General features: G+C 51.9%; 54 protein-coding genes and 1 pseudogene (1 of these 55 running past the window's edge). 10 read left to right on the top strand and 45 right to left on the bottom strand.

Annotated elements, in window-relative coordinates:
* Positions 1–577: 577 nt before the first annotated feature.
* The 3 genes from BLT02_RS08780 to BLT02_RS08790 all read left to right on the top strand — a co-directional run bounded on the left by BLT02_RS08780 (position 578) and on the right by BLT02_RS08790 (position 3,444).
* Positions 578–799, top strand: coding sequence for a hypothetical protein (locus BLT02_RS08780; RefSeq protein WP_092993929.1), 222 nt, complete (start codon positions 578–580; stop codon positions 797–799).
* On the top strand, positions 783–2,381 hold the full coding sequence (locus tag BLT02_RS08785; protein WP_139187509.1) for a fibronectin type III domain-containing protein: 1,599 nt from the start codon (positions 783–785) through the stop codon (positions 2,379–2,381). The genes BLT02_RS08780 and BLT02_RS08785 overlap by 17 nt, the downstream gene beginning before the upstream one ends.
* 238 nt (positions 2,382–2,619) lie before the next feature.
* A complete protein-coding gene (locus BLT02_RS08790) occupies positions 2,620–3,444 on the top strand; it encodes an HAD family hydrolase (RefSeq protein WP_092993935.1) in 825 nt (274 codons plus the stop codon).
* 262 nt (positions 3,445–3,706) lie between these two features.
* Here the strand turns inward: BLT02_RS08790 and BLT02_RS18235 are convergent, their stop codons facing one another.
* The 15 genes and pseudogenes from BLT02_RS18235 to BLT02_RS08870 form a co-directional block, all read right to left on the bottom strand.
* A complete protein-coding gene (locus BLT02_RS18235) occupies positions 3,707–4,792 on the bottom strand; it encodes a GNAT family N-acetyltransferase (protein WP_347474923.1) in 1,086 nt (361 codons plus the stop codon).
* Positions 4,789–5,400 (bottom strand): helix-turn-helix domain-containing protein, encoded by a 612-nt coding sequence (locus BLT02_RS08805; RefSeq protein ID WP_092993938.1) that lies wholly within the window; start codon positions 5,398–5,400, stop codon positions 4,789–4,791. The genes BLT02_RS18235 and BLT02_RS08805 overlap by 4 nt, the downstream gene beginning before the upstream one ends.
* Positions 5,387–6,079 (bottom strand): phosphatase PAP2 family protein, encoded by a 693-nt coding sequence (locus BLT02_RS08810; RefSeq protein WP_092993941.1) that lies wholly within the window; start codon positions 6,077–6,079, stop codon positions 5,387–5,389. Before BLT02_RS08810 ends, BLT02_RS08805 begins: the two co-directional genes overlap by 14 nt.
* Positions 6,080–6,191: 112 nt before the next feature.
* Positions 6,192–6,308 (bottom strand): annotated as a pseudogene (locus BLT02_RS08815) (MerR family DNA-binding transcriptional regulator); the annotation flags it as partial.
* A gap of 150 nt (positions 6,309–6,458) precedes the next feature.
* Positions 6,459–6,797, bottom strand: a complete 339-nt coding sequence (locus BLT02_RS08820; protein ID WP_092994163.1) for a DUF3795 domain-containing protein — start codon at positions 6,795–6,797, stop codon at positions 6,459–6,461.
* Between the two features lie 244 nt (positions 6,798–7,041).
* Positions 7,042–7,545: a cysteine hydrolase family protein gene (locus BLT02_RS08825; RefSeq protein ID WP_092993944.1), complete on the bottom strand. Its 504-nt coding sequence runs from the start codon at positions 7,543–7,545 to the stop codon at positions 7,042–7,044.
* A gap of 150 nt (positions 7,546–7,695) precedes the next feature.
* A complete protein-coding gene (locus BLT02_RS08830; RefSeq protein WP_092993947.1) occupies positions 7,696–8,199 on the bottom strand; it encodes a GyrI-like domain-containing protein in 504 nt (167 codons plus the stop codon).
* An 88-nt stretch (positions 8,200–8,287) separates the two neighbouring features.
* Entirely contained in the window at positions 8,288–9,181 is an 894-nt protein-coding gene (locus BLT02_RS08835) for a class I SAM-dependent methyltransferase (protein WP_092993950.1), read from the bottom strand.
* Entirely contained in the window at positions 9,174–9,689 is a 516-nt protein-coding gene (locus tag BLT02_RS08840) for a CDP-alcohol phosphatidyltransferase family protein (RefSeq protein ID WP_092993953.1), read from the bottom strand. Before BLT02_RS08840 ends, BLT02_RS08835 begins: the two co-directional genes overlap by 8 nt.
* Positions 9,689–10,096 carry a YjdF family protein gene (locus BLT02_RS08845; RefSeq protein WP_092993956.1) on the bottom strand — a complete coding sequence of 136 codons (408 nt, stop codon included), beginning with the start codon at positions 10,094–10,096 and terminating at the stop codon, positions 9,689–9,691. Before BLT02_RS08845 ends, BLT02_RS08840 begins: the two co-directional genes overlap by 1 nt.
* Positions 10,097–10,119: 23 nt before the next feature.
* Positions 10,120–10,737, bottom strand: a complete 618-nt coding sequence (locus BLT02_RS08850) for an alpha/beta fold hydrolase (protein WP_092993959.1) — start codon at positions 10,735–10,737, stop codon at positions 10,120–10,122.
* 108 nt (positions 10,738–10,845) lie between these two features.
* Positions 10,846–11,469, bottom strand: coding sequence for a TetR/AcrR family transcriptional regulator (locus BLT02_RS18100; protein ID WP_092993963.1), 624 nt, complete (start codon positions 11,467–11,469; stop codon positions 10,846–10,848).
* A 79-nt stretch (positions 11,470–11,548) separates the two neighbouring features.
* Entirely contained in the window at positions 11,549–12,319 is a 771-nt protein-coding gene (locus BLT02_RS08860) for a 2-hydroxy-6-oxo-6-phenylhexa-2,4-dienoate hydrolase (RefSeq protein WP_242869748.1), read from the bottom strand.
* A gap of 97 nt (positions 12,320–12,416) precedes the next feature.
* Positions 12,417–13,097 (bottom strand): class I SAM-dependent methyltransferase, encoded by a 681-nt coding sequence (locus tag BLT02_RS08865; RefSeq protein WP_092993967.1) that lies wholly within the window; start codon positions 13,095–13,097, stop codon positions 12,417–12,419.
* Positions 13,063–13,704, bottom strand: coding sequence for a class I SAM-dependent methyltransferase (locus tag BLT02_RS08870; RefSeq protein ID WP_092993970.1), 642 nt, complete (start codon positions 13,702–13,704; stop codon positions 13,063–13,065). The genes BLT02_RS08865 and BLT02_RS08870 overlap by 35 nt, the downstream gene beginning before the upstream one ends.
* A gap of 380 nt (positions 13,705–14,084) precedes the next feature.
* Between BLT02_RS08870 and BLT02_RS08875 the strand changes: the two genes are divergently transcribed.
* Both BLT02_RS08875 and BLT02_RS08880 read left to right on the top strand, forming a co-directional pair.
* Positions 14,085–14,786, top strand: a complete 702-nt coding sequence (locus tag BLT02_RS08875; protein ID WP_092993973.1) for a DUF3990 domain-containing protein — start codon at positions 14,085–14,087, stop codon at positions 14,784–14,786.
* Between the two features lie 97 nt (positions 14,787–14,883).
* Positions 14,884–15,519 (top strand): helix-turn-helix domain-containing protein, encoded by a 636-nt coding sequence (locus tag BLT02_RS08880; RefSeq protein ID WP_092993976.1) that lies wholly within the window; start codon positions 14,884–14,886, stop codon positions 15,517–15,519.
* Positions 15,520–15,787: 268 nt separating this feature from the next.
* On the opposite strand, the gene BLT02_RS08885 is transcribed toward BLT02_RS08880, so the two are convergent.
* The 15 genes from BLT02_RS08885 to BLT02_RS08960 form a co-directional block, all read right to left on the bottom strand.
* A complete protein-coding gene (locus tag BLT02_RS08885; protein ID WP_175453758.1) occupies positions 15,788–16,525 on the bottom strand; it encodes an HAD family hydrolase in 738 nt (245 codons plus the stop codon).
* A 138-nt stretch (positions 16,526–16,663) separates the two neighbouring features.
* The gene (locus BLT02_RS08890) at positions 16,664–17,185 is read right to left on the bottom strand and encodes a mannose-1-phosphate guanylyltransferase (RefSeq protein ID WP_242869749.1); all 522 of its coding nucleotides are present in this window, start codon (positions 17,183–17,185) and stop codon (positions 16,664–16,666) included.
* A 167-nt stretch (positions 17,186–17,352) separates the two neighbouring features.
* Positions 17,353–17,535 carry a hypothetical protein gene (locus tag BLT02_RS08900; RefSeq protein ID WP_092993987.1) on the bottom strand — a complete coding sequence of 61 codons (183 nt, stop codon included), beginning with the start codon at positions 17,533–17,535 and terminating at the stop codon, positions 17,353–17,355.
* Between the two features lie 300 nt (positions 17,536–17,835).
* Positions 17,836–19,362 carry a lysine--tRNA ligase gene (lysS, locus tag BLT02_RS08905; RefSeq protein WP_092993990.1) on the bottom strand — a complete coding sequence of 509 codons (1,527 nt, stop codon included), beginning with the start codon at positions 19,360–19,362 and terminating at the stop codon, positions 17,836–17,838.
* Positions 19,363–19,530: 168 nt separating this feature from the next.
* Positions 19,531–20,001 (bottom strand): transcription elongation factor GreA, encoded by a 471-nt coding sequence (gene greA, locus BLT02_RS08910; protein ID WP_092993993.1) that lies wholly within the window; start codon positions 19,999–20,001, stop codon positions 19,531–19,533.
* Positions 20,002–20,177: 176 nt separating this feature from the next.
* A complete protein-coding gene (gene dusB / locus BLT02_RS08915; protein WP_242869750.1) occupies positions 20,178–21,167 on the bottom strand; it encodes a tRNA dihydrouridine synthase DusB in 990 nt (329 codons plus the stop codon).
* A 109-nt stretch (positions 21,168–21,276) separates the two neighbouring features.
* Positions 21,277–21,684, bottom strand: a complete 408-nt coding sequence (locus tag BLT02_RS08920) for a DUF6145 family protein (protein ID WP_092993996.1) — start codon at positions 21,682–21,684, stop codon at positions 21,277–21,279.
* A gap of 191 nt (positions 21,685–21,875) precedes the next feature.
* Positions 21,876–22,973 carry a biotin--[acetyl-CoA-carboxylase] ligase gene (locus BLT02_RS08925; protein ID WP_092993999.1) on the bottom strand — a complete coding sequence of 366 codons (1,098 nt, stop codon included), beginning with the start codon at positions 22,971–22,973 and terminating at the stop codon, positions 21,876–21,878.
* A gap of 13 nt (positions 22,974–22,986) precedes the next feature.
* Entirely contained in the window at positions 22,987–23,976 is a 990-nt protein-coding gene (gene argF, locus BLT02_RS08930; protein WP_092994002.1) for an ornithine carbamoyltransferase, read from the bottom strand.
* A gap of 151 nt (positions 23,977–24,127) precedes the next feature.
* Positions 24,128–24,826: a vWA domain-containing protein gene (locus BLT02_RS08935; protein WP_242869751.1), complete on the bottom strand. Its 699-nt coding sequence runs from the start codon at positions 24,824–24,826 to the stop codon at positions 24,128–24,130.
* A 477-nt stretch (positions 24,827–25,303) separates the two neighbouring features.
* Positions 25,304–26,647, bottom strand: coding sequence for a macro domain-containing protein (locus BLT02_RS08940; RefSeq protein WP_092994005.1), 1,344 nt, complete (start codon positions 26,645–26,647; stop codon positions 25,304–25,306).
* 278 nt (positions 26,648–26,925) lie between these two features.
* Positions 26,926–27,798 carry a carbohydrate ABC transporter permease gene (locus BLT02_RS08945; RefSeq protein ID WP_092994008.1) on the bottom strand — a complete coding sequence of 291 codons (873 nt, stop codon included), beginning with the start codon at positions 27,796–27,798 and terminating at the stop codon, positions 26,926–26,928.
* A gap of 131 nt (positions 27,799–27,929) precedes the next feature.
* Complete coding sequence (locus BLT02_RS08950) at positions 27,930–28,862, bottom strand: carbohydrate ABC transporter permease (protein WP_092994011.1); 933 nt, start codon at positions 28,860–28,862, stop codon at positions 27,930–27,932.
* 235 nt (positions 28,863–29,097) lie between these two features.
* Entirely contained in the window at positions 29,098–30,495 is a 1,398-nt protein-coding gene (locus BLT02_RS08955; RefSeq protein ID WP_092994171.1) for an extracellular solute-binding protein, read from the bottom strand.
* Between the two features lie 196 nt (positions 30,496–30,691).
* Positions 30,692–31,717 (bottom strand): LacI family DNA-binding transcriptional regulator, encoded by a 1,026-nt coding sequence (locus tag BLT02_RS08960; protein WP_092994014.1) that lies wholly within the window; start codon positions 31,715–31,717, stop codon positions 30,692–30,694.
* Between the two features lie 509 nt (positions 31,718–32,226).
* On the opposite strand from BLT02_RS08960, the gene BLT02_RS08965 reads away from it, so the two are divergent.
* Both BLT02_RS08965 and BLT02_RS08970 read left to right on the top strand, forming a co-directional pair.
* Complete coding sequence (locus BLT02_RS08965; protein ID WP_092994018.1) at positions 32,227–34,665, top strand: glycoside hydrolase family 94 protein; 2,439 nt, start codon at positions 32,227–32,229, stop codon at positions 34,663–34,665.
* A gap of 30 nt (positions 34,666–34,695) precedes the next feature.
* Entirely contained in the window at positions 34,696–36,093 is a 1,398-nt protein-coding gene (locus tag BLT02_RS08970) for a GH1 family beta-glucosidase (protein WP_092994021.1), read from the top strand.
* Between the two features lie 358 nt (positions 36,094–36,451).
* On the opposite strand, the gene BLT02_RS08975 is transcribed toward BLT02_RS08970, so the two are convergent.
* From BLT02_RS08975 to BLT02_RS08995, 5 genes are all read right to left on the bottom strand, one after another.
* Positions 36,452–38,377 (bottom strand): peptide ABC transporter substrate-binding protein, encoded by a 1,926-nt coding sequence (locus BLT02_RS08975; RefSeq protein WP_092994024.1) that lies wholly within the window; start codon positions 38,375–38,377, stop codon positions 36,452–36,454.
* Between the two features lie 175 nt (positions 38,378–38,552).
* Positions 38,553–39,545 carry an ABC transporter ATP-binding protein gene (locus BLT02_RS08980; RefSeq protein ID WP_092994027.1) on the bottom strand — a complete coding sequence of 331 codons (993 nt, stop codon included), beginning with the start codon at positions 39,543–39,545 and terminating at the stop codon, positions 38,553–38,555.
* A 43-nt stretch (positions 39,546–39,588) separates the two neighbouring features.
* A complete protein-coding gene (locus BLT02_RS08985) occupies positions 39,589–40,569 on the bottom strand; it encodes an ABC transporter ATP-binding protein (RefSeq protein ID WP_092994030.1) in 981 nt (326 codons plus the stop codon).
* Positions 40,570–40,694: 125 nt separating this feature from the next.
* Positions 40,695–41,759 (bottom strand): ABC transporter permease, encoded by a 1,065-nt coding sequence (locus tag BLT02_RS08990; RefSeq protein WP_092994033.1) that lies wholly within the window; start codon positions 41,757–41,759, stop codon positions 40,695–40,697.
* A 57-nt stretch (positions 41,760–41,816) separates the two neighbouring features.
* Positions 41,817–42,743: an ABC transporter permease gene (locus BLT02_RS08995; protein ID WP_092994036.1), complete on the bottom strand. Its 927-nt coding sequence runs from the start codon at positions 42,741–42,743 to the stop codon at positions 41,817–41,819.
* Between the two features lie 432 nt (positions 42,744–43,175).
* Between BLT02_RS08995 and BLT02_RS17160 the strand changes: the two genes are divergently transcribed.
* Together BLT02_RS17160 and BLT02_RS09000 are read left to right on the top strand one after the other, a co-directional pair.
* Complete coding sequence (locus BLT02_RS17160) at positions 43,176–43,322, top strand: hypothetical protein (protein WP_175453759.1); 147 nt, start codon at positions 43,176–43,178, stop codon at positions 43,320–43,322.
* The gene (locus BLT02_RS09000; protein WP_092994039.1) at positions 43,304–44,791 is read left to right on the top strand and encodes a M18 family aminopeptidase; all 1,488 of its coding nucleotides are present in this window, start codon (positions 43,304–43,306) and stop codon (positions 44,789–44,791) included. Before BLT02_RS17160 ends, BLT02_RS09000 begins: the two co-directional genes overlap by 19 nt.
* A 313-nt stretch (positions 44,792–45,104) precedes the next feature.
* On the opposite strand, the gene cysK is transcribed toward BLT02_RS09000, so the two are convergent.
* The 4 genes from cysK to nifS form a co-directional block, all read right to left on the bottom strand.
* Positions 45,105–46,037, bottom strand: coding sequence for a cysteine synthase A (cysK, locus tag BLT02_RS09005; protein ID WP_092994042.1), 933 nt, complete (start codon positions 46,035–46,037; stop codon positions 45,105–45,107).
* Between the two features lie 104 nt (positions 46,038–46,141).
* Positions 46,142–47,431 carry an O-acetylhomoserine aminocarboxypropyltransferase/cysteine synthase family protein gene (locus BLT02_RS09010; protein ID WP_092994045.1) on the bottom strand — a complete coding sequence of 430 codons (1,290 nt, stop codon included), beginning with the start codon at positions 47,429–47,431 and terminating at the stop codon, positions 46,142–46,144.
* A gap of 252 nt (positions 47,432–47,683) precedes the next feature.
* Complete coding sequence (nifU, locus tag BLT02_RS09015) at positions 47,684–48,082, bottom strand: Fe-S cluster assembly scaffold protein NifU (RefSeq protein ID WP_092994048.1); 399 nt, start codon at positions 48,080–48,082, stop codon at positions 47,684–47,686.
* Positions 48,083–48,217: 135 nt separating this feature from the next.
* Positions 48,218–49,405 carry a cysteine desulfurase NifS gene (gene nifS, locus BLT02_RS09020; protein ID WP_092994051.1) on the bottom strand — a complete coding sequence of 396 codons (1,188 nt, stop codon included), beginning with the start codon at positions 49,403–49,405 and terminating at the stop codon, positions 48,218–48,220.
* A 273-nt stretch (positions 49,406–49,678) separates the two neighbouring features.
* Between nifS and BLT02_RS09025 the strand changes: the two genes are divergently transcribed.
* On the top strand, positions 49,679–50,089 hold the full coding sequence (locus BLT02_RS09025) for an RrF2 family transcriptional regulator (RefSeq protein ID WP_092994054.1): 411 nt from the start codon (positions 49,679–49,681) through the stop codon (positions 50,087–50,089).
* Between the two features lie 114 nt (positions 50,090–50,203).
* Here the strand turns inward: BLT02_RS09025 and BLT02_RS09030 are convergent, their stop codons facing one another.
* From BLT02_RS09030 to iolD, 6 genes are all read right to left on the bottom strand, one after another.
* Positions 50,204–51,601 (bottom strand): MATE family efflux transporter, encoded by a 1,398-nt coding sequence (locus BLT02_RS09030; RefSeq protein ID WP_092994057.1) that lies wholly within the window; start codon positions 51,599–51,601, stop codon positions 50,204–50,206.
* A 408-nt stretch (positions 51,602–52,009) separates the two neighbouring features.
* On the bottom strand, positions 52,010–53,152 hold the full coding sequence (locus BLT02_RS09035; RefSeq protein ID WP_092994060.1) for a glycerate kinase family protein: 1,143 nt from the start codon (positions 53,150–53,152) through the stop codon (positions 52,010–52,012).
* Between the two features lie 404 nt (positions 53,153–53,556).
* Entirely contained in the window at positions 53,557–54,711 is a 1,155-nt protein-coding gene (locus BLT02_RS09040; RefSeq protein ID WP_092994063.1) for an iron-containing alcohol dehydrogenase, read from the bottom strand.
* Positions 54,712–54,924: 213 nt separating this feature from the next.
* Entirely contained in the window at positions 54,925–55,824 is a 900-nt protein-coding gene (iolE, locus tag BLT02_RS09045; protein WP_092994174.1) for a myo-inosose-2 dehydratase, read from the bottom strand.
* A gap of 76 nt (positions 55,825–55,900) precedes the next feature.
* Positions 55,901–56,710: a 5-deoxy-glucuronate isomerase gene (locus BLT02_RS09050; RefSeq protein ID WP_092994066.1), complete on the bottom strand. Its 810-nt coding sequence runs from the start codon at positions 56,708–56,710 to the stop codon at positions 55,901–55,903.
* Between the two features lie 118 nt (positions 56,711–56,828).
* Positions 56,829–57,671, bottom strand: partial view of a 3D-(3,5/4)-trihydroxycyclohexane-1,2-dione acylhydrolase (decyclizing) gene (gene iolD / locus BLT02_RS09055; RefSeq protein WP_092994069.1) — the end only. 1,089 nt of this gene lie beyond the right edge of the window; the window shows 843 of its 1,932 coding nt (coding positions 1,090–1,932); its start codon lies beyond the right edge, outside the window — the gene reads right to left on this strand; the stop codon is at positions 56,829–56,831.

Consider the following 57,671-nt stretch of genomic DNA (forward strand, 5'->3'; position numbering starts at 1 on the left):
GGCTTCTTAAACGACCACAGCGGACAGTTCGCGTGGATCCCGTTCGACTGCAAGGAGGGCTTCTCCTGCGTTCTATGCACCCATAAAGAAGACCAGAGAGACAGTCTGAAAACCTTCCTTGATATCCTGAAAAAGCTTTACTCGGACGCGGTTGCGTTCCCACTGTAAAGAGCAAAAAAATAAGCCCGGGAGAATAACGATGAATAAATACAGATTTACTCATCTTACCCCCACCAAGGCTGAAGTTGTTTAGAGGATTTGAAAAAAAGATTCTGAAGAACACATCTTCAAGACTCACTCGCGGGTATTGCGCGATGAAGAATAAATACCAGATGATCAGGACAGGAAAAACATAGTACCGCTGTCTTCACAGTTAAATTGTGGTATACTCGAAGAATCAGGCTTGCCTATAATTTCGTATTCACCTGCACGGTTTTTCATCGTGTATTATCATCGAACGGAGGCACTTTCCGCCGGCGTTACCTCCAGCTGTATTGTATAGGTTTCATTATGGATAAAAATGAACTGATCGAAACAATAAATTACAGTGCCATCAAGACAAAGAAAGGATAGCATAATGAAGAAGTTTTTCGTATTGATCGCGATGCTGACACTGATGCTCTGCGGTGCTTCAGGAGTTGCTTACGCAGACGAGGCAGAACCTGAAGCAGAGCGCACGGTCATGCTGTATTTATGCGGCTCTAATCTGGAGACCAGCGCCGGAATGGCGACCTATAATCTGGAACAGATCCTGCGTGCGAACTACAGCAGCAGTATTGCTGGTGTTCGAACAAAATGAGTTGGTCTCGGTCGCTTTTGCGACGGAGACCGGCGGCTATCGTGAGATCGAGACGAAGGATCTTCTCGGGGAGATCAGCCTTATCACTTCAAAGTATGAGACGCTGTTCGACGCGAATATCCCTATCAGCAGCACGTCTTTCACCGTCAGCGCGGACAATGCGGGCAGTATCTCCCTGAAGTATATGGACATCAGTGAAATCAGTGACATCGCGGATACGGATGGGGACGGAGATGCTCTGCATGACACTCTTGCAGTAAAAGACTTCTACGATACCCATATCGATATCACCGATAAGGCAGAGGAAGCTGACAGCCTGCCGGAACTCACCGATGTGAAATTGACATCCGTAAACAGGGCGGTCTACAACGGAACGGACCAGACGCCTGAGGTCGTCTGCGACGGAAAAACACTGACAGCAGGCACCGATTATGAACTGATTCGTTTAGGCGGCAGTGATGCATTCAAAAATGCAGGCGAGTACTCCATCCTCCTGCTAGGAAAAGGGGACTATACCGGAGGGGCGATCACCTCCTTCATCATCGACAGGGCGGCGCTTGCCTCTGCCGATGTGACGCTTGCTTCCGACACCTATACCTATAACGGGAGATCCCAGAAACCTGCCGTCACAGTAAAACACGGCGGAAAGAAACTCGTCCCCGGAACGGATTACTCCGTAACCTACAGCGACAACGTCCACGCGGGGACCGCGTCGGTGAAGGTCTCCGGCAAGGGCAACTATAAGGGAACGGTCACGAAGAAATTCACCATTGCAAAGGCTGACCAGTCGATCAGGCTGACCGTGGATGCCACAAAGATCGACGTCGGAAAAACAACAGCCATCAAAGTCTCCGGCACAAAGGGAAGCATCTCGTTCAAGTCTGCATCCGACAGTCTGGCTGCTGTTAAAATGAAGGACAGCAAGACCGGCACTGTCAAGGCCGTCAAGGTCGGCAAGGTCAAGATCACGGTGACCGCGGCGAAGACATCCGACTTCAACGCCGTCTCCAAAGCTGTCACCATCAGAGTTGTCCCCGCCGCAACATCTACGTTTAAAGCGGATAACCAGGCTGCCGGCATCAGGCTGACCTGGAAGAAGGTCGCCGGCGCGAACGCTTACTTCATCTTCCGCGGCAACACCCAGATCGTGGCCATCAGAGATGGCGCCACCGTAACCTACACGGACAAGAAGGCCACTGCCAACGGGGCAAAGTATGTCTACAAGATCATCGCCAGCGCCTCTGTTACCGGCAGGAGCACGCACTCAGCGAGCGTTACGGCTTACCGGATGGACAGACCGGCGATCAGTTCTCTGGCCAACAGCGGAACAGGAAAGATGACGGTCAACTGGGGCAAAAACGCCAAAGCGACCGGCTATCAGGTCCAGTACTGTCCGGACAAGACCTTTAAGACCGGGAACAAGTCGGCGACCATTTCGGGCGCTTCAACAGTGTCCAAAGCGATCGCCGGCCTCACAAAGGGCAAGACCTATTACGTCCGGATCCGCACATTCAAGACCGTGGACAGCACCAAATACTTCTCTGCCTGGTGCCCAGTCAAGAGCGTGAAGATCACAAAATAAGGTAAAAAACAGGGTTTTTACGGCCTGCAAAACAAGGGAACGCAGGGCTTGTCAAACACCTGGAAAAAGCTGATAACCGGAATGATTTCATGGATTATGACACAGCATTGTCGATCTTCCAATGGATAGTACAGGAAAGATATCTTGAACAGTATGCCATTCAATAAAAGCATATGATAATATACTCTTATAAGCCTGTCAGGCAAACAGGGATTTAACAAGAAAGGGTTAAAAGCTTATGATCAAACTAATCGCCAGTGACATCGACGGAACCCTGGTAAAGGAGGGTTCCCATGAAATCGACCCTGCATACTACGATGTGATCGGGGAACTCAAGGAGGCGGGGATCATCTTCTGCGCCTGCAGCGGGCGGCAGTACCACAGTATGATGGAACTCTTCAAACCGGTCGCGGACGACATTTATTTCATCGCATCCAACGGAACTGTCATCCGCACCAGGGACCGCGTCCTGCACAGCTGGAAGATCGATCCGGAACTGTATCTGCCGCTCGTCGAGCGGCTGCGCACCATAGAGGGCGCAGAGATCGTCGTCGAAGGCCCGGACGTCAGCTGGATCGAGGGAACCGAAACACCTGTAGCCAGGATGATGAGCAATAATTACCGCTACGCCGTCGAGAACGTTGATGACCTGACTGCGATCCCGACTGACAACATCATCAAAATAGCGGTTCATCACCCCAATGTGGAGAAGGCAACCAGAGGACTTGACCAGTCCATCCGCGCCAGAAATCTGTCCATGACAATCTCTGGAGCTGAGTGGCTGGATATCTTTGCCAAAGAGGCCGGTAAGGGCGAAGCCTTCGCACTCCTGCAGGAATATCTCGGAATCGGTCAGGAGGAGACAGTGTATTTCGGAGACAACCTGAATGATCTCCCTGCCTTCCATGAGGCAGGTGTTGCTGCAACTGTAGCAAATGCCCGTTCTGAGATGCAGGACGCGGCGGACATCGTCGAGCGTTCCTTCTCCGACCTGGGCGTCCTGAAGGAACTCCGTCATATCCTGGATCTGCACAAAAGGTTCGAGGCACAGGGAAAACTGTAAATTGCTCAAACACAAAAATAACCTCCCGGTCTTCATAGGCCGGGAGATCTTTTCTCTTTCGGCGTCTCCGTTGCTTTACTTTTTTGAAACATGCGTGACCTTGTCTTTATACAGCACGTCGGTTGCTTCTTATCTTCCCCTGTATGGGTGATCTATCTCTCCGGGATTGTCTCTGTCGCCTTTCGTCACATATGCAATGAAAGAAGCTATGGGCACCAAAAGGGACGGTTCTTTTGTTTCCGTCCCCTTGTTTACATTACGTTTATCCAAAAATCTGTCCGGGCAGCTTTTGCTTCTCCTTTGGCGGGAATCCTTTGTCAAACTCCTCCACGTCATTATCGTTCACGTAATATCCCTGCGGCGTCTGGTACACTCCGGTGATGCCTTCCAGATATCCCGGATTCAGTTCTTTGCAAAGAAAGAAGGAAGAATCCGCATCCTCCGGAAGGTCATGATACCGGATCCCGAACTTACTCGCGTAGTCAAAGCCGCTCTTGCCATAGAAGCCTATATTACCCTCAAAGAGAACAGCTCCAAAGCCCATCCTGGCAGCTTTCTCCAAAGAGTAGTCCAGTAAAGCCTTTCCGAACCCCCTGCGCTTCAGTTCCGGTGTGATTCCGATCGGCCCCATCGTAAGAACTGGAATTGTCCTGCCGTCATCCGCTTCTATGATCGTCTTCATGAACATATTCTGTCCGATCAGCTCTCCGTCCATTTCCATGACGAAATCCAGCTCTTTCATGAATGCAGGATCATCCCGGAGTACATGAATTACGTAATGCTCACTGCATCCCGGACGGTAAACATTCCAGAAAGATTCCCTTACCAGGTTTTCGACCGCTCTGTAATCTTCTTTTTTCTCTAGTCGTATCAAATAATTCTTTGTATTCATCGTTGTTTTCCTCACAATATATCTGGGGCCTTCCTCACCAATCTCACCGGTTGGTCTGAAGCCGCACTTCATTAATACTCTCTCCGATGCCGAATTCTCCGGACTTGTTTCTGCTTCTGCGGCGTTTACCTCCGGATGCCGAAACACCCATTGCAGCGCCAGTTTTACCGCTTCCGTGGCAAAGCCCTGTCCCCGGTATTCTTCCAGAATGCCATATCCAATCTCAGGGTTACAGTCAGCTTTTATGCCCTTAAAGCAGAGATCCCCGATATGCGATCCATCTGTTTTCTCTATTATCCACATTGCATACCATTCCCATTGCTCCGGGTGATTAAGACAGCCTTCAAGCATTTCTTCATACGCCTTCCGGGTGTCTTCGTCCGCCTCAGCAGCAATGTTCTTCTCCATCTGTTCCCTGCTCGCAGGATAGATTCTGATCCGCTCCGATTCCATCATGATACCCCTTTTCCTTTCCCAATCAGCAGCCCCTTCACGACCAGCATAGCCAAACACAGGATGCCCGCATACGGCTGCCGGGTCATGATGAAAACCGCTGCTCCCGTTATAGATAACACCATTCCGGTGACGAGCCGGTGATGATTCCAGACTGGTTTGTCAAAACGGCCGATGATGATCCCGCAAATCCCGTTCAAAACCGTCACACCGATCAAGACCGCAAACACGATTCTAATCCAGGAACTGAGGCCTGTGCTCTCAAACAATGTTACCGAAGCCGGAGTATCCGCACTGTTTCCAAACACCGGTAAAAACAACAAAAGCACCATAAGGGTATCCAATGTGCAGCAGATCAAAGAGATATATTTATCGATGCACGCCCTCTTTTCGTCTTCTGCGGCAATAATGATCTCTTCTGAGCAGATCAGGTCATCGATCGTTACCGAAAAGTATCTGGAAATCTCTTTCAGGGAATCCAGATTCGGATATCCCCTCCCGGATTCCCATTTGGAGATTGCCGTCCTTGAAACAAACAGAGCCTCAGCCAGTTGTTCCTGCGTAAGCCCCTTATTCTTTCGTAGTTCCTGCAGTTTTTCATTGAACTCCATTTACAGACTCCCCCGGGTGTTGTTTTGCTCTTTTCCCGTCAGCAAGAAGAACAGATGACCGATAAAGAAAAAACAAACCTGTACTCAATAGTATCGAACCGACAATATCACTTGCCCAGTGGACGCCGGATATCAGTCTTCCGATAACCATAAATATTGAAAAAGCAATCACGAACACCGCAGTCACTCTTCTGATCAGCGAATTTTCAACTCTCCTGTCCACTTGGAACTGCAGTGTCGGCATGACGCTCAGCACCAACAGTGTGGTAGACGACGGATAGGATGCCTCCAGGTGTCCTTCTATCAGGATCGGCCTGTAGTTAACCGGTACCATCTCAAAGAACAGGTATCCAAATATGACCAGAACATAGTAAATGCCCAGCAGGATGATATCCGGATCGACCCGCAGAAGGCTCTTTCTCCTGATCAACTGCACAAATCCCAGCATACCAAAGCACAGACAGATAAAGATTGGTACAAGTCCCAGCCAGTCCGTGATCGTATAAATCGTCATATGTACACCGGTCAGCTGATGAAACCACACATTGAAAGCGGCAAAACCTATCCTTGTTCCATTCTGCCCAACCGCCTGCACATCAATGCATTGGATCATGACAGTCCACAGGGCAAACGCACCGATTAACCCGCCTCCATTCAGCAGATCTCTTTTTTCCTTCATATTCCCTTCGTCCTTTCAAAAAGTATTGCCTGTCGGCAATCCGAAAGTAGCAGAGACCCATAAAGAAGGAAAGAAACGTACTGTCACATCAATGATACGATTCGTGTCATGCCTGGAAATCCGTGAAGCGATCGATCTTGGCTGGTTTCAATAGGCCGATCTCATCATAGTGGCGGAGCATTCTGACGCTGACTCTGGACAGTTTCGAAAATTCTCCTATTTTCAGCATGGCGGTACCTCCTGTTGCTGTTTTTTGAGCTCACGTCAAGCTTAATGCCTGCCACAGTGTGAGAGTCAAGGGCATACTTTCACTTTTTTTACTTTCTCCCGGCGAAGAACCATCCCAAAGTATTTAATTCCGCTAATATCCATATTGCTATTATTCTTGCTCTTTCAGCCTGCGAAGTGCATCCGCATTGTTTCCTGTGATCATCGAAAGCTTTTCACAGGAATTCATTTCCGGACATTCACCGCACGTCTCCATCTGTTTTCCCATTGCGCACTGCCGGATCGGGCACAGGGAATCGCAGTACGGTGTTTTCACTCCCGGGACCCGGCATCCGGAGCAGTTGATCATCTCAGCCGTAATCTCCACGCCGTTCAACTCTGACCACTCTCTGGCGACTCGCTGACGCAGTGCGTCATTGTTATTCACGGTTGCGAGACGGGCTTGGCACGCCTCACAGTCCAGACCGCAATATGCAGTATATTCATTCATATCCGATATTCTCCTCAGTGCGCAAGTTGTTTCGTAACCTTCTTTACCGGCGGGTTCTCCTGTCCTGATCAGATAGCCTTCCTGAATTGCGGCGTATGTTGCTGCAGCACAGACGACAATCGCAAAGTATTTCAAGGGGAAAACGGGTATCGTCAACGGCAGTAGAAACAGCAGACCCATCGGATGTCCCATCCTTCGCTCGGAAACTTCTTTCTCATGACCGATTTCATAAACAGACGGTACATTAAATAGGCGAAGGGCAGTTTTGCCAATCATTCAGCGTCCCGATCTCGCAGCCCTTATCTGCGTAATAGGCAAGCATCTCGGGCATCTTCTTCAGATTGTAGCTCGTCACGCAATCGGATATGACATGCACCGTATAGCCCGCTCTGGCCATATTGAAGCAAGTGGATTTCACGCAGGCTGTAGCATCCGCGCCGGTGATATAAAACTCGTCGATTCCGTTTTCCCGGATGTACTCCGAGAAATCTCCGCTGGTCAGCGCATTGGACTTTGTTTTAACAAAGATATGGTTCGACACCACCTTCAGTTCCGGAGCAAGTTCCGCACCCCTGGTATTTGGTTTGAATGTCCGCGTACCAGGGGACAGATTGTTGTGCTTGATATAGATAACCGTCATTTCCAGCTCCACAGCCCAGTCAATGGCAGCATTGATATTGTCGATGATATCCCTGTAGTGCTTCGTAATGTCGTTCTGGATGTCGATTACGACAAGAGCTTTACTCATTACAACCGTACCTCCTTGCACCAAAAGGGACGTGCACCAAAAGGGACGGTCCTTTTGTTTCCGTCCCCGTGTGTATTTTGTCCCTATGTTTATTTTGTCCCTATGTTTATTTCGAAACAAAAGGACCGTCCCCGTGTTCATCCCCCGTGTTCATCCGCAGCTGATTGGCACCCAGATCCCGCATTCGTAATCCGGCGACTGCGGATTCCCGGCGGAGTACACCTCCAGTGTTGCGTTTCCATTTGCGTGGTACTTCTGCCCTTCATTCGGGAACCACTCCTGCCAGACCGCCGTATTCAGCGTCTGCAGGGAATCCGGCATCGGTCCTTTGGTTGTAAAAACCGCCCACTCGCTTGCCGGGAAAGAGTACAGTTCCAGTCCTTCCGGAACGTCTCCGCCCTGATACAGACCTGCGATCCAGTATGTAAACGCATTTTCAGAGTCTGCGCAGATTGAAAACAGGCCGATCCTGTTTTCAAGGATCGCTTTCTCCACAGCATTCTCCGGCTTCATCGTCTGCCAGAGCCGTGCATATTTTGCCGCGTATTCTTTGTCCCAGAATTCCGGACATTTCTGATAAGCTTCCTCCGGACGGATCTCCGTATGGTATCCGATCAAGGTCATTGCGTCTTTCTTTTCGTAAGTTACGTTCATGTTTTTCCTCCCCGATTATTTGAGATACAGTAACGCTGGATTCTGCCGCATTTACTCAATCCCCGGATAGCCTTCAAATTCATCGTTTTCAGCCTGCAAAGTTCTTCACGGCGAGACAATAGCCTACGCCTTCCGGAGCTGTCATGCTACGCTCTGCGTTTTTTTGGTTGTATTCCCGGAAAAAAGCTTCCGTCGCCTCGGCTGCATTCATGTGTTCGTAAATCAGGAATCCCGCTTTCGAAAGCAATGCTTCCATTTCATCATAGCAATACTTCGCTTTCATCGGTTCGCCCGCCGCAGCAGCAAGCTCCCGGCTGCGCCGGCTCTCCGCACCGCCTTTTGTGAGTGGATAGTCAAAGCAGATGGCCGACCCTTCACACGCAGCCGAAGAGATCGACCCTATAAGACACCCCCACTCCTCTTTTGAAAGATAATAGCTGATACCGAGCAGGCTTCCGAAGGACGGCTTATTGCAGTCAAAGCCCCTGTTAAACAATTCTTCCTTCCAGGACGGTTGGGATAAATCGCACCCTATGTATTCAACCTGACAAGACGGCCGGGTGCCGGTCTGTTTTATGCGGCGCATCTTGTCTTCAATCATTTCAGACCTGTCCAGCTCATAGATTTTCAACTCCTTATGCTGATTTCGCAGAGAAAATGTATCATACCCACAAGCATACAGCACTACCTGTCCGCACCCGATTCTTACTGCATTCCCGATTGCACGCTCACAAAACGCACTACGGGCCAGAACAGATGGTGCAAGCTGATGGTCAACAATGTACCGCAGAGCTTCTTCCCGGGTTCCATGGAACTCAGGAGCAAAGAAGGTAATGCCCTGGCTCATATTTTGCGAAATCGCGGTATATTCCTCATCCGTCAGCATTTTCTCTGCGAAAGGATCCGAAAACACCCGGGTATCGTTGTTTATATAGTGGTACGCCCTTGCAAAGGTGCTGACAAGCGCGGTCATACTATCCATGCCCGTATCCTCCTTTACCAGTGAGTTCTCCTGTCCTGATCAGATAGCCTTCCTGAATTGCGGCGTATGTTGCTGCAGCACAGACGACAATGGCAAAGTATTTCAGCGGGAAAACAGGAATCGTCAGCGGCAATAGAAACAGCAGAAGGCCTGTTGCTTTGTTCATCGCCGAATGGACTGCCACAAATGTTTTCTGCACGACAAATCCGGAAATGATATTTATAACCTTGATAAGGGCAATGAGTCCGATCCATACATACAGCCAAATCGGAATACGTATCACCGGCAGCAGCTTGATCAGGCTCACGATCACAAACACATAATCTGCTATCGTATCCAGCCTTGCCCCAAACCTGCTGGCCGTATTTGTTTTCCTCGCCATGAATCCGTCAAGCATATCAGACGACCCGGCCATCATGTAAAACACATAAAAGGCAGGCGAAAAGGCCGGACAGAACAGCAGGACTATACTGGCTGCCATTCTGAAGATCGTTATTGCGTTTGCCATCAATGTCCCCGTTTCTTTTCCTTTTTCTTCGCCTGTTTCATTTCAAATCGGCGCTGCGCCTCCATCTCCCGTTCTTCCCGGCTGGTCTGTCTGCGCTCCTTTTTCATTTCTTCCCGCTGTCTTTGAAGAGCCTGCTGAGATTTCGTCCCTATACCCATGTTCTCCAGCTGCTTTCTCGCATTCCGGCTTCTTCTTTTGGGATTGTCGGCCGCCTGTCTTATTTCTGTTTCGATAGCCTGACTGAAGACCAGTTCAAAGTAGTGCTGCAGGACGTATTCCAAGACCTCATAATCCTTTGGCTCCACGCCGAAAGTCACTTTACATACAGACAGCTTTCCATCCTCGATACGTTCAAAAACACCAACCCAGAAAGGATTTTCAAAGAATACTTTCAGACTCGCTTTCATTGCTCCAAATTACATATCGCTCTTCACGATGGCAGCGTACTGCTCCTTCCTTCTATGATCCAATGATCCAGAAATCGCATCTGCTCATCCGTATGGAACCAGTGCTCTCCTTCTTCCATCACTGTTAATTCTGCGCTATGAGTCTTTGCAAACGCATTTATCGTTTCATGGGATGTCAGGTTATCCCGGCTGCCATACAGGATCCTGGTCGGAACTGTCCAGCAGACAGGGTGCTCACGTACATAACACAGGTACTCCCAGGACAGATCCTCGCCGAACGAAGTGGGGATCACACCTCTCTCTTCCAGTTCCTTCTCCGTTACATTGGCCCAGGACATCATGTTAAAGATCAGCTTCTCCATATCTACAATAGGGGAAATGAAGAATGCACCGCGGATCATCGCATCGATCCCGGCATTCATGCTGAAAAATGCGCCGATACTGTTGGCGATCAGTGTAATACAGTCATATTCAGTATTCATCTTAGTGACCGCCTCCCGGATTTCCTTCCCGGTTTCCCACGGTGTAAAGGTCTGATAATCCAAGCCGATTACTATGCACTCAGGAAACAATGGTTTATAGTGTTCACTCTCTCCGGCGCAGCCTCCCTTGCCGGGGATATACAATACTAATTTTTTCATCGCCGATCCCTCCCCGGCGTCCTATCGTTCGTTAGCCTAATGCGTGAAAGAAAACCGGTCAGCCGTCTCCGGTCTGCCCGGCTATTTTAAAACCTCATTCAAAAGGATTCATTTCCGATAGATTTCAAAAAACTGCATTACATGTTTCCTGACCAGTTCCATTACTTCGTCTTCCCGCTCCGGTTCACGGTCGCACAGGTTGATCCAGACGGTGATCGGGGACGAAAACTGCGCAGCCATAATCTCGGTGTCTGCATTTTTCAAGGTTCCTTGGCGGATCAGAAAGCGCATCATTCCCATAAAATAGTTCAGCACATCTTCATAGTTCTGCTTGGTCTGGAGTTCCGCCAGTTCTTCATTGCGGAACTGCTCAATCATGAGCAATTTTCTGCCCTTGCTGATGTGAGGATCATGCAGGATATAGCGCATCTGTCCCTGTATGAGTTTTGCCACATCTTCTGCAGTCATACCGGTCTTATCTTTTATGAATTCCGGATCATCCCAGTCAGCGCGTACAAAAATCGAATGGTCTGCATATCCTTTGAGAACGGTTTCGACAACAGTATCCAGAATATCCTGCTTATTGGCAAAGTGGCTGTAAAGGGATGCCTTACGGATACCTACCGCATCGGCGAGCTGCGAGATACTGGTTGCTTCATATCCGTTGACAGCGAACAGGTCAAGCGCTGCCTCCAATATTTCTTCCCGTGTATTGCTCTTTTCCATGCTCATCGCCCTTTTCCAAAATAGTAGTAATGCTGAATTACACTTCCATTATGCCTAACGTTCGTTCGTTAGTCAATAGCTTTTTTCATTCTGCCGGCATCTCCATGAACTCATCAATAGCCTTCAGTACAGGAACTGTATACTGTTCATCGCCGAAAAGCCACTGTTCGTGCTGCATATCAAACTCCCGGATATCCGGATCCCTGAAATACTTCTTATATCGCCTCAGGTACTTTTCGCCCATCTTGTTCGCATAGATGAAATGCACTTTTGTGCCTTCTACATGAATGTCATCCTTCAGGTGCGTAAGGAGATCGGTATAGTATTCGTTCCTGATGGATTCCGGCTTGAATTTGGAAAAACAAGCCATGAACCGGTCGGCCGTCTCATCGTTCATCTTAAAAAAGCTTTTGAGCTTCTCTCTGGTTTTTGCCTTCTTCTTTTCGCTCTTTGTAAAGCTGGTCAGAAGCGGAACGACCAGTTTTGACTGCAGCCATGCACTGAATTTCCCGCTCTGATCAAGGTCAGGGCTTCCGAAAATGCCGTGATCCATGTGTACATTTTCCCTTTGGATCAGCTGTCCCACAAAGGTGCTCCCCAAGGACGAGCCGATCGCGCCGTCGATCTTTCCGTTGTAGTTGTCCTTAATATACTGCTCTATTTTCTCGGTGACCGTAATCATATCGGGGAAGATCAGGTCACTGCCGTCGAATCCGTCGTAATTGACACAGATCAGGTGATACTTCTCCCCCAGCCGCTCTAAGACTGTCCCGAAGTTCGTCTGATAATCGCAAGCCGTTCCCGGGAGCAGCATCAGTATTTTTCCGTATCTGTTTCCCATTTCATCGAATCGCAATGTCATACCTCCTATGACTTTTAATGCGCCGGTCGTTCTTTCAAAGTATTTGATTCTGCTGATCTAATGCCGGAGAGGTCATTTGACTTACAAAGTATTATTTCCTGCAGCGAAAGCACCCAATCCCTTGCACCATGGTGACTTCTGCTTCCTTGTAAAGCCCTGAGAGACGCCTGCGCAGGCTCTGCTCGGTTTCATAAGGCGGTGTGAAAAAGCCTTTCGGCTGATACAGATGCCGGATGAACCAGTCTGTCCTTTTACAGCCGCCCCGGACGTAAAAGCATCCGCAGAAAGTCCCGCCCGGCTTCAGCACCCTGAAGGTTTCACGGTAAGCGGCCTCCTTGTCCGGAAAGGCGTGAAAGCCGTTGAGGGACAGCACTATATCGAAGCTTTCATCCTCAAAGGGCAAAGCACCGACATCCCCCTGCAGGAAGTTGATATTCCTGATCCCGAGAGCCTTGGCCTTTTCCTGTGCTGACGCCATCATATTCTCCGAATAATCCAGACAGGTGATATTTGCATCCGGCAATTCCCGGTAAACAGGCATGATAAGTACACCGGTCCCGACCGGGACCTCCAGCAGCTTTCCTGAAAAGTCTTCCGGAATGCCGGACAAGGCCTTTTCAAGATATCGAAGATTTTTTTCTCCGTCCATGTTCCAGACGATCCGGCAGATCGCCTTTCCGGGAAGCGTGGAATACGTCATCATCCCGTCATAGAAGCCGGCATGACCGCCCGTCAGCTTATAGGCATTTTTTATCTGTTCTCGTCTGGTCATGATCTTTCTCCTTCGTCATGACGGCCACAGCGCAGGGAATGCGCCCGTCGGCCAATATGATCTGCACATCTGAATACCCTGCGTCCAGAAAAAACTGTCTGTAGCTGTCCACAGAAAATTGTCGTTTGAAATCCGCCCCGGCTTTTCCGACAGTAGCTGCAAATCCGCTTGTTTTTCCTTTGGAGTTTTTGTTCATATATGTCGGGATGATCAGCATTCCGCCGTCTTTGCAGACCCGGTTCAGTTCGCCCAGGGCTGTCAGCGGATTGTCCAGCAGATGGATCACGTTTCCTGCCACGACCTTATCATAGCTGCAGTCCGGAAAGGCCAGTGCGGTGATGTCAGCCTTTGAAAAAGTGATATTTTGAAAGGCAGCACAATTCTTTTCTGCCCTCTTCAGCATTTTTGCGGAGAAATCTGTCGCTGTAAGCCGCCCGCTTTTCTGTGCAATCACAACGCTGAGCAGACCGGTTCCGCAGGCACATTCCAGAACATCATCCCCGGGTTCAATCAGAACCGACACGATCTGCCTCAGCTCCTTATGTGTTTTCCTGTTGATGATATTGACAAAGACGTCATACACGACTGCCACTTGATCCCAGAACATCTACACTCTCCTTCTTGCCAGTCTCGCTAAATCAATGATGATATATTAAGCCGCATTCAGTGGAATGTTAGCGGCTCAATCCCAAAACGTCTATAGATATCATGGTTAATGTTAGGTGTCGCTAATATTTTATTCTGTGCATGCTTTTCTGTCCACACCAAGAAGAAAAAACCGGACAGCCACGCTGTGACGCAGCTTCAGATGAGTCTGTAACCGCTGATGCCATGATTGACGTATCAAGCCAATCCGAGATCACCTGCTTTATTGACAGTATGACTCTAAAGAGATATAGTGTGTTATATCTCTTTGGAGATACTTTTATGTTTTTTTCTCTTTTTTATTGACATCTCTCTCCCGGTTTTGCTTTTGGAGATACGTTTATGAAGAAAATCACACTGTATCACGGCTCTCAGCAGATTGTAGAAGCTCCTGACCTGTCTATGAGCAGGCCATACAATGACTATGGGCAGGGGTTTTATTGTACAGAACATTTCGAACTTGCAGGGGAGTGGGCAGTCTCAGAAAAATCTGATGGATACATCAATGTATATCTGATAGACATGGAAGGAATGAATGTCCTGAATCTGAACACACCGGACTTTCATCTTCTGCACTGGCTTGCTCTTCTTATGAATAACCGCAGGATCCGGCTTTCCACTCCGGTCATGCGAAAGGGTGCGGCATGGCTGAAGGAACATTATCTTATCAGTCTTGAGGGAATTGACATAGTAAAGGGATATCGTGCGGATGATTCCTATTTTTCTTTTGCAAGATCCTTTGTGAACAATGAGATTTCTCTGCAGCAGCTGGGCTCTGCCATGCATCTGGGAAAACTCGGGGAACAGATTGTCCTGAAATCTCAGGAGGCATTCCGACGGATCAATTTTGAATCCTATGAAATAGCAGATCATACTGTTTACTACATACAAAGAAGTCAGAGAGACCTTGGCGCCAGATCATCATGGCAGGAAATTCTCGAATCTGATGATCTGGATGGTCTGTATATGAGGGATTTGGTGCGGGCTGTACCCAGTGAAGAAGAACTTCTAAGGATAGCGGGTACAGCTGATTTGTGGACTTGATTTGTGAACTGAATAAAAATATCTGCACAGCGAAGCAGATTTAAGAAATGTGATTATTCTGATAACGAGTTGATCAAAATCAGGGAAAGGACTCAATATGTATGCCTATGCGCAGTGTTATCTGGACGATGCAATGAAAAATCTGGGTGAAGCAGTGGAGTACGCTGTCTGCAGATGCAGCCTGCTCCCGGACCGCTTCATGGAGATGTTCATCGCCGGCGGATTGGCTGATGGATTTGAGAAGGGCAGCCCCCGATATGTATCCGGCATGTCCGGGACAGAACTGGCATGCGAGACAATACGCCGGGCAGGTCTGTACCGGGACCTGCCCGCCGCTGTAAGTACAAATGAATATTCTGCGGAATATTGGACCGGCTGGATCCTCGCCCGTTATCAGTGGGAATGCGGACTTCGATTCCGGGACATCATCCGTTTTCTGCCTTTGAGCGACATCCTCTTCATGTACCCGGCAATGCATGAAGCCTCCGAAGAAAGATTTATATATGCGGCGGATCAGATCAGAGAGCGCAGCAGAAAGGAAGCCCGTCTGCAGCAGATCCGCCGTCTCAATGCCTGCTCTCAAAAAATGCTGTCAGAGCGCTCCGGTGTATCTCTCCGCATGATCCAGCAGTATGAGCAGGGAGCCAAGGACATAAGGAAGGCTTCCGCCTCCGGGCTGCTCGCCCTGGCGGGAACGCTTCACTGCGACATAGAAGACCTGATCTGCGGATAAACCAGTCGGCTGGTAAATGGAACAGGTAAATGGGGACGGTCCTTTTGTTTCCGTCCCCATGTTTATATTTTCGAAACGAAAGGACCGTCCCAATGTTTATTTCGAAACAAAAGGACCGTCCCCATGTTTCTGCAGTTGCATTAACGGCTTCAGTTTCCCAGTTTACCGAATCGTCCTCGAATTAGAGTGTCTCAAGGATAGTGCCTGAAGGAGGTCGGAAAGAAGTTTTCTCCATTTCCCAACCGCCTGTCAGCGGCATCAAATCCTGTCAACAGTCCTTCAGCAGTTCCTCAAGTGACACGATCTCCCGGCAGCTTTCCGGCAGGGAGAAGCCTCGGGGAGGAGACTGCCAGCTGTGGATATATCGGCTTTTCATGCCGACGGAGTCAGCTCCACGGATATCTGCGTATGGGTCGTTGCCGACCATCAGCACATCGGAACCGGAGAGACCCGCTTTTTCAAGAGCCGCATGGAAAAAGGCAGGAGCGGGCTTTTTTACACCGAAGTCGGAGGAAAGGAAAATCCCGTCAAATACTCCGTCGAGAAGGCCAAGACGTCGAAGTTCCGGCATGGTAAAGCAGCTTTGTGCGTTGGACAACAGATACAGATGAGCCCCGCGCCGGCGCAGTCCCTCCAGCGTATTTTTTACTCCTTCCATCAGCTGCGGCGGACGGCAGAAGGACAACGCTCGAAACAACCGTGCAGTATCCTCCACTTGTGTTGCGGAGACAGTAATACCCTTTTCCTCAAACAAGCGGCGGAAGACGATGCGCAGTTCAATCTCTACGCTATCTTTTCCAAGCTCCGGACATGCCTCAGCAAAAACTGTAGTCTCATCCGCGCAAAGGGCAAAATAACGTTCCCGAATCTCTTCGAGCGTGTAGGATGCACCACAGAGTGAGTAAAATTCCGCCAGGTCGCGCCACAGCGAGGGCTTCTGTTCGTCTGTCCGGATATCGACGAGCGTGCCATAGAGATCAAAGAAATAATTCTTATACATGGGCATATGCATTGGAAACCTCCCTCGATAAATGTTTTACGCTACCCGGAATTCCGTCCCCAGTCAAAGCATAGCCATTTTGCTTCCTGCCAACATCCAGTCTACTTCCTGAGTTTCAACGAAGATACTGCTAATTTTCTCTTATCAGATATTTTCTTTCTTGGAAGCAATGTTTTTCCCATTCAACACTCCGTTTATTCGCTCTACAGGAAACACATCTTTAATACTCTCAATTCTGTACCTGCTCTTCGGCAACTCCTTCATTCCGGTTATTGACAGGTACAGATTAACAGCCTTTTTATCAATTGTGATGATGCCTCCGCCGGCCCAGTGCCTGTCTTCTCCGTTTTTCTTAACTCCGGAAATCCAGTATTCTTCCTGAGATTCGACGTCTATATAATTGCTGTACTCCCCACTGTGTCTTATGAAAGCATGATTATTAAAATAGACCATTCTTCCAGAATGGGATTCTCTTACAAAACCGATCCAAGCAGGCCCATTGTCATTCCATCCTGTTTTCAGTTCAATATATTTGAGTTGCTTTTGCCTGTCTCTTTTATTATTCATTGCTATTACACTCTCCTGGAAAGTCCCCCGAAGCTGTGTTTGTTTTACACCATCCGAAATTCCGCCCCCTGCCAAAGGCCAACAAATAGTGTCATACAAAGTGCCGTCTCCCGGATATTAAAGCATAATTGTTCGAAGTAGTATCCATCACCCTGTCTAATACAATAATATCATAATTATTCCATTTGCGAGGACTATCCCATTTACTCTTCATCTTCTTTTTGCCCTTCTTATCCCGCTTTGGGAATTCCAGGGAGTATTCGGGCTTACCATACATGCTCCTCCAACATCTCATCAATTGCCATGCTGACCCTGGGATCCGATTTTTTCTCTTCTCTGATGCTGAGAACTGCCGTCAAAGGATCGACTGCATCTCCATTCCCGAAAAGAATCTGATATCCAAGTTCCTGTATGATACACGCAGGATCTTCTCCGTCAGGCACAAGCATATTATCAAAAATCCCTGCGGCAGACAGATCCTTTTTGGTAATCGCATATACTGGAAATGCTCCGTCATCATTTACTCCACCCCTTTCAAATAATCTTTTTTGAATTGCAACTCATTTTAAGTTCCAATTCAAATTATTCTGCCTGTGACACAAAAAAAGACATTCCCAAAGAATTTCTCTTTAGGAATGCCTTTTCTTATTAAAACAATCTTTTACAAATGCAACAATCTCGAAAAATCTGTTGCACTCGTGTTGCACTTTAAGAGCAAAAAAGCCTTAGAATCCGCGTAGTTATGCGGTTTACTGTTTCTTCCTTCTCATTGTCGGGAACAGCAGGACATCCCTGATGGCTGCGCTGTCGGTGAGGAGCATGGTGAGGCGGTCGATGCCATAGCCGATGCCGCCAGTGGGGGGCATGCCGATCTCCATAGCGTAGAGAAAGTCCTCGTCGGTGTGCTGGGCTTCTTCGTCGCCCTGCTCGGCCAGGGCATCCTGGGCGGCAAAGCGCTCGCGCTGGTCGATGGGATCATTGAGCTCGGAATAGGCGTTGCACATCTCCCAGCCATTGATGTAGAGTTCGAAGCGCTCGACCTTGGTCGGATCATCGGGCTTTTTCTTGGTCAGGGGGCTGATCTCGATGGGATGGTCCATGATGAAGGTGGGCTGAATCATCTTGTCTTCACAGAACTCGTCGAAGAAGAGGTTGACGATGTCACCCTTCTTGTGGCGGGCCTCATATTCGATGTGGCGCTCGTCAGCGAGCTTTTTAGCCTCTTCGTCAGTGGTGACCTTGTCGAAATCGATGCCTGTCTCTTCCTTGATGGCGTCGACCATGGTCAGGCGGCGGAAAGGCTTGCCCAGGTCGATCTCAGTGCCGTTGTATGTAATGGTGGTAGAGCCGCAGACCTCCTGGGCCAGAAAGCGGTACATGTCCTCGGTCAGGTCCATCATGCCGTGGTAGTCGGTATAGGCCTGGTAGAGCTCCATGAGAGTGAACTCGGGGTTGTGGCGTGTGTCAAGGCCTTCATTGCGGAAGACGCGACCAATCTCATAGACGCGCTCAAGGCCTCCGATGATGAGGCGCTTGAGGTAGAGCTCCAGAGAGATACGGAGCTTGAAATCCTCGTCCAGGGCATTGAAGTGAGTCTCGAAGGGGCGGGCTGCCGCGCCGCCGGCATTGGAGACCAACATGGGAGTCTCGACCTCCATGAAGTCGCGTTCCGCGAGGAAGCGGCGGATGCCGGCTATGATCTTTGAACGCTTAATGAAGACGTCGCGAGAGGTGTCGCTCATGATCAGGTCAACATAACGCTGACGATATCGGGTGTCGGTGTCTTCCAGGCCGTGATATTTCTCCGGCAGGGGAGTCAGGGACTTGGAGAGAAGGGTCAGCTCTTTGGCATGGACGGAAATCTCACCGGTCTTGGTCTTAAAGACGAAGCCCTTGACACCGAGAATGTCGCCGATGTCCATCTTTTTGAATCCCTTGTAGGCTTCTTCACCGATCTCGTCGCGGGCGACGTAGACCTGGATGCGACCGTCGCGATCCTGGATGTTGCAGAAGGAAGCCTTGCCCATGACGCGCTTGAACATCATACGGCCGGCGATGGAGACGTCTTTGCCTTCGAATTCATCATAATTGTCGCGGATCTGGGCAGTATGATGGGTCTGGTCATATTTGACGATCACGAAGGGATCATTTCCGGCTGCCTGGAGCTCCGCCAGCTTCTCGCGGCGGACCTTTTGCAGCTGGGTTACATCCTGAGTCTTCTGCTGTCCTTTTTGCTGATTATTCTGCTGGTTCTTCTGCTGATTCTTTTCTCCCATTGTAACTCCTTTATGAGTAACTCCTTTATGTGCCGCCGTCTGCTGCTGTCCCTCTTCTGCCGGATCAGATCCGGCAGAATGTAAAGGGCTCTGGTCCTGATTCCGTGCTTGATGTGCCGGGTTTGATCTGCAGGTCAGGAAACAGCAGTAAACGGTTTTCTGTCATGTTCAGCCCTGGCTGGTCTTGCTGATTTCCAGGACTTCGTATTTGTATTCGCCATCCGGAGTCTCGACACTGACCACGTCTCCGACGGAAGCTCCGATGAGTGCCTTGCCGACAGGGGATTCGTTGGAAATCTTTCCCATCAGGCTGTTGGACTCGGTGGAGCCGACAATCCTGTAGGTCTCGACTTCTCCATCCTCCAGATCTTTGATCTTGACGGTGCAGCCGATATTGATGTGGTCGGAAGTGACATCTTCCTCTGCGACGACTTCCACGTTCTTGAGGATCTTTTCCAGTTCCTCTATCCTCGCCTCGACGTCTCTCTGCTCATCTTTGGCGGCATCGTATTCAGCGTTCTCGGACAGGTCGCCCTGCTCTCTGGCTTCCTTGATTTTCTGTGCGATTTCTTTGCGGCGCACGACCTTGAGTTCGTGCAGCTCTTCCTCATATTGTCTGAGGCCTTCATAAGTCAGAATATTTTTTTCTCTTCCATATTTTTCTCCCCGCTTTCACGATCTGATAATTATTCTAATTTACAGCGGCAAAATATTATATACAGTATCCGGGCTTTCTGTCAATTGTTTGAGTAATATTGGACACACTGCGCGCCGGGAGCTGGGATATACTGTCGGGATGCATTAGTACACTCCGTTCAGGCGTAAGGATACTCTTTTTTTAACAGCTGCTCAAGTTCCGCAAGGGTGTTGACTTTGACAACCATATTGCGGACCCGCGCTGCGGAAGGAAAACCCGCGAGGTACTTGGCGGCGTGGGCACGCATTTCGCGGATACCGATTTTTTCACCCTTGTATTCGCAGAGCATGCGGGCGTGGCGCAGGAGCATCTGGATCACCTGTCTTCTGGAAGGACGCTCCGGTACGGTCCGGTCGGTCAGCCAGGCGTTCACTTCCCGGAAGATCCAGGGGTTTCCCCTGGCGGCGCGGGCAATCATGACTGCGTCGCAGCCGGTCTCCTCCATCATCCGGAGGGCGGATGGTCCGTCCACGATATCTCCGTTTCCAATCACGGGAATGTCCAGAGCTTTCTTGACTCTGGCAATGCAGGTCCAGTCCGCTTTTCCGGAGTACATCTGGGCGCGGGTCCTCCCATGGACCGCTACGGCAGACGCGCCGCCCTGCCGGGCAGCCAGGGCGCATTCGACAGCCGTCTCGCTCCCTTCTTCAAATCCCCGCCGGATCTTGACAGTGACGGGGCGGGTAGTGCCTGAAACGGCGGCAGCGACGATCTTTTCAATCAGCTGCGGGTCTTTCATGAGGGCAGAGCCTTCTCCGTTCGCGGTGACCTTGTGCACCGGGCAGCCCATGTTGATGTCGAGAATATCAAATGCTCTGTCCTCGATCATTTCACAGGCCTGCGCGATGATCTCCGGTTCCCGTCCAAAGAGCTGCAGGGAGACCGGGGCTTCCGCGGGACTGGTTTCCATCAGGTCGGCAGTTCTTGCGTTCCGGTAAGTGATCGCTTTGGCGCTGATCATCTCCATGCAGACAAGGGCAGCGCCCTGTTCCCTGCACAGGAGGCGAAAGGGAAGGTCGGAGACACCTGCCATCGGCGCGAAAATGACCCGGCCCGGAACAGTCACTTTTCCAATCTGGAAGGGTGTGTTTCTGTTTTCTGTCATCATTTTTGTTTATCTATATTCTTGTTTATCCATATTCATGTGGAACAACAGGTGGAATACGGATAGCATCCATGCGGAATCCTGTCCTCTGCAAAGATACGGCAAAGGAAGCTCACGGTTCCTCTTCTTCGTAGTTTTCGATCAGGTCCGCGGGATTCTGGTGCAGGAAGGTCACGCGGAAATAGATGGAGAGCGCATCGAGCATTTCCCGTTTTCGCATGCGGATCTCCTTGATCAGCAGGCGGGCGCTGATCTCGTCGTACAGAAGGTCGCCCTCTTCGTGGCGGGTGTCAAATTCGATGTGTCCGAAGGGGGTAAAGGAAATCGTAAAAATGCCGCCCGCTTCTTCCGTAAAGAGCACACAGATTATATGGAGCTCTTCTTTGATATTGGTGGGAAGATTGTCGAATTTTTTGTTGAAATAATATTTTTTATCGTAGGAGTTTGCTCCGCAGATCACGATGCGGTATCTGTCCTGACCTGCGTACTCCTCTTCTATGCTGCTTTTGTCGAAATCCATTTTTTACTGTTTACCTTTGTATTGGTTCTTCTGTCCTTATATTGGTCTATTTACCCTTATCTTGGTCCAGCCGCTTTGAACAGCAGCTGCCAGTGGAACTCCGTTTTTTGCAAATGCAATGTTAAATGCGGGAAAACATATTCTTATGCGTCTCATTCTTCATTACACAAGACTCACGGGTGTGTATAGATTTACACATACCCCGCGACGCCGCGGACGGATACTTCTCCGGTGCCGACCGCACGGACCGGGCCTCCGTCATCGGGTTCTACGAGAAGCTCCCCGTGGTCGTTTATCCCGACCGCAGTGCCGGTAAAGGGTTTTTGTGGATCAAGTACATGGACTGCTCTTCCCTTGTTCACAAGGCCCTTTTCGTAGGACCCGCGCAGTCCGGAAAAATCGCCGGTCTGTGCAAAAACCTGATAGTTTTTTTCAAAAAATTTCCAGACGGCGGCCGTCAGGGCAGCCCTGTTGATCTGGTCTCCCAACGTGAGGGAAAGGGAAGTCGCGTTTTCCGCTATCTCCGGCTCGAAAGCTGTCTGGTTGACGTTGAGGCCGCTGCCGATCGTGATGGCGCTGATCTCATTGTCTTCCATGCGCATTTCTGTGAGGATCCCGCAGAGTTTCCTGTAAGGGCCTCCGTTTACAGAAGCAACGATATCATTCGGCCATTTAATACCAAAAGAGATTTTTACGGGTTCATTTATTCGTGCTTCTTCCGGCATTGCGGACGTCGTCAGGCTGGTTTCGGGGGATCCAGCCTGCGAATGCTGCAGTTCAGGCAAGGCTTCAATCGCCTGATAGACGGAAAGCGCCATGACCACTGTGAGGACAGGAGCGTTCTCAGGCCTGATGTCAGGTTTGAGCAGGATGCTCATGTAGATATTTCCGTCCTGCGGTGAGATCCAGTTCCTACCTCTGCGTCCCTTCCCTGCTGTCTGCCGGGACGCGACGGCCAGGGTGCCATGGGGATATCCCTCTGCGGCGAGAGCAAAGATGTCATCGTTGGTGGAGCCGGTCTCTTCTTTAAAGATGAGGGGGCGGCCTGCCCATTCTGTGGTCAGGTTCCTGCTGATCGTCTCATGGTTATAGACGTCCGCCTCCGCAATGGAAAGAAGGCGGTAGCCCTTATTAGTCACCGCCTCGATAGGATATCCTTCTTCCTTCAGCTTTTTTATGATCTTCCACACAGCTGTTCTGGACACCTGCAGTTCTGCGCAGAGCTCCTGCCCGGAGACATAGTTATCCGAGGCAGACAGCCGGCGCAGTATTTCCTTCTTTTTGTCCAATGCTCTGTTTTCCTTACATCAGGGTAGCAGCCATCACGGCCTTGATGGTATGCATGCGGTTCTCAGCCTCTTCAAAGACACGGGACTGCGGTCCCTCAAACACAGAATCAGCCACTTCGAGTTCATTCAGGCCGAATTTTTCATGGATCTCTCTGCCAATAGAGGTTCCGAGATCATGGAAGGCCGGCAGGCAGTGCATGAAGATGGCGTCCGGCGAGGCAGCTGCCATCAGCTGGTCTGTGACCTGGTAGGGCTTCATCTGTTCAATGCGCTCTGCCCATGCCTCCATGGGTTCGCCCATGGAAACCCAGACATCCGTGTAGAGGACGTCGGCGTCCTTTGCACCTGCGAGAGGATCTTCTTCCAGGGTGATGCTGCCGCCGGTCCCGGCCGCGATCTCGCGGCACTGCTGTACCAGTGCTTCATCCGGGAAATAGGCGCTGTTTGCACACAGGGTGATGTGCATTCCGCACTTGGCTCCGGCCACCATCCAGGAGTTAGCCATGTTGTAACGGCAGTCGCCGTAAAAGCTGAGTCTGATCCCGCTGATCCTGCCGAAATTTTCCCGGATCGTCAGCAGGTCGGCCAGCATCTGGGTAGGATGAAACTCATTCGTAAGCCCGTTCCAGACCGGGACCTTTGCGTATTTCGCGAGATCCTCGACAATTTCCTGTCCGAAGCCCCGGTATTCAATGCCGTCATACATGCCGGCGAGAACGCGGGCTGTGTCGGCGATGCTTTCCTTCTTGCCGATCTGGGATCCGCTGGGATCCAGATAGGTCGTTCCCATTCCCAGATCGTGCGCTGCGACTTCAAAAGAACAGCGGGTGCGGGTGCTGGTCTTTTCGAAGATCAGGGCGATGTTCTTTCCCTCGCAATAACGGTGGGGGATTCCCTTTTTCTTTTTTTCCTTGAGGTCTGCTGCCAGGTCCACGAGGCTGAAGATCTCCTCGGGTGTGAAGTCAAGGAGTTTCAGAAAATCTCTGTTTTTAAGATCAGTCATCGGCACTGTCCTTTCTCTTGCTGCGATGATTTACCGGCACCTGGGGAAAGCCAGAGCTTTCCCCGGCGGCGGTCAGTAACTTGATTTAGTTATCTTATCCCGAACAGGAAAAGATGTCAAATAAAGCGCGATGACTGCGTGTTTTTTACTTTTAGTGTTTATTACTTTCAGTGGTTTTGCTCTTTCCGCGCCTGAGATAATCTCTGCGGATCGGTTCCATAGCTTCGTCGCTGTCAAACATTTCATTCATCTCCCTGGCGGATCCGGCTGCGCGGGCACCGCTGATCGCGTTGCAGAGGACGGAGTAATTCAGGGCCGCGCCGGCGCTGTCATGCACCCAGTTGGCTGCCCGGCTCGCCTGGATCCCGAACCTGGCCGCCTCTTTGACTGCGTCAATATTGGCTCCCAGGAACAGAAACTCCCAGTTATATTTTTCCTTCTGCCGCTCGATCATTCTGCGCACTTTTTCATAGCTGTACCTGCGGCTGGCGTTTTCCATACCGTCTGTAGTGATGACAAAAATCGTCTTTTCGGGAACATCCTCCTCTCTGGCGTACTTGTGGACATTTCCGATATGATGGATCGCTCCTCCAACTGCGTCCAGAAGGGCTGTGCAGCCCCGCACGAAATACTGTTTGTCCGTCATATGTTCGACTTTCCCGATTGGAACGCGGTCATAGAGGACCTCGTTGATATCATCAAAGAGAATGACGGAAACATAGGCTTCTCCGTCTTCTTTTTTCTGTTTCTCAATCATGCCGTTGAATCCTCCGATCGTGTCGGCCTCCAGCCCCTGCATGGATCCGCTTCTGTCCAGGATCATTACCAGTTCTGTCAATCCTTTTTTCATGATTCTTCCTCCTTATCTTTTTGGCCTTTTCTTCTTGTATGACTTGCCGGCCTGTATGACTTGTTGATGAGAATGCAGACCGAGGAACGCGGGAACGTCTTCCGGCCTGCATCCGGATCAGTTTTTTTCTTTACAGGAACATCATAGCAATGGACACATAAAAAAAGGTCGCCCCGGAGGCGACATTTTTATTATCAAAACAGGTTTTTACTGGTACCGAAGCGGGTTTTTACTGCTGTCGAAGCAGATTTTACTGGTGCTGAAGCGGGTTTTTACTGCTGTCAAAGCAGATTATACTGGTGCTGAAGCGGGTTTTTACTGCTGTCAAAACAGGTATTTACAGTGCCGGAGAGGTGTACCTGAAGTCTGTGTCAAGTCTCACATAACTCAAATTACAAGAATACGCCGGTATTGCTTCAGGCTCCCAGCAGAGGCTGGCCGTAGTTATCAGATGCATTAGTCATGATCTCACGGCTGTCAGGCTCCCAGCAGGGGCTGGCCGTAGTCAAACAGGATCGCGTTGATGCGGATGATGTCGTAGATCCCGTTCTGGATGCAGTAGCTGATGATCAGGTCAAATTTGCTGGAACAGGACAGGGCTATGCCGGCCCGCCCCAGCAGGTCTCTGGTCTCGTCCATGTTGAGCTCCAGAGCGAGCGCCAGGGAGACAGCAGTCTGCCGCTTAGGGATGTATTCTCTGTTCGAGCGGATCTTGGAGAAAAGCCTCCTGTCGATGTTGGCCCTCTTATAGACCTGGGTGTCGTTCAATCCACGTTCATCGATCATGCGAAGCAGGCTTTCCTGAAAGGTCTCTCCCGCCTGAGAGATCACATCCTGAAGGCTTCTGGCCTGCAGACCCCCGGTAATGGACGGGCGGTATCCTTTTCTGTTTTCTGTATATGGAGAAGAAACATCCTGAAGGGATTCAGCATGTTGAAGCGGTTTCTGCAGGGAATCAGCATGAATATATGGCTCCTGCAGGGATCCGGCACGATGAAAATCTTCATCAGGGAACTCTTCTCTTTGCCCCCATGAATGCGGCGCGGACCCGCCTGTTCCATATTCGGAAGATGTTCCGGGAACTGGTCTGCCCGACTGCCTTTTGGGGAAAGAAAGTCTTTCAAAAACAGACCTGCGGCGGCGCTCCGGGCCGGCAGAATTTCCTTTCTCCCGACTGTGATAACTTGTTCCGTATTCTTCTATGTGTCTGTCATCCACATAGTTTTCATCGATATACTGTTCGACTCCGGCAGTCAGATTGGAAGACAGGTCAAAGGCTTTCCGGTCAAAGACCACCAGTGTGATGTCCATCTCTTCTTTTAATCCCGAATCTAAACCCGAATCTGATCCTGAATCTAATCCCGAATCCGAACCGCCATCCGCAGCGTCTTCCGAAGGCGCAAGGAAGGAAGAAAACTCCCCGAGGGCAATGTCCAGCGCCTTGTCTTTCGGGAAGCCATAAACACCGGTGGAGATCAATGGGAATGCGATGCTTCTGCACTCCAGCTGCCGCGCGATCAGGAGTGATTTGCGATAGCAGGAAGCCAGAAGCTCCAGCTCCCGGTGATTCCCGTCCACCCAGACCGGTCCTACTGTATGGATAATATATTTTGCGTGGAGATTAAAAGCCGGTGTCACTGCCACTTCGCCTGCAGCGATACGGCCGATCTTTTTCCGCTCACGGAGAAGCTTCCTCTTTCCAGCGGCCTGATAGATTGCCTGATCTGTTCCCCGGTCAAAGACCGGCTCCGGGTTCGCGGTATTTACGATCGCGTCCGCGTGTACTTTTATAATGTCGTTCCGAATGATTCTAAAAGGCATTTTGTTTCACTCCCAATGGTCAGGGCCGGGTGATCTGTTAATGTGACGGTACAGTGGATGAAAACAATTTTATCACGGTTTCACCGATCCTGCACCAGCATTCCATGGCTGCCCCGCTCAGATAAACCAGAGCTCAGGACAATCAAAACCTGATAAATCATAGACCAGCTAAATCAAAGAAAAACATCTCCGGCAGGACGAACAGGGCCCGCGGGGGATGTTTTTGGGAAAATTTGTTTAGAGACAGGCGGTCTCCGGTCTTCAGCAGGAGCAGTTAATTATCCTTTTACAGCGCCTGAAGTCAGTCCCGCCACGATTTTTCTGCCCATAAAAATGTAGACTATGATGACCGGCAGGATCGCCATGAAGATAAACATATAGACCTGTGCCATATCAAATTTCAGGAAATCCGCAGAGCGCAGGGTCGCGATGAGGATCGGCAGGGTCTTTTTTACGTCTGTTTTCAGGACAAGAGCAGGTACAAAGTAATTGTTCCAGCTGGCGACGAAAGAAAAGACTCCCTGTACAGCAGTAGCAGGTTTCATCAGAGGGATCACAATCTGATTAAAGGTCCGCAGTTCGCCTGCACCGTCAATGCGTGCGGATTCCAGCAGTTCTTTCGGCAGGTTGGATTCCATATACTGCTTCATGTAAAAGAAAACAGCCGGTGCGGCAATACCGGGAACGATCAGCGGGATGAAGGAATCCATCAGATCAATTTCCCGCAAAAGGCGGAGAAATCCAAGTGCAGTGACCTGGGTAGGGATCATCATAATGGCAAGGATAAAGGTGAACACTGCCTTCTTGAACCTGAAGTCATAGGCGTAGATGGCATACGCTGTCATAGCGGAGAAGTACGTACTCAGAGCCGCTGTACAAAATGCCACGAAGAAGCTGTTCAACAGTCCCTGAAGTATAGGGAGATTGCTGTTGTGGAACAGATTATAGAGGTTTTTTAGTGCATAACGGCTCGGGATCAGAGTGAAACCCTGGTTGAGTTGTGCCTTTGACCTGGTTGCATTGACAAAAAGCAGATAAAACCAGAACAGGCACAGGAGGGTGAATACGATCAGAGTGATATAGGCGATTATGCGCCTTGCGCCGACGCTCAGGCTGAAGCCTGTTTTTCTTTCCCCGTATTTTTCTGTCATTTTCGTCCTCCTTGCTGTTAAAAGAGATAAAACCAGTCCGGTCAGTTTCAATCTGTCTTCATCGCTGTGTCAGGGTATTGATCCTGAAATCGACATCATTGCTGTGTCCGGCCTTGGTCCGGGAACAGGAATCATCGCTGTGTCCGGGTGTTGACCTGGAAAACGATGAGACTCAGAATGCCTGTAATAATAAACAGGATGACGGAGAGAGCGCCGCCAAGTCCATAGTTTTTGCTGTACAGGTGCTTGTTCAGGTACATGATCAGCGTCATTGTAGTCCTGTTGGGACCGCCCTGTCCGTTGGTCAGGATCTGCGGCACGTCGAACAGCTGAAGGCCCCCGATCAGGGATGTGATCACCACATATAAAAGAATCGGTCGGAGGATAGGCAGTGTGATATGGAAAAAGATCTGGGTCGGCGTTGCGCCGTCTACTTCTGCCGCTTCGTACAGGCTCTGGTCGATTCCGAGTATTCCTGCCAGCAGCAGGATCGTTGTGTTCCCGAACCACATCAGGAAATTCATGTAGGCAACCATTGCCCGCGCGCTGAAGGTACGGGACAGAAATTTGTAGGGTGCCCGGAGAAGACCGATCTGCATCAGCATCGTATTGATCGGACCGGTTTCGGCAAACAGGGTGAAGAACAGCATTGCAAAGGCGGAAGCCATGATCAGGTTGGGCATGTAGATGACAGACTGGAAAAACTTTTTGCCCCTGAGCCGCAGGGACGGGTCCGAAAACCACGAGGCAAGAACCAGAGACACAACGATCTGGGGAACAAATCCCATGACCCACATGATCATGGTATTTTTAAAATACTGTAAAATATCTCCTGACGAAAAAAGTGTTTTAAAGTTTTTCAGACCGACAAAATTCGGTCCTACTTCCGTCAGTCCATTTCTAAAATAGTGTTCAAAAAAGCTGTTATAAATCGTTGATACGAGCGGAATCAGCTGAAACACGATAAATACGAGAAAGAAGGGAATCAGAAAATAATACCCCCAGCGATTATGTTTTAATACATTTCCGGATTTTTTATTTTCCGTGTTTTTTATATTTTTCATAATACTTCCCCGTACTTTTCTGATGATCACAATGTGTGATCCTGTGATTATGATGGGCTGTTTAGTCTGATGTGTGCCCCTGGCAATGACTGATGATGTCCAGCTGTTATTATGCTCTGTCTGGTCCGATGTGTGCCCCTTAGCGATGTAAGGGGCACACAAATGCCGGTCATACTCTGTTCAATGCGTCTTTAAAAGTAAATACCTTTTAAGGAACTTTTAAGGAATCTGAAACTCAATACTCAAGCTCAGGATATTTTTCCTTGACAGATTTGTAGAAAGCCTGGAGCGCTTCGTCATAGGTCGCGTTGCCTTCGAAGTATTCCTTCATGGACAGCTGGAAGGATTCGTTGCAGCCCTGATCATATTCGGAAATGTTGGAGAGCTGGATCTTATCGGCGCCTTCACAGAACATTGCGAGAGGATTCTGGCCTCCCAGGGGTTTGAATGCGAAGCTGTCGTCGGTTGCCGCCGCTTCCATGGCAGGTTTGTTGTTTACGAAGTCATTGTCCATCTTGACAATGTCGGTCATGACTTCTTCATTGGTTGTCATCTGTCTCATGATTTCAGCGACAAGAGTGGGGTTGTCTGTACCTGCGGCTGCGCAGATCCATGTGCCGCCCCAGTAGAAGCCCTGGGGACCTACAGTTGCGCCCCATCCGCCTGCAAATGTACGGGATCCGTCATCTTCATTGGCACCATCGTCCACATTGCCCATGGAGAAGTTGATCAGCCATGCCGGTCCGAAGTAGCAGAATACGTTCGCGTCTTTGGCAAAGCCCTTTGACCAGTCGGTGGACCAGAGATCAGCAGTCCCGGTCTCTCCTGCATCAACCTGCTCTTTGGACATATCGACCCAGGCCTTGATGTTGTCGTCGACATTGATCTTTCCGTCAACGACCCAGGGAGAGGTGACGTTGTTGGAGAATACACGGTAGGAATCATTGGTGGTGGAGGTGATCTTGTATCCTTTTTCTTTCAATAAGGCTGCTGTCTTATCGAAGGTATCCCAGTCCGCAACTGCCTTCTGGACTTCATCGGGATCATCGGAGCCGAGAACTTCCCTGGCAATATCCCTGTTGTAGATCAGGACGCCGGGGCAGCCCTGCCAGGTCAGGCCCTTCAGATTGCCGTCCGCATCTGTGACAATATCCTTTGTATACTGGTACTGATTTGCCAGCTCCTCCTCTGTAATACCGAGGTCGGAGATTGGAAGGGCAACAGGTGTGTTCACATATTTGAGCGCGTAATCTGCTTCAACGAGGAAGAGGTCTACTCTGTCATCCGCGGCTTCATCCATATTCTCCGGAAGGATTGCGTCCAGATTGTTCTGGTAAGCGTTGTCGGTGGACGGCGTCACAGTGAATGTGACTTGCACATCGCCGATCTTCCCGCCTTTTGTGGCGTCATCCTTATCGGCGGCTTCATATCCGGGCATATGGTCGCGCATTCTCCTGGCGAATTCATCATTCCAGCACTGGATGTTGAGGACCTTTCCCTCGCTGGCTTCGTCACCTGCCGCGCCGGTTGTTTCCGCAGGTTTGGTACTGCCGGCCCCGCCGGAGCTGCCGCAGGCTGCGAGAGACGCGGCAATTATGCCAGCCAATAAGATACTGATCATTCTCTTTTTCATAACTACTCCTTTCATGACAGATTTTGTTTTATCTGAATGAACCTTTGTGGTGGTGAACATGGATGAATTTCTTTGCCGGCGGAGAAGGCCTGTGCCCGCCCAAAGAGCAGATCTCTTTTTCACCTGCAGGCGCAGTCGTGTCTTTAAAGCCTGTGCCTGTGCAGGAACAGGAAGAACCGGCTCTGTCTACAATACTTCAGACTGCTGCGACACTGGTTCCTTCCAGCACATAACCGGACACGGATATTTCCTCCGGAATACATGTCTTTTTGTTTTCAATCGTCTCAACGAGCTTTCTGGCAGAGACCCGTCCGATCTGTTCCGCGTCCTGATGGTAGGTCGTCAGCCTTGGGCGGAGAAACTGACTGATCGGAACTCCATCATACCCTGCAGTACTGACATCCTCCGGAACAGAGAGTCCCATTTTTTCCAGCTCCGTCATTCCCCCGATATAGGAAAAATCATCCGGATACAGGATGACTGTCGGCGGATCCGGCAGCTCCATCAGATATCTTGTCGCCTCCCGGCTTTTCTGCGGGTCGTGGAAACGCCCCTGGACAAGGTACCTTTCGTCAGGCTCTATCCCATGGTCCCTCATGGCGCGGTTAAAGCCTACGAGACGCTTATTGGTGACAGAGGTCCTTTCTCCGTATATAAAAGCAATTTTGCGGTGCCCCTTTCCGATCAGAAAAGAAGTGAGGGCATAGCAGCCTTCCATGTTGTCCGACATGACACAGCTGGTGCTGTCGAAAGCATAATCAACGGTGATGACCGGGATCTCACTTTTTACCAGTTCAATAACACCGGCATCTGAGAAATTCACATTCGCGATCAGTACTCCGTCAACTTTCCGGTACTGGCAGTGCTCCAGATAGGTCATCGGCATACCGCCGATGTTTTTCCCTATAAATGTAATGTCATATCCGAGCCTCTCCGCTTCGTCCCTGGCAGCATCCAGAATCCCCGAAAAATACTCATGGGTCAGTCCGGAGTTCATGCCGTCCACAAACAGCACACCGATATTGTGCGATGTATTTGTCTTGAGCTGCCTTGCGGCTGTATTCGGTACATAGTGCATTTCCCTGGCTGTCTTCCGAATCAGTTCAGCAGTCTCCGGACTGATATCACCGTAATTATTCAGTGCTTTGCTGACGGTTGAAGCCGAAACACCGCATTTCGTGGCGATATCTTTGATCGTAATACTGCCTTTTCCGTTTCCCATGATTTCCACTTCCCGTATGAAAATAAGTGCTTTTCAAATACCTTCCTTACCTTTTTCAAATGTACTTTTCGATAAAAGTTTCTCAATAAGGCCTCTGCAATTTGCGTTTTTCGAATCCGGTTTCAACAAGCGCTGCAGTTTACGAATACGTTTTCGTAAATTTATTTTAAAGCCTGTCAGAGTAGATTTCAACCCTCAAGAATATCTAATTTTTATCCCCGGTTTTTGGTCATATTCTCCAAATTTGCATATCATTGCTGCTCTGTATTTACAACAGGCACTGGTTTGCCTTATACTTTAAAGGAATTTTTCACGAGCAGGAGCAATATGATTCGAAATCGTTTTCGAATAGGCAGTCCGCGGCTCACCGCAGGTCTTTCAGTATAGTTTTTTACTTCATAGTTTTTGTATTTGACAGTTTTTTTGCTTACTTTCTTTTTCTTTACAGTTTTTACTTTAAAGGGAATCTGACAGGAAGCGGATTCAGTTATATTGGTCAGGAGGAAAAAATGGGAAAATACGGCTATTTCGACGATGAGAAAAGGGAATATGTTATCACCAATCCAAGGACGCCGCTTCCCTGGATCAATTATCTGGGTACAAACTCCTTCTTTCGTCTGATTTCCAATACGGCGGGAGGATACTGCTTTTACAAGGATGCGAAGCTGCTGAGGCTGACGCGGTACCGCTACAATAACAGTCCGATGGACTGCGGCGGGCATTATTTTTACATTAAAGACGGGAAAACCGTCTGGAACCCCGGATGGCAGCCGGTTCAGACGGAACCGGACTCTTATGTCTGCCGTCACGGTCTTGGTTACACGGTGATTGAATCAGAGAAGGATCAGCTCACCGCGAAGCAGGAGGTCTTCGTTCCGGTAGATGCGGACTGTGAGATCGACCGGCTCACTCTGAAGAACAAGGGCCGCTGTGAAAAGGTGATCGATGTTTTCAGCTATGTAGAATTCTGCCTCTGGAACGCAGAAGACGATTCTTCCAATTTTCAGCGCAATTTCTCGACGGGAGAAGTGGAGGTCTGCGGAAGCCGCATTTATCACAAGACAGAGTACCGGGAGCGGCGGAATCATTATGCGGTGTTTTCCGTCAATCGGGACATCGTCGGTTTTGACACCAGCAGGGATGCCTTCGCGGGTCTCTACAACGGCGCTTCTTCTCCACAGGCAGTTCTGGAAGGGAAAAGCCGCAACAGCATCGCGCATGGATGGGCACCGGTGGGAAGTCATCATCTTTCGATCCGGCTTGCACCGGGCGAGAGCACTTCCATGATCTTTGTTCTCGGATACTGCGAGAATCCGGAGGATCAGAAGTTCGAAGCCCCCGGTGTGATCAATAAAGCGCCGGCTCATCAGCTGTTGTCAAGGTTTCAGACCGATGAGCAGGTAGACGCAGCGCTCACCTCGCTTTCCCGCTACTGGGAGTCTCTTCTGTCCCGGTTCCGCATCAAATCCGGCGATGACAGGCTTGACCGTATGGTGAATATCTGGAACCAGTACCAGTGCATGGTCACTTTCTGCATGAGCCGCAGTGCCAGTTATTATGAGAGCGGCCTGGGAAGAGGCATGGGCTTCAGGGATTCCTGTCAGGATCTGTTCGGCTTTGTCCATCTGATCCCGGAGAGGGCGCGGGAACGCATTATTGATATCGCAAACACACAGTTTGAGGATGGAAGTGCCTATCACCAGTACCAGCCGCTGACAAAGCGGGGAAATGCCGGTGTCGGGAGCGGCTTTAACGATGATCCGCTCTGGCTGATCGCGGCGGCTTCCGCTTACATCAGGGAAACCGGAGATTTCGGTATTCTGGAAGAGATGTGCTCCTTCGACTCCAGTGAGACCAATAAGGCCACGCTGATGGAGCATCTCCGCAGGAGCTTCCGTTACACAGTCACGCACAGGGGGCCGCACGGGCTTCCGCAGATCGGGCGGGCCGACTGGAACGACTGCCTGAATCTGAACTGCTTTTCCACGACGCCCGGTGAGAGTTTCCAGGTCACCGGTCCCAGTGAGGGGCCGATTGCGGAGAGTGTCTTCATTGCCGCCATGTTCGTCAAATACGGAAGAGAATATGCCGACCTGTGTGAGCATACCGGTCTGACGGAGGAAGCCGCTGAAGCCCGCGCCGAAGCGGCGGAGATGGAAAAATGTATTCTGGAAGCCGGCTGGGACGGCGAGTGGTTTGTGAGAGCTTATGACGCTTTTTCAAAGCCGGTCGGAAGCCATGTCTGCGAAGAGGGGAAAATCTATATTGAACCGCAGGGCATGTGTGTTATGGCGGGTGTCGGAGTGGAGACCGGCGAGGCGGCAAAAGCGCTGGACAGTGTCGGAAAATATCTGGATACAGACTACGGGATCGTGCTGCATCAGCCGGCCTATACCGTATATCATCCCGAGCTGGGGGAGATTTCTTCCTATCCTCCGGGGTATAAGGAAAACGCCGGCATTTTCTGCCACAACAATCCCTGGATCGTCTGTGCTGAAACGGTTCTGGGGCACGGGAACAGAGCCTTTGAGGTCTTCCGGAAGACTTGTCCGTTTTATCTTGAAGATGCCGTCGACATCCGGCGAGTAGAGCCTTATGTTTACTGTCAGATGATCGCGGGGCCGGATTCCGCCACCTTTGGAGAGGGAAAAAACAGCTGGCTGACCGGTACAGCGGCGTGGACATTTGCCTGCATGACCCAATACATTCTCGGCATCAGGCCGACACTGGACGGACTGCGGATCGATCCCTGTATTCCGGATACTCTCAGAGAGATCCACTGCGAGCGGATCTACCGGGGGGCTGCCTGCCACATTGAGATCAACAATGCCGCAGGCGTCCAGCATGGAGTGGTCTCCATGACAGTAAACGGAAAGCAGGTTCCGGGAACGCTGGTCCCTCTGGAAAAGGGATGCAGGGAATATACAGTTTCTGTAGTAATGGGATGAGAATGAAAAAACCAGCGGGAGATCAGTTATATGCAGTTTAGTGATAAATTCGTATGGGGCGCAGCGAGCGCTGCGTATCAGATCGAGGGAGGCGCATTTGAGGATGGCAAAGGGCCGTCGATCTGGGATCATTTTTCCCACATTCCGGGGAAAACCTTTAACGGCCATACCGGCGATACTGCCTGTGATGCCTACCACCGGGCAGAGGCAGACCTGGACCTGATGCGGGAACTGGGAATCAAAAACTATCGGTTCAGTCTGAGCTGGCCGCGCATTTTTCCGGATGGGACTGTCAATGGCAGCGATGGATCGGGGCCTGCAGGGGCCGGACTCAATCCCGCCGGTATGGAGTATTATGACCGGCTTGTAGAAGGCTGTCTTTCGCGCGGCATTACCCCCTGGATAACCCTTTATCACTGGGACCTGCCTCTGGCCCTCTATCATAAAGGCGGCTGGATGAACCGCAGAACAGCGGAGCATTTTGCGGAGTACACAGCTTATGTCGCCTCTCATTTCAGAGGATGCGTGACACATTTCATTACGATCAACGAGCCCCAGTGCGCGATCGGACTGGGAATGGGAAACGGTCTGCATGCTCCCGGCCTGCATCTGGATCACCGGACCCTCTTCCGCTGCTGGCACAATCTGCTGCTTGCGCACGGACTGGCAGTCCGGGAGATCCGCCGCGCAGCACCGAAGGCAGAGATCGGGGTGTCCTCTACCGGGGCTCTTGCTTACCTGCGGGAAGTCTGCGCGGAGACCCCTGAAATGCTGCGGAAGGCTTCTTTTCTGTCACTCCCGCTCAGCGAAAACCCTGGCTATTTCTTTAATCACCAGTGGTTTCTCGACCCTGTCTTTCTCGGACATTACCCGGAAGATCCGGAATGCCCCTGGTCTTCTTTTACCGGAGATATTCCGGACGAGGACCTGAAGATCATCTCCTCACCGGTCGATTTTGCCGGACTGAACATTTACAACGGACAGGGAATGGTATGGGATGACCAGACCGGATTTCTCCGGGAAGAGAAATACCCGGGTTATCCCCGCACAGCCCTTAAATGGCCTGTCACCCCGGAGGTTATGTATTGGGGACCGCGCCTGATCTTTGAGCGATACAAAAAGCCGATCTATATTACAGAAAACGGACAAAGCTGCAACGACCGCATCTTCCTGGACGGGAAAGTGCACGATCCCGACAGGATCGACTTTCTGCATCGATACCTTCGGGAGCTGAAGAAAGCCTGTAAGGACGGAATACCGGTGAAGGGCTACTTCCACTGGTCTCTCACAGACAATTTCGAGTGGCACAGCGGATACGACGACCGCTTTGGCCTGATCTATGTCGACTACAGAACACAGCAGCGCATACCGAAGGACAGCGCTGCATGGTACTCGGAAGTGATCCGGACGAATGGAAAAAACATCTGACCGTGAGGAGGCGGGAACGGTTCTGGGTCTCCTTCCCCTGTCGTCTCTGCCTCCCCGAAAAATTTCCCCGGTTCCCGACAGATCATAAGGATATTATCCATGCGAATGCATTCATCAATATGTGATCAATCAATAACAATCCCCCGCAGGGTGGTTAAAACCCGCGGGGGATTGTTTGTTTCTGTTCTTCATCGCGTAATACCCGTATCTTCAGACATGGGATATACGCGCCAGAAAGGGAAATTCTCTCCATCTTGGGTACGACCCCGTGATGAAGAATAAGCCCTCCGACACACCGAAGGTGTGTTGGTTGCACCGCACGCGCGCGGTGCGGAAGATGTTCATTACAGCAGTTTGCTTAGTCCACTGTGCAGTACATAAAATATTTGAAGCCCAGAGGGGTGCTGAAGAAGCCCTTGACACTGTCATCGAGCATGTAGAGGTCGGTGTAGTAGTACAGGGGGCAGATGGCGCCGGTGCTCATGAGCAGGTCTTCTGCGCGGTGCATCAGCTGGTAACGGATATTGGTGTCTGTGCAGGATTTGATATCGTTGATGATGACATCGTAGGTCTCTGCCCAGGTACCGTCTGTGACCTTGGTGTCATAGCCGAGGTCGGTCAGGTCAATGCTGTAGGCCCTGACATCCTTGTGGGCACCCTTGCCGAGCTGGCAGTCGTTGTTGCCGGAGCTGGTGATCCACATGTCGAGCATGGAGATGGGGTCGTTATAGTCGCACAGCCAGCCGTTGCGGGCGATGGAATAATTGCCGGCCTTTCTGGTGTTGAGGAAGGTGTTCCACTCCTGGTTCTCCAGGTTCATGTTGATGCCTACGGATGCCAGGGCGCTCTGCAGGTATTCGCCGATCGCCTTGTGGGCTTCGCTGGTGTTGTAGAGGTAAGTCAGGGTCGGGAAGTTTTTGACCTGCTGGGTGGCCTCATCGAACTCATAGTATTTTTTGAGGATTTCGATGGCAGCCGCGTAGTTATTCTCCAGGGCATCCTGGGAGACGTCGTAGTATCCGGCATAGCCGTCGTTGTGACCGGCCTTGGAACTGAAGTCGGTCATGCCGTCCGCTTCTGTCAGTCCGCTGGAGACGAAGGAGGAAGCGGGGGTCTGGCCGCCCTGAGCGATCTCATCGACGATGTAGTTGCGGTCAAAAAGGAGGGCGATGGCTTTGCGGATCTCCGCGCGGGCCTCCTCGGCTTCTTTGCCTTCCAGGCCGGAATCCTTGGGAAGGATGTCCTCATTGACGTTCCAGCCGATATAATAGGTGCCCAGCTGGCCGGTGACGACAAACTCATCAGGATACTCATTCTTGAGGGAGGCGATCTCATTGGTCGGCACTTCATCGATCAGCTTCCAGTCGCCGTTCTCGAAATTAGTGAGCATGTTGTTGGCGTCGTCGGACAAATAGAAATTGATGGCAGGCATGGTGACTTTGTCCGCATCATGGTAGTTCTTGTTCTTGACCATGGTGATGACGCTGTTGTGCTGCCATGCGGTCATGACATAGGGGCCGTTGCCGATATAGGTGGAGGGATCTGTCGCCCAGCCTTCATTGGATACGATATCCTTGCGGACAGGCATGTAGGTGGGGAAAGCCATAAGCTCGTCCCAGTACGAGACCTTCTGCTTTGTAGTGACTTCCAGAGTCCTGTCGTCGATTGCCTTGACAGCCAGCAGCTCAGGATCGGGATTCACATATTCCATGACGGGATTTCCCTCTTCGTCCTTCTCGCCGGTTTCCTTTTCCTCGGTCATTTTGTCATAGCCGGCGATCTGGTCGAACATGTACCCATAATCGGAAGCTGTCGCGGGGTCTGCCGCTCTCTTCCAGGAAAACTCAAAGTCCCCTGCAGTGACAGGCTGTCCGTCGGACCACTTGAGGCCGTCGCGCAGCGTATAGGTATAGGTGACAGTGCCGTCTTCGTTCTCCTTGCCTTCTACCAGCTCTTCCGCGCAGTCAGGAGCGATCTCAAAAGAGCCGTCCTCCTTCTGCTCCCACTTGGCCAGACCGGCAAAGGTATGAAGGACCAGGGTAGCGCCGTCGACTGAGCTGTTCAGAGCGGGGTCGATATTGTCAGGCTCAGAAGCGATACAGACATTGATACCGTCCTTGGCGATCAGAGATTCGTCAATGGCAGGTGCTTCCTCCTCCGCTCCGGCCCCTGTAGCCGCATCCGCAGCACTTCCGCTTCCGCCGCCGTTTGCAGCAGAGTCCCCGCAGGCAGCCAGTCCGAGAACCATTGCGGCACAGAGTGCCCATGCAACCAGTTTTCTCATAATTTTCCTCCCTTGGAAATGGTACAGAATCCGTGTACCGACTAATAATACAGATCAACAGTTCCTGATGTAGTATATCGATAATCTGCGCACGACATGCGCAGGATCATCCAATCTCTTCGATCCGGTGGCAGGCCACGAAGCGGCCCTTTTCGATCTCACGAAGTACGCAGGATCATCCGATCTCCTCGATCCGGTGGCAGGCCACGAAGCGGCCCTTTTCGATCTCACGCAGTTCCGGCATGCTCTCCTTACAGCCGTCAACCGCATAGGGGCAGCGGGTGTGGAAGGGGCAGCCGGGAGGCGCGTTCAGGGGGCTGGGGATCTCGCCGGTCATTTCGATCCGCTTGTTGGCCCGGGCGATGACCGGATCCGGTACCGGGACGGCCGAAATGAGTGCCCTGGTGTAGGGGTGCAGCGGACGATCGTAGATCTCATCCGCGCCCGCAAGCTCCACAAGGTGGCCCAGATACATGACAGCAATGCGGTCCGAGATGTGGCGCACGACCAGCAGGTCATGGGCGATGAAGAGATAGGTCAGGTTGAGCTTTTCCTGTAATTCATCGAACATATTGATGACCTGGGCCTGAATGGAAACATCCAGTGCAGAGACAGGTTCGTCACATACGATGAAATCCGGTTTGACCGCCAGAGAGCGGGCAATGCCGACGCGCTGTCTCTGACCGCCGGAAAACTCGTGGGCATAGCGGGCGGCGTGCTCGGAGTTGAGTCCGACATATTCCATCAGCTGGAGGATCCGGTCGCGGCGCTCCTCTTTTGTCTTATACAATTTCTGGACATCCAGCGGCTCTCCGACGATGTCCTCCACGGTCATGCGGGGATCCAGAGACGAATAGGGATCCTGAAAGACCATGGTCGCTTTCCTGCGGAACTCTTCGATATCCGCTTTGGTCTTCACGGGTTTCCCGCGATAGATCACTTCGCCGGCGGTCGGTTTGTACAGATGCAGGATCGAACGTCCCGCTGTGGTCTTACCGCAGCCGGACTCCCCGACCAGACCCAGGGTCTCCCCCTCCATGATGTCAAAAGAGATATCATCCACGGCCTTGAGGGGCTTTGTCCTGAAAAACCCGACATTGATCGGAAAATACTGTTTCAGATGGCTGACCCGGATCAGGGGTTCGCTGTGATTATTTTCATTACTCATGATAGTTCCTCAACTCTGTCCTCAGGGAAGGTCTTCGGCCGGTTCAGTTCCGGTCCATTGCTTTCTTCAGATTCATCCAGCATGCCGCGGTATGATTTTCACTGATCTCAAAACTTTCACATTTCTCCCGGATACAGATCTTCATGGCGGCATCACAGCGGGGCGCGAACGGGCAGCCCTTCGGCATATTCAGAAGGTCGATCGGTGTGCCGGTGATCGGCTGGAGCTTCTGCCCTTCGTTTCCGGCCGTGGGGATCGACCGCAACAGTCCCTTTGTGTATTCATGACAGGGGTTATAAAAGATATCGTCGGCCGTTCCCTTTTCGCAGATGGATCCGGCATACATGACGACAACTTCATCGCACAGCTGGGCGACAACGCCCAGGTCATGGGTGATCATGATGATCGCCATGCCCATTTTCTTCTGAATATCCTTCATCAGCTCGAGGATCCCGGCCTGGATCGTCACGTCCAGGGCTGTAGTAGGCTCGTCCGCGATCAGAATATCCGGCTCACAGGCGAGCGCCATAGCGATCATGACCCTCTGCCTCATGCCTCCGGAGAATTCGAAGGGATACTGCTTCATGCGTTTTTCAGGTTCGTTGACATTGACAAGGTGCAGCATTTCCACTGCCCTGTCCCACGCCTGCTGCTTGTTGCGTTTCGTGTGGAGCAGGATCGCTTCCATCAGCTGGTCACCGATCGTATAGGTCGGGTTAAGGCTGGTCATGGGATCCTGGAAAATGATCGAGATCTTGTTGCCCCGGATACTTTTCATCACATTTTCATCGGCGCCCACCAGCTCCTGCCCGTCACACTTGATCGAACCCGAGACGATCCGGCCTGTCGATGTCAGGATCTGCATGATGGAATAAGCCGTCACCGATTTTCCGGATCCGGATTCTCCCACTATTCCGAGAACCTTTCCTCTCTCAAGATCAAACGAGACACCATTTACCGCACGCACCTCTCCTGCATCCGTGAAAAATGATGTGTGCAGGTCTTTTACTTCCAATAGAGCCATTTATCTTTCCTCCCCGCAGGCTGAAACCAACACCTCATCCTGACAAAAACTGTCCCGGATAAAACTGCCCCGGCAGAGCTCTGCCTGATTTCAGTCTGAAAACTCAATTGTAACAACGCTCCTGATCATTCGTTCAGCTTCGGGTCAAAGGCATCCCGCATGCCGTCGCCGAAAAGGTTCAGGGACAGCACGATCAGCGAGATCACGACGGCAGGAATGACCAGACGGTAGGGGTAGGACTTGAGGCCGTTGAGCGCGTCGGACGCCAGTGATCCCAGCGACGGCATCGGCGCGTTTACACCCAGTCCCAGGAAGGAAAGGTAACTCTCCGTAAAGATCGCGTTGGGGATCTGAAGGGCTGTGGAAATAACAATGACGGAGATCGAGTTGGGGATCAGGTGGTTGCGGATGACCCATCCGGCCTTTGCTCCGCTCGCCCGCGACGCCAGGACGTATTCCTGCTCCCGCAGGGACAGGATCTGTCCGCGGATCAGGCGGGACATGGATACCCAGTACAACAGCGCGAAGATGATAAACAGCGAGATAATATTGGACCCGATTTTTTCCAGGACCGTTCCTTCCAGCGCTTTGCCCAGCGGCTCCCTAAGGACGGAAGCCAGCAGGATGACCATCAGCATGTCCGGCAGGGAATAGATGACGTCAACGATCCTCATGATGATGATATCGACCACCCCTCCCGCATAGCCGGCGATCGATCCGACGAGCAGTCCGATGACAAGAACGATGATACTGGCGAAAAATCCGACCGCCAGCGAGATTCGCGTGCCGTAGACGATACGGATAAAATAATCGCGGCCGGAGGAATCCGTGCCGAACACATGGGGAAAGACCTTCTCTCCCGCCTCCATCCTGGTCTTCTCCGATTTCGCGTACTCAAAGGGTTTCAGGTTATTATAGGAAGCGTCCACCGGCCTGCCGGGCCTCACGCCCAGCATGGACTCATATTTATAGGGCCAGAAGAAGGGGACAAAGATCGAAGCCACCGTGATCAGCAGGATGATCCAGAAGCTCACCATGGCGACCTTGTTTTTGCGAAGCCGCCGCACACCGTCCTGAAAAGCGGTCGTGGAAGGCCTCATCTTGACCATATATTCCTTTTCTTTTTCACTTGCAGGCAGCAGGTCATCCACATTCACCTGCATGCTCAGCCTTTTCAGATTGCTGTCCATGTTACCTCCATATCCAGGCGCCCTGCGCAAAAAACCACAATGCGGTAAGCAGAATCCTTATTCCAGTGTGATCCGCGGATCTACGATCTTGTACATGATGTCACTGATCAGATTCATGACCACGATCAGGGTCGCGAGCACGATCGTCGTTCCCATGATCATCATATAGTCGCGGTTGATGATGCTGCTGACGAACGCCCTGCCTATGCCGGGAACAGCAAAGATCTGTTCGACGACCAGAGAGCCTGTCACGATGTAGGCCAGCATCGGTCCGAAATAAGTGATAACCGGAATGAGGGAGTTTTTAAGCGCATGACCGAAAATGATCTTAGGGGCAGGAACGCCCTTGGCCTTGGCGGTCCGGATATAGTCCTGCCCGAGGACATCCAGCATGGAAGACCTGGTCAGACGTGTGATATAGGCCATTGGATAGAGCATCAGAGTGACGATGGGCAACACCAGGCCTCCTGCCGCCGCGCCGTTTGCCGGCAGCACATGCAGCTTTATGGCAAAGGCTACCAGCAGAAGAGATCCCATTATGAAGGACGGCATCGAGACGAAGGCTGTCGTCAGCACCATGATAATGCGGTCAAAAACTGTATTTCTGCGAAGAGCCGCAATCGCCCCCAGCACAACACCGATGACCAGCGCCAGGACAGCGGCGATCACCCCCAGTTTGGCGGAGGTCCGCATTCCGTCCATCATGATGTCAATGACCATCCGGCCTCTCTGTTTGAGCGAAGGGCCGAACCGCAGGTGGACCACGTCATTCAGATAGGTGAAATACTGCGCCGACAGTGGCTTGTCGAGTCCGTATTTGGCCTCCAGGGCCTGCTGAGCAGCCTTGGAGATCGCCTTTTCACCGACAAACGGACCGCCGGGTACGGCATGCATGATAAAAAAGGTCAGCGTAAAAACGATCCAGACCGTAAAGACAGCCAGGATCAGACGCTTGATGATATAAGTGATTGTTTTGGGATTCATGAGCGGATAGTCTCCATTTTGGAGCGTCTCACAGGAAAGCGGATGAGGTTCCGATGTCACAGAGTGCATATCCTGTCAGGAACTATCTTTTTAAAGAAAGGTACAAACAGACAGCTTCGAAGAACAGCTGAAAAAAGGTACAGATCGAAGGTTGACAGCCCCTGGCGCGCCGCAAGTCCTGCGTGCTCCCGATATATGAATAGTTTTTAGTGCCTATGCATTTTCATTTGCATTTCCGCTTATTATATACCAACTAACTATTTACTTCAACCGACATCAGATACAGGAAAGAAAAACTGAGCGTAAAAATGACACTCTGTCCGGAGGTTCCGAATCATGATATACTTGTTTTTTAACAGGAAACATCCCTGGACAGGGGTTACACTGTTGTTCTTTATTATCCTTATTAATTAAGAGAAAAAAACGCAGCGGATGAACATAAAAGAGCCAAAAACAAAAGCAACGGAAGCAAAAGAAAAGAAGACAATAAGTGCGAAAACAAAAGAGAAAAAAATAATAACTGCGGAAACAAAAGAGAAGGCAGCAAGACAGGAGGATATATGGATTTTACAGGAATAAATACGGCGCTTCTGGATTTTCTGGACCGGAGCCCGGTTCCCTTTTACGCCGTCCGGAATATGAAAGAAAGCCTGGAAAAGGAAGGCTTCCGGGAACTATACGAAGGAGAACGCTGGACGCTGCAGGAAGGGGACGCCTGTTATGTGTGCCGCAATGATTCCGCGCTGATCGCGTTCAGGATCCCCAAAACAGATTTCACCGGCTTTCAGATCATCGCGAGCCACTGCGACTCGCCGATGTTCAGGATCAAGCCCAACGCGGAGATCACAGCGGAAGGGCGGTATATAAAACTCAACGTTGAAAAATACGGAGGGGCGGTACTGGCGCCCTGGCTGGACCGTCCGCTGTCCGTCGCCGGGCGCGTGATCGTCGAGACGGAGTCAGGCATAGAGACAAAGCTGGTCAATATCGACAAAGACCTGCTGATCATCCCGAACCTGGCGATCCATATGAACCGGCAGGTCAACGAAGGGTTTAAATATAATCTGCAGACCGATCTGCTGCCTCTGCTGGGGGAAATTCCCGGAGCCGGAGCAGGCGGGGCGGCAGACTTGGATACCTCCTGCCCTGCAGGCAGGAAAAATGATTCCCCCGGCGCAGGACCTGAGATGGAAGCGGCAGCTGCGGCTTTCCCTCAGAAAATGGAAAAAGATCCCCGCGGAACAGGCACAGGACCAGGAGCATCCGCCGCAGGGACACAGGCGGGTTTTCTCTCCCTGCTGGCAGCAGAAGCGGGTGTCCGCCCGGAACAGATCCTGGATACGGACCTGTATCTCTACAGCCGGATGAAGGGAACGTATGTCGGCATGAACAGGGAGTTTCTCTGCAGCGGACGGCTGGACGACCTGCAGTGCGCCTTTGCGTCCCTGCAGGGGATCCTGACAGCCCGCCCCCGGGACAGCGTGGCGGTCCATTGCGTTTTTGACAACGAGGAAGTCGGCAGCGGCACCGCTCAGGGCGCCGCGGGGACATTTCTCAGGGACGTGCTCCGCAGGATCAACGAAGGGCTCGGCAGGTCCGAAGAGGATTATCTGCGCGCCCTGCCGTCGAGCTTTATGGTATCCCTCGACAACGCGCACGCGGTCCATCCGAACCATCCGGAGAAGGCGGATCCCACAAATCGCCCTTGTATGAACGGCGGCATCGTGATCAAGTACGATGCCGGCAAAAAGTATACAACGGATGCTGTTTCCGGAGCGATCTTCCGCTCGGTCTGCAAAAAGGCCGGCGTCCCCTTCCAGACCTTTACCAACCGGTCAGACATGATCGGCGGGTCCACCCTCGGACACATCTCCCAGGCCCAGGTATCCCTGAACACCGTAGATGCCGGCCTGGCGCAGCTCGCCATGCATTCCCCCTATGAGACAGCGGGCGCAAAGGACACAGCCTGGCTGGTCGAGGCAGCGCGGGTGCTGTTTTCCTCCTCTGTTGAAAACACCGGCAGCGGAAAATACAGGCTCCACTTCTGACCGGGAGTACATTTTTTCTGATGGCTATTTACTTTTTTGACCAGCAGGATACTTTTTGATCACTGCGGATTACTACTTCATCGCACCTTTTCTGACGGGCGTACACTTTGAATACAAGAGCAGAATAATTCGGATGTCAAAAACCCCCGGAAGCCTCATCGGCTTCCGGGGGTTGAACATATCTGCTCAGGCTGCGAACAGGGCTGCCCAGGCTGTGAACAAGGACTGCTCAGGCTGTGAACAGGGCTGTTCAGTCAGTGAACAGGGCTGCCAAGTCAGTGAACAGGGCCGCCCACTCTGCGGACTTGTCTGTTCAGTCAGTAAACAGGGCTGTGGAATAGTAGCGGTCGCCGCTGTCAGGCAAGAGGGCTACTATGACCTTACCCTTGTTTTCCGGGCGCTTTGCCAGCTCGATAGCGCCGTGCAGGGCTGCGCCGGAGGAGATTCCGACGGAGATGCCTTCTTTTTTTGCGAGCAGCTTGGCCGCCGCGAAAGCATCGTCTCCCTCTGCCTTGAAGATCTCGTCATATACTTTCGTGTTCAGGACATCCGGGACAAAACCGGCGCCGATACCCTGGATCTTGTGCGCGCCCGCCTTTCCCTCGGAGAGGACCGGAGAATCCGACGGTTCGAGAGCCACGATTTTGACAGCGGGGTTCTGCGCCTTCAGATACTCGCCAGTGCCGGTCAGTGTCCCGCCGGTGCCGACGCCTGCGATAAAGATATCCACCTTCCCGTCGGTGTCGTTCCAGATCTCGGGACCTGTGGTGGCCTTGTGGACCGCGGGGTTGGCGGGGTTCACAAACTGTCCGGGGATGAAGCTGCCGGGAATCTCCGCCGCCAGTTCCTCTGCCTTCGCGATGGCGCCCTTCATTCCCTTCGCTCCCTCTGTGAGCACGATCTCTGCGCCGTAGGCTTTCAGGATGTTCCTGCGCTCCACGCTCATCGTCTCGGGCATTGTCAGAATGATCCTGTAGCCCTTGGCGGCGGCAATGGAGGCGAGGCCGATGCCCGTGTTGCCGGAGGTCGGCTCAATGATCACAGAACCCTCTTTCAGGAGTCCCTTCTCTTCCGCGTCTTCGATCATGGCCTTGGCGATCCTGTCCTTGACGCTTCCCGCGGGATTAAAATACTCTAATTTTACCAGGACGGTGGCTTCCAGCCCCAGTTCCTTCTCAATATTGACAACCTCCACCAGAGGTGTATTCCCGATCAGTCCGAGTGTTCCCTTGTAAATATTTGCCATGATGACTCCTTCCTGTATTTATCGTCTGCCTGCATTCTTACAGATATGTGCGGTTCTCGCTGCAGGCGTTTTTCAGTATATCACATTGCGGGCTGGATGGCGAATCAAACGGACGCCAGCGCAGCAAAGCCTTTTTCCAGATCGGCGATGATATCGTCGATATGCTCCGTGCCGATGGAGAGGCGGATAGTGTTCGGGCGGATCCCCTGGTCAAGCAGCTCCTCCTCCGAAAGCTGGGAGTGGGTCGTGGAAGCCGGATGGATCACCAGACTCTTGACGTCCGCCACATTGGCAAGAAGAGAAAAGATCTCCAGATTGTCGATAAAGGCCCAGGCTTCCTTCTGCCCGCCTTTGATCTCAAAAGTAAAGATCGAAGCGCCGCCGTTCGGGAAAAATCTTTCATACAGGGCATGGTCCGGGTGATCCGGCAGGGAAGGATGGTTGACTTTTTCCACACAGGGGTGGGCCGCCAGATACTCCACGACCTTCCTGGTGTTTTCAGCATGGCGCTCCAGCCGCAGGGAGAGGGTCTCCACGCCCTGCAGGAGCAGGAAAGCGTTAAAGGGCGAGATAGCCGCGCCGGTGTCGCGCAGCAGGATCGCGCGGATATAGGTGACAAAGGCGGCCGGTCCTACAGCATCGTAGAAAGAAATGCCGTGATAGCTGGGGTTGGCTTCCGCGATCTGCGGGAATTTTCCCCCTGCCTTCCAGTCAAATTTCCCGGATTCGACAATGACTCCGCCCAGGGTCGTGCCGTGCCCGCCCAGGAACTTGGTCGCCGAATGGACCACGATGTCCGCGCCGTGCTCGATGGGCCGGATCAGGAAGGGTGTGCCGAAGGTATTATCGATGACCAGGGGCAGGCCGTGCCTGTGCGCGATCTCTGCGATGGCATCGATATCCGGAATATCGCTGTTGGGATTGCCCAGAGTCTCCAGATAAACCGCCCGGGTATTGTCCTGAATAGCACCTTCCACCTCCTCGAGATTGTGGGCATCAACTAAGGTCGTCGCGATCCCGTACTGAGGAAGGGTATGGGACAGCAGGTTGAAGCTGCCGCCGTAGATGGTCTTCTGTGCCACGACATGCCCGCCGTTCGCGGCCAGGGCCTGGATCGTGTAGGTGATGGCCGCTGCGCCGGAGGCCACTGCCAGACCGGCGCTGCCGCCCTCCAGGGCCGCGACGCGCTTTTCCAGCACATCCTGCGTGGAATTCGTCAGACGCCCGTAAATATTCCCGGGATCAGCCAGACCGAACCGGTCCGCCGCGTGCTGGCTGTTGCGGAAGACATAGGAAGTCGTCTGATAGATCGGGACCGCGCGGGCGTCCGTCGCCGGATCCGCCTGCTCCTGCCCCACGTGGATCTGCAGTGTCTCAAATTTATAATTGCTCATGGAAGCTCTCTCCTGTTCTTCTTTCCTCTGATAATCGATGTTGACCGAATTATTTTAAGATATAGCCTGCCGCTTCGTACATCGACATCGCATTCGGAAAAAAGCTTCAGGATTCAGGATTCTCTCAACATTATCTCTCATGGTGTTTTTTATTTTGTTTTTTTCTTTGCTTTTTTATTGTTCAGAGATGATCGGGATCATGTATTATTCAGAAATAATCAGGACCGCTCAGTCTTTCTTCAGTCCTTCCATTTACTCCTTCTTTTCAGGTCTTTTCTCGGGATGCTTCGTGTAGTAATCCTCGAGTGCCGACTGGATCGCCTCTTCCGCGAGGACACTACAGTGAAGTTTATAAGCCGGCAGTCCGTCCAGCGCTTCACATACCGCCTTGTTGGTCAGATTCATCGCTTCACTGACCGGTTTCCCCTTGATCAGCTCTGTGGCCATGGAACTGGAGGCGATCGCGCTGCCGCAGCCGAAAGTCTCGAATTTCACATCCTCGACTATGTCGTCTTCTATTTTCAGGTACATCTTCATGATATCGCCGCACTTGGCGTTGCCGACTTCCCCGACTCCGTCCGCGTCTTCGATCACGCCCACATTGCGGGGATTCCGGAAATGATCCATTACTTTTTCACTGTAGAGTGCCATCGCTAAGCCTCCTGCTTATATTTGCTTATATTTTCTTATGTTTGCTTATATTTATTTTGATCGCTGAATTTATTTCCTGATATCTTTATTTCCGGTCTCCCGGCTGAACTGATCTGCCTGTCTCCAGACCGGTCATCAGAGGATGAAAGGTGTCTTTCCCGAGACCAGGTCGCGCCAGACGGGGGAGAAGCTCCGGAGATATTCGACAACCTCCTTCACATTCTGGATCAGGTAATCGACCTCTTCCTCTGTGATCTCCTCTCCCAGGGAAAGCCTGAGAGACCCGTGGGCCACGTCGTGTACGCGGCCAATCGCCAGCAGGACGTGGCTGGGATCGAGCGACCCGGAGGTGCAGGCACTGCCGGAGGAGGCGCTGATGCCCCGGTCGTCCAGAAGGAGCAGGAGCGATTCGCCCTCGATCCCCTCGAAGCAGAAGTTGACATTGCCGGGAAGTCTCTTTTTCGCATCGCCGTTCAGGGCGGAATGGGGGATCTTTGAGAGACCCTCGATCAGCCGGTCGCGAAGGGCTGTCTGGTGGGCTGCATTCTGTTCCAGGTTCCCGGCAGCCTCTTTGAGGGCCGCCGCCATGGCCATAATGCCCGGGACATTCTCGGTTCCTGCCCGCTTGCCTTTTTCCTGGGCGCCGCCCTCGATCAGGTTGGTGAGTGCGATCCCCTTCCGGGCGAACAGAAATCCCGTGCCCTTAGGGCCATGGAATTTATGGGCTGAGGCAGACAACATGTCAATATTATCCGCTTTTACATCGATCTTCACATGCCCGACTGCCTGAACAGCATCCGTGTGGAAAAGGACTCCGTGCTTTTTACAGATCTCGCCGATCTCATGGATCGGCTGAACCGTTCCGATCTCATTGTTGGCGTACATGATCGAGACCAGGCAGGTATCCTCCCGGACCGCCGCTTCCAGTTCCTCCGGCCGCACCAGTCCGTCCTCGTGCACCGGCAGGAGCGTCACCTCATAGCCCTCTTTTTCCAGCCTGTTCAGGGTATGCAGGATCGCGTGGTGTTCAAAAGCGGAAGAAATGATGTGCTTTTTCCCCTTCTTCGCCCCGATCACCGCCGCTGAACGCAGAGCCTGGTTATCGGCTTCGCTGCCGCCGGAGGTGAACAGGATCTCTCTGGGTTCTGCATTGATGACAGCCGCCACATCTTCCCTGGCCTGTTCCAATGCCTCCTTCGCCTCCTGCCCGATGGAATACAGGCTGGAGGGATTTCCGTAAACATTTTCCATATAGGGAATCATCGCGTCGATTGCCGTTCGGCTCATCCTGGTCGTTGCTGCATTGTCTGCATAGATCTTCATGGTCTTTTCATGCCTCTCTTAGTGTTTTACAAAGATTTCTGATCGTATAGATGATTGTTCTGCTGCAGTTCCCTGCAGGACTCATTTCTCAAAACTGTGGTGATTATAATTCCTTTTACCTACTATGTCAATAGGTTTAAATAATCTTTTTGGCTTGAATTGCCTATTTACCTACGATATAATAGGTTATATCGTCGAAACCATGGCAGATAAGCCCTGGACGCGGAAATTCAAGGCAGAATTGATTAAAAATAATGCTGAAGGAGATGCAGAATGATATCTACAAAAGGACGCTATGCCATCCGGATCATGATCGACCTGGCAGAACAGGAGCAGGGTAAATTCATCCCTTTGAAAGATGTGGCGGAAAGACAGGGGATTTCCAAGAAGTATCTGGAGATCATTGTCAAGGATCTGGTTAAGGGAGGGCTTGTCATCGGGGCCAGCGGCAAGGGCGGCGGCTACCGTCTCTGCCGCAGGCCTGAGGAATACTCCATCGGGGAGATCCTGGACATGACCGAGAATGCCTCAATGACGACAGTAGCGTGCCTGGCCGATCATGCAGCCGCATGCCCTCGGGCTGCCGCCTGCCAGACACTCCCCATGTGGGAAGAATACGAAAAGCTCACCCATGATTTTTTTTACGGGAAGAAACTGGTTGACCTGCTTTCAAAGCAGGGATAGGGCAGACAGTCCGAAAGCCAGTGCCTGAATGAAAGCCAGAGCCTGAATGCAGGAAAAGAAAGGCCGAAGATCAGGAGACGGTTTGTCTTCCGATTCCAAAAACTGTTTCTATAATTATCCGGCAGCAGGTGTTTTTCCCAGCCGGCTGAAGGCTGAACGGATCACGATGAAGGCGGCGATGGCAACCATCAGGTCGGCGACAGGCCCTGCGATGAGGATCCCGTCGATCCCGAGAAAGCGCGGCAGGATGAGGAGCAGGACAATGAGGACCAGCTGCTTGGAGAGAGAGATGATCACACCTTTTAAGGGCTGCCTGATGGATACCATGGCGTTCATGGCCACAGGCAGGACGCCGGCCAGGATGACCAGCAGCATAAACTCGTGCATGTAGCGCAGGGCAAATGCCTGGTAGCCGCCGGCGCTGTCTCCGAACAGTCTGAGGATCTGCTCCGGGAACAGCCAGAAGCAGGCAGTCACCGCCGCTCCGATCACAAAGGCGTAGGCAAACACAAGATAAGCCGTCTTCTTTACCCTCTCATAGTTGCGTGCGCCGAAATTAAAGCCCATGATGGGCTGGCCTCCTATGCTGCAGCCGATAATGGTGGAATAAAACAGAAAATTGACCTTTGTCACGACTCCGGCAGCCGCCAGGGCTTCACTGCCTCCATAGACAGACTGGGAACCGTAATATCTGAGCGAGCTGTTGAGGACAAGGTTCATGACCAGCATGGCCGCCTGGTTCAGACTCCCCGCCGCCCCGATCGAAGTGATCTGCCTGAACCTGCTTCCTGACACAGCGAAATGCTCCCGCCTGAGCCGCCCTGTGCGAAAGTGAAGCATATAGGCAGCAACCATCAGGGCAGACAGCACTTGTCCCATGACTGTTGCCAGGGCTGCGCCGGCTATCCCCATATTCATGGGAAAAAGAAACAGATAATCAAGGACAAAATTGAGCGCTACGCCGGACATAGAGCAAATCAGCGCGTAGCGGGGGCTTCCGTCAGAGCGGATCAGGAGTGTCCCTCCGGAGGTCAGGGCCAGAAAAGGCAGTCCCGGCGCGACCAGTTTCATATAGGTGAGGGCATAGGGATAGACCTGGTCTGTCGCACCGAACAGATTGACGAACCAGGGTGTAAAAAAGAGGACGAGGGCGGCTGTAAAAATCCCCTCTGCCGCAAGCAGGGTGAGACCGGCTCCCGCAAAGTGCAGAGCTTCGTCTTTTTCCCCTCTGCCGTTGCAGATATTGAAGTTCACAGAGGACCCGTTACTGAAAAGCAGGGTCATGGCACCGCACAGAAAGGTCAGCGGGTAGGCGACCGTCGTGGCCGCATTGCCCAGAAACCCGATCCTCTGTCCGATGAACATCTGATCGACCATGTTATAGAGGGAGGCGATCAGGGTACTGATGATACTGGGAATAGCATACTGGAGCAGGAGCCTTCCGACAGGCGCTGTGCCCAGCGGATTAACTGTGTTTTTCGCTCCACTGTTCTCATTTTCATTATTTCTCATATCGCTCTTTTTCTTCCTGTTTTCTGATATCCCAATCCTGCCGGCTTCCGCGCTTTTCTTTTCACTGAAAGTCTTTTTACGTCCTTATCATATACGCTTAAAGGGGCCATGACAACCGGTCAGGATAAAGGAAAACCAGCCTGGAAAAGGTTTCCGGTCACACCCTGACCAGGGTGTGACCATGAAACGTTGCGTTTCACGCCCTGCAAAACAGCTCAAATCCAAATCATGCAGGGAACTACCCCGCCACAAAAACAGCTCAAGTCTATTATCTAAACCATGCAGGAAACCGCCCACCTTGAGAACAGCTCAAATCCAAATCACGCAGAAAACCGCCCCGTTTTGTCTCCTGAAACAAAACGGGGCGGTCTCTGCCTATAGTCTGCTTAATTTCTTATAAAATACCTCTTATTTTGCCAGCTGCATGCCTGCCTGGACCATGCGGAACATGCGTACCGCGCCCTTGCAATAGAGGTCCTCCGCGTTTTCCAGTGCCTGGGAGAGGGGCATGGGGGTGTCGACGGTGGTCATGATGGAATTGATGCCGTGTTCATAGATCTGATCATATCCGTCACCGAGACCGCCGCAGAGAGCAACGACCGGGACCCCGTGCTTTTTGGAGCGGTCGCCGACGCCCTGCATGACCTTGCCGAAGCAGCTCTGCCAGTCGGTCCTGCCTTCGCCGGTGACCACGAGGTCAACGCCCTCGAGGAGGCCGTCGAAGTTGATCAGGTCGAGAACGGTGTCAATACCGGATTTCATCTCGGCGTTCAGGAAGATCATCAGAGCAGTACCCAGGCCGCCGGCGGCGCCGGTGCCGGGAGTGTCGTCGGGGTTGATCCCGAACTCCTTAATGATGACATCGCGGTAATTGCACATTCCCTTCTCCAGGCGGTCCAGGATCTCCGGGGTGCCGCCCTTCTGCTTTCCGAAGGTATAGGTAGCGCCGTCTTTACCGCACAGGGGGTTCGTGACATCACACATGACCGTGATATGGGCTTTCTTTGCGCGCTCATCGAAGCCGCTCATATCGATATGAGCGACCTTTTCCAGTTCACTTCCCTTTCCTTCCAGAACGTTCCCGTCCTTGTCCAGGAATTTGACGCCAAGAGCGCTGGCAAACCCCATGCCGCCGTCGTTGGTCGCGGAGCCGCCGATCGCGATAGAAATGTCAGTGAAGCCCGCGTCAAGTACAGCTTTTACAAGTTCTCCAGTCCCGTAGGTCGTCGTGTTGAGGGGGTTGCGGAGCTCCTCCGGAACCATCGGCAGGCCGGAAGCCTGTGCCATCTCCAGAACCGCCTCCGAATTTCCAAGCTTTCCATAATAGGCAGTCGCTTTCTCCATCAGCGGACCATGGACTTCCACGAAGGCCTTCTCTCCATTCCTAGCCTCTATGACTGCGTCGGTCGTTCCCTCGCCGCCGTCCGCCACCGGAACACCCTTCGTCTCGCAGGGTCCAAATACCTCGTTTGCCGCCTTTGTGAGGAATTCAACAGTCTGTGCACTGGTGACTGTGCCTTTAAAAGAATCGGATGCAAATAGCAGTTTCATATAGATTACCCTCCAGTCATGCATGTGTATATAATGATCTGTTTTTTCCAGTCAGATATAGTTTATCACATTTCCAGTAATAAAGGCATAAATGTCCTGATATTTCATGTCCGATGCCCCGGAAAATGTACCTGCCGGCTCCAATCCTGTCTCAGGCCTGCTTAGAATAGTTCGCTCTGGTCCATGAATGTCTGCGATGCGAAGATGTCCTGGCCCGGACCTGCTCTGAAAGGCCGGGAGCTTTCCGATCCATAAAATCCATAAAAAAACCAGCGCAGCTGCGCTGGTTTTTTTCGGATAAGTGTTCCCGGCCTGTAATAGCCGCGGCTGATCCTTGCGGGAGTCAGCCTTTTCTATTTTCAGGCCTGCTGTCTGTCAAAGACAGACAGAAAGTGTGTATCAGATCAGTCCCAGAGCTTCTTGTACAGTCCGACCAGATCTTCCTTGGTGGGCTGATGCCAGGTGTTCTGAGGACTGCCGCTGGTAAGGGCGTCGTCCGCCATCTTGTCGATGACCTTGAAGAAAGCGTCCTTGTCAATGCCGAACTGGGCGGGAGTAGGAATACCCATCTCGTCGACCATGGCCATGACCTTGGCCTGGAATTTCTCGGCTGCGGTCTTATCGTCATCATCATCCGCGGCAACGCCGATGGCCCTGCCCAGATCCGCGAAGCGGTCATAGCAGCCTGTCAGCATGAAGGGCAGGCATACCTTGATCAACATGGCATTGGAGGTGCCGTGAGGGACATGGAAGAGGGCGCCGATCGGACGGCTCATGCCGTGGATGATGGTAACTGATGCATTCGTAAACGCAATACCTGCCTCAAGAGCCGCGATGGACATCTGAGCCCTGGCTTCAACGTTTTTGCCGTCATGATAGCAGGTGGAAAGATTCGCCACAATGCGCTTTACAGCGGAGAGCGCAAAGGTATCCGTCAGGGGCTGAGCCCTCCTGGAGGTATAGGCTTCCATGCAGTGGCACAGAGCATCCAGGCCGGTGTTTGCGGTAACGCTGGGAGGAGCAGTCATGGTGAACTGAGGATCGATAACTGCAACGGGCGGTACAATACTGGAGCCGATCAGCATCATCTTGACCTGGTTCACAGTGTCGGCGATGATGGTGACCCTGGTCGCCTCAGAGCCGGTGCCGGCTGTCGTAGGGATCGCGACCATGGGAGCTACGTCCTCTTCAATACTGCGGCCCATGTAGTCCGTGATCGTGCCGCCGCCTGCCGCGACGACTGCGATGGCCTTCATGGTATCGATGCAGCTTCCGCCGCCGAGTGCGATCAGGTAGTCACACCCTTCATCCGCATAAACCTTCAGACCTGCCTCGACCATCTTGTCGGTGGGCTCGCCTGTGATATCGGAGAAAATCGCGTAAGGAGCATTGTGGCTCTTGAGCATATCCTCAAGCTTGGCCACATTGCCGAACTGGATCATGAAGGGATCCGTCACGATGAGGGCTTTCTTTCCAAGCGCACAGATCGATGCGCCTGCTTCAGTCAGGGCATTTTCACCAGTGAAAATCTGGCGAGGAAGCAATAATACGTTTGCCATAGTATATTATCTCCTTTCGAAGCGCCTGAACTCTTCCATACAGAAATCCGCAGGGATTCTCCGGACGGACTGTCCGTTCAGCGCTCCTCTATCCTCTAGCATCCTGTTTCTTCCCGGCACGCCGGGGCCTTATGCTGCCCCGGCATACCTTTTATGCATTAAAATCTGTCAAAAACTGTCGGCACTTTTAAGACTTATGAGGTCTTTATCCGATCAAAGTCCTGTGTGCTCCGCAATGTACTTCCTTGCCTTCAGAGCATACTCAAACGGATTCGCGATAGCGGGATCCTGCTCGGCCTCAACAACTACATAGCCTTCATAGCCGGAATCCTGGATGATCTTGAAGATGGGCTCGAAGTCGACATCGCCGTCGCCGGGAACCGTGAATGTGCCCTTGCGGACGCCTTCAAGGAAGCTCCACTTGTTGGCGCGGGCTTCAGCTACGACATCGCGGCGAAGATCCTTGAGGTGGATGTGGCGGGTGCGGCCGATATATTTGCTGAGAACTTTGACAGGGTCAATGTCGGCATAGCTGCAGTGGCCGCTGTCGAAGAGCAGGAAGACGTAGTTGGGATCCACCATATCCATGAAGCGGTCGATCTCAGCCTCTGTCTGCACGACGGTGCCCATGTGATGATGGAAGGTAAGGGTCATGTCCATCTCTTTCGCGACCTTGCCGAGTTTGCTCAGGCCCTTGGTGAGGGTCTCCCACTCGTCGTCGTTCATGACATATTTGCCCTCAAGGATGGGCTGGTTCTTGCCCTGGATGCTGTAGCTCTGCTCGGAAGCGCCGATGACGCGGGCGCCGACATAGTGCAGGAAATCACACTGTTTGACGAATTCCTTCTCGACTTCCTCATAGGGCTTTGTCAGCAGGAAGGAAGAGAACCACTGGTTGCAGATGACCATGTCGCGAAGGTCAAGAGCTTTCTTCAGCTCATACTTGTCTGTAGGATAGTGGCTGCCGACTTCGCTTCCCTTGAAGCCTGCGAGTGCCATCTCGCTGATGGTCTGCTGGAAGGTGTTCTCCTTGCCCAGCTCAGGCATATCATCGTTTGTCCAGCCAATGGGAGCGATTCCAAGTTTAACTTTATTTTTGTCCAGAGTAGCCATATCGTTCCTTTCTGAGGCCTTCAGGGCCTCCATGAAAAAAATTCCCGCAGGAAATTAATGTTCTGTTTGTTCTGTATTACCAGGGCTGATTCACGATCTTCGCCTCATGCAGCCATACATACGCTTCGTCTTCACAGCGGTCAGTCTGCAGCCAGGGATTGCCGGGCAGGTGGCGGATCATCCAGCAGGTGTACATCAGATAGCCGGGAGCCGCGGACTGGGGATGGAGCCTGCCGCCGGGGATGGCGGAGAAGCTGTTGTCCACGCTCTTGAAAACATCGTCGCCGACAAAGCTGGCGCCGAAGCCTTCCGGACGGTCAAACTTGAAGTAATAGAGCTCCGGCTGGGGATGCCTGTGGGGCAGATAGCCCGACCAGTTGCCGCGGTCGTTCATGACCTCGCCCAGGACCATGTTGGACTCGGGGCAGATGTCATGGTCAAAGATCGTGTTGACCTGGCGGTTGGCGGTGTCGCCGAGCTTGCCCTTGACGCCGGAATACTTCCAGGGAGCATCCTCGGGAGCATACAGACGGGAGGCAAAGGTCTTTTCGTTCTGGGTGCACTGGACGAGGATCTCAGTGTCCTTCACTGCAGTGACGACAGCCTTCACGCCGCCGGCAACATGCAGGGCCCAGGGGCCTTCCGTAAAAACATCTTTACGGGAAACGGTCTTCTCACCGTCCGGCCACTTGAAGGTGACTTCGCCGGAGAGCAGCAGGATCGCGATCTCCTCGCCTTCCCTGCAGAACTCTCTCGTCGTACCGGCAGCCATACGATAGACACGGACGTCCATCAGCATATCGCGGTACTCGTTCTCATAGGTCGAAAGAATCTCTTCACCGTTTTCATCAAAGGTGGGATATCCGAATAATTTCTTTTCTACCATGTTGAGCTGACCTCTTCTTCTATTCGCTTTTTTCTATTCGCTGCTGTATCCCGTCAGGAAACAGTCCTGACGGGATACCTGCTGTTATGTGTTTTAACACTTCCGGGAATTCTTCTGATCAATACTTTCTGGCTTCTGCTCTGTGCTGCAGGACATCCTCAGCCGCCTCGCGGACGCTGGCGCTCTCGGAAACCATAGCCATGCCGACGTTCCACCATGCGCCATAGCCGTCTGTCATGGTCTTCGGAACGACCTTGAGGTCGAACAGGCAGGCGACAGTCTGCTTCTTGGAATCCATGAGGGCATCACGGAGTTCCTCAACGCTCTTGCAGAGATAGGTCTTCATGCCATAGGCCTCACCGATCTTGGTGTAATCGGTCTTGATGAGGTCGCCGCAGGGCTTCTTGCCGTCTGTGTAACGGAACTCGGTAGCGATGGAGCCGATACCGTGGGTCATCTCCAGGTTGTTGATGCAGCCGAAACCGCAGTTGTCGAAGACCAGGATGTTGGTCTTGCGCTTCTCCTGCATGATGGTTCCCAGCTCACTGTTGAGCATCTGGAAGCCGGAGTCGCCGACGACCGTGTACTCTTCGCAGTCAGGCTGTGCCATCTTGACGCCGAGGGAAGCACCGATCTCATAACCCATGCAGCTGTAGCCGTACTCTACATGGTAGCCGCCGCGCTTGTCGGTCTTCCATACACGCTGCAGGCAGCTGGGAAGAGAACCGCCGGCTGTGATGACGGTGTCATCGGGACCCATGCAGGCGCGCAGGGTAGCGAGTGCTGCAGTCTGGGTGAGGGATGTGCCGTACATGCGGACAAACTCCGGAACAGTCCTGGGATCTCTGGGCTTGATGATGGGCTCGAAGTCCTCGCCGGTGCAGACGATGCCGCCCAGTCTCTCGAGCTCTGCATCCCACTCTGCCTTGGCTTCAGCGACTTCGTTGGTGTATGCGGACTT

Origin of the sequence: Sarcina sp. DSM 11001, from assembly GCF_900101015.1 — a bacterium.
Classification (GTDB): domain Bacteria; phylum Bacillota; class Clostridia; order Lachnospirales; family Lachnospiraceae; genus CAG-791.

What these genes read in the sequence shown, in the direction of transcription:
- BLT02_RS08780 (WP_092993929.1), top strand. Translation starts at nt 578, where the DNA reads ATGAAGAAGTTTTTCGTATTGATCGCGATGCTGACACTGATGCTCTGC.
- BLT02_RS08790 (WP_092993935.1), top strand. Translation starts at nt 2,620, where the DNA reads ATGATCAAACTAATCGCCAGTGACATCGACGGAACCCTGGTAAAGGAG.
- BLT02_RS18235 (WP_347474923.1), bottom strand. Translation starts at nt 4,792, where the DNA reads ATGATGGAATCGGAGCGGATCAGAATCTATCCTGCGAGCAGGGAACAG.
- BLT02_RS08805 (WP_092993938.1), bottom strand. Translation starts at nt 5,400, where the DNA reads ATGGAGTTCAATGAAAAACTGCAGGAACTACGAAAGAATAAGGGGCTT.
- BLT02_RS08810 (WP_092993941.1), bottom strand. Translation starts at nt 6,079, where the DNA reads ATGAAGGAAAAAAGAGATCTGCTGAATGGAGGCGGGTTAATCGGTGCG.
- BLT02_RS08820 (WP_092994163.1), bottom strand. Translation starts at nt 6,797, where the DNA reads ATGAATGAATATACTGCATATTGCGGTCTGGACTGTGAGGCGTGCCAA.
- BLT02_RS08825 (WP_092993944.1), bottom strand. Translation starts at nt 7,545, where the DNA reads ATGAGTAAAGCTCTTGTCGTAATCGACATCCAGAACGACATTACGAAG.
- BLT02_RS08830 (WP_092993947.1), bottom strand. Translation starts at nt 8,199, where the DNA reads ATGAACGTAACTTACGAAAAGAAAGACGCAATGACCTTGATCGGATAC.
- BLT02_RS08835 (WP_092993950.1), bottom strand. Translation starts at nt 9,181, where the DNA reads ATGGATAGTATGACCGCGCTTGTCAGCACCTTTGCAAGGGCGTACCAC.
- BLT02_RS08840 (WP_092993953.1), bottom strand. Translation starts at nt 9,689, where the DNA reads ATGGCAAACGCAATAACGATCTTCAGAATGGCAGCCAGTATAGTCCTG.
- BLT02_RS08845 (WP_092993956.1), bottom strand. Translation starts at nt 10,096, where the DNA reads ATGAAAGCGAGTCTGAAAGTATTCTTTGAAAATCCTTTCTGGGTTGGT.
- BLT02_RS08850 (WP_092993959.1), bottom strand. Translation starts at nt 10,737, where the DNA reads ATGAAAAAATTAGTATTGTATATCCCCGGCAAGGGAGGCTGCGCCGGA.
- BLT02_RS18100 (WP_092993963.1), bottom strand. Translation starts at nt 11,469, where the DNA reads ATGAGCATGGAAAAGAGCAATACACGGGAAGAAATATTGGAGGCAGCG.
- BLT02_RS08865 (WP_092993967.1), bottom strand. Translation starts at nt 13,097, where the DNA reads ATGACCAGACGAGAACAGATAAAAAATGCCTATAAGCTGACGGGCGGT.
- BLT02_RS08870 (WP_092993970.1), bottom strand. Translation starts at nt 13,704, where the DNA reads ATGTTCTGGGATCAAGTGGCAGTCGTGTATGACGTCTTTGTCAATATC.
- BLT02_RS08875 (WP_092993973.1), top strand. Translation starts at nt 14,085, where the DNA reads ATGAAGAAAATCACACTGTATCACGGCTCTCAGCAGATTGTAGAAGCT.
- BLT02_RS08880 (WP_092993976.1), top strand. Translation starts at nt 14,884, where the DNA reads ATGTATGCCTATGCGCAGTGTTATCTGGACGATGCAATGAAAAATCTG.
- BLT02_RS08885 (WP_175453758.1), bottom strand. Translation starts at nt 16,525, where the DNA reads ATGCCCATGTATAAGAATTATTTCTTTGATCTCTATGGCACGCTCGTC.
- BLT02_RS08900 (WP_092993987.1), bottom strand. Translation starts at nt 17,535, where the DNA reads ATGCTTGTGCCTGACGGAGAAGATCCTGCGTGTATCATACAGGAACTT.
- lysS (WP_092993990.1), bottom strand. Translation starts at nt 19,362, where the DNA reads ATGGGAGAAAAGAATCAGCAGAAGAACCAGCAGAATAATCAGCAAAAA.
- dusB (WP_242869750.1), bottom strand. Translation starts at nt 21,167, where the DNA reads ATGATGACAGAAAACAGAAACACACCCTTCCAGATTGGAAAAGTGACT.
- BLT02_RS08920 (WP_092993996.1), bottom strand. Translation starts at nt 21,684, where the DNA reads ATGGATTTCGACAAAAGCAGCATAGAAGAGGAGTACGCAGGTCAGGAC.
- argF (WP_092994002.1), bottom strand. Translation starts at nt 23,976, where the DNA reads ATGACTGATCTTAAAAACAGAGATTTTCTGAAACTCCTTGACTTCACA.
- BLT02_RS08935 (WP_242869751.1), bottom strand. Translation starts at nt 24,826, where the DNA reads ATGAAAAAAGGATTGACAGAACTGGTAATGATCCTGGACAGAAGCGGA.
- BLT02_RS08940 (WP_092994005.1), bottom strand. Translation starts at nt 26,647, where the DNA reads ATGCCTTTTAGAATCATTCGGAACGACATTATAAAAGTACACGCGGAC.
- BLT02_RS08945 (WP_092994008.1), bottom strand. Translation starts at nt 27,798, where the DNA reads ATGACAGAAAAATACGGGGAAAGAAAAACAGGCTTCAGCCTGAGCGTC.
- BLT02_RS08950 (WP_092994011.1), bottom strand. Translation starts at nt 28,862, where the DNA reads ATGAAAAATATAAAAAACACGGAAAATAAAAAATCCGGAAATGTATTA.
- BLT02_RS08955 (WP_092994171.1), bottom strand. Translation starts at nt 30,495, where the DNA reads ATGAAAAAGAGAATGATCAGTATCTTATTGGCTGGCATAATTGCCGCG.
- BLT02_RS08960 (WP_092994014.1), bottom strand. Translation starts at nt 31,717, where the DNA reads ATGGGAAACGGAAAAGGCAGTATTACGATCAAAGATATCGCCACGAAA.
- BLT02_RS08965 (WP_092994018.1), top strand. Translation starts at nt 32,227, where the DNA reads ATGGGAAAATACGGCTATTTCGACGATGAGAAAAGGGAATATGTTATC.
- BLT02_RS08970 (WP_092994021.1), top strand. Translation starts at nt 34,696, where the DNA reads ATGCAGTTTAGTGATAAATTCGTATGGGGCGCAGCGAGCGCTGCGTAT.
- BLT02_RS08975 (WP_092994024.1), bottom strand. Translation starts at nt 38,377, where the DNA reads ATGAGAAAACTGGTTGCATGGGCACTCTGTGCCGCAATGGTTCTCGGA.
- BLT02_RS08980 (WP_092994027.1), bottom strand. Translation starts at nt 39,545, where the DNA reads ATGAGTAATGAAAATAATCACAGCGAACCCCTGATCCGGGTCAGCCAT.
- BLT02_RS08985 (WP_092994030.1), bottom strand. Translation starts at nt 40,569, where the DNA reads ATGGCTCTATTGGAAGTAAAAGACCTGCACACATCATTTTTCACGGAT.
- BLT02_RS08990 (WP_092994033.1), bottom strand. Translation starts at nt 41,759, where the DNA reads ATGGACAGCAATCTGAAAAGGCTGAGCATGCAGGTGAATGTGGATGAC.
- BLT02_RS08995 (WP_092994036.1), bottom strand. Translation starts at nt 42,743, where the DNA reads ATGAATCCCAAAACAATCACTTATATCATCAAGCGTCTGATCCTGGCT.
- BLT02_RS17160 (WP_175453759.1), top strand. Translation starts at nt 43,176, where the DNA reads ATGAACATAAAAGAGCCAAAAACAAAAGCAACGGAAGCAAAAGAAAAG.
- BLT02_RS09000 (WP_092994039.1), top strand. Translation starts at nt 43,304, where the DNA reads ATGGATTTTACAGGAATAAATACGGCGCTTCTGGATTTTCTGGACCGG.
- cysK (WP_092994042.1), bottom strand. Translation starts at nt 46,037, where the DNA reads ATGGCAAATATTTACAAGGGAACACTCGGACTGATCGGGAATACACCT.
- BLT02_RS09010 (WP_092994045.1), bottom strand. Translation starts at nt 47,431, where the DNA reads ATGAGCAATTATAAATTTGAGACACTGCAGATCCACGTGGGGCAGGAG.
- nifU (WP_092994048.1), bottom strand. Translation starts at nt 48,082, where the DNA reads ATGGCACTCTACAGTGAAAAAGTAATGGATCATTTCCGGAATCCCCGC.
- nifS (WP_092994051.1), bottom strand. Translation starts at nt 49,405, where the DNA reads ATGAAGATCTATGCAGACAATGCAGCAACGACCAGGATGAGCCGAACG.
- BLT02_RS09025 (WP_092994054.1), top strand. Translation starts at nt 49,679, where the DNA reads ATGATATCTACAAAAGGACGCTATGCCATCCGGATCATGATCGACCTG.
- BLT02_RS09030 (WP_092994057.1), bottom strand. Translation starts at nt 51,601, where the DNA reads ATGAGAAATAATGAAAATGAGAACAGTGGAGCGAAAAACACAGTTAAT.
- BLT02_RS09035 (WP_092994060.1), bottom strand. Translation starts at nt 53,152, where the DNA reads ATGAAACTGCTATTTGCATCCGATTCTTTTAAAGGCACAGTCACCAGT.
- BLT02_RS09040 (WP_092994063.1), bottom strand. Translation starts at nt 54,711, where the DNA reads ATGGCAAACGTATTATTGCTTCCTCGCCAGATTTTCACTGGTGAAAAT.
- iolE (WP_092994174.1), bottom strand. Translation starts at nt 55,824, where the DNA reads ATGGCTACTCTGGACAAAAATAAAGTTAAACTTGGAATCGCTCCCATT.
- BLT02_RS09050 (WP_092994066.1), bottom strand. Translation starts at nt 56,710, where the DNA reads ATGGTAGAAAAGAAATTATTCGGATATCCCACCTTTGATGAAAACGGT.